Source organism: Stenotrophomonas sp. Steno-Z10-BAI (genome assembly GCF_056393115.1).
Genome location: NZ_JBWJOZ010000009.1, coordinates 1 through 57,671 on the forward strand (window position 1 = coordinate 1; position 57,671 = coordinate 57,671).

Here is a 57,671-nt window from a genome sequence, read left to right on the forward strand (position 1 = left end):
TCGAACTCGGAAGTGAAACGCAGCTGCGCCGATGGTAGTGTGGCCTAAGCCATGCGAGAGTAGGTCATCGCCAGGGTTTTTACCCGAAAACCCCGCTGCTCACGCAGCGGGGTTTTCTTTTTGTCTGCGATTCCGTGCCTGCCCGGGGGCAGCTTGGCCACAGCGCCTGCCCACAACGCGGGCACGGCACGCCGGCAGCGGTCGTACCTGTCTGTAGAGCGCGCCGCCGCGCGGGCGTATCGTCATGGCTGCTGATGAAGGACGCCCCCATGCCGCTGAACTGCGTGATTCTCGACGACTACCAAGGCGTGGCGACATCGTCCGCCGATTGGCACCGGCTCGGCGATGCGGTGCAGATACGTACGCTGACGACATCCCACACGGGCGATGCGCTGGTGGCCGCACTGCAGGACGCCGACATAGTGGTGGTGATGCGTGAGCGCACGCCGATCACCGCCGAGCTGCTGGCCACGCTCCCATGCCTGCGTCTGCTGGTTACCAGCGGCATGCGCAACGCCGCAATCGACGTCGCCGCCGCGAAGGCGCGGGGCGTGGTCGTGTGCGGAACCGACAGCCATCCCGAACCGGCCGTGGAACTGACCTGGGCGCTGATCCTGGGGGTGATGCGGCACCTGGTGCCTGAGGCCAACGCGTTGCGCAGCGACGGGCCGTGGCAGCAGACGCTCGGCCGGGACCTGCATGGTGCCCGGCTGGGGCTGCTGGGATTGGGCAAGATCGGGCAGCGCGTGGCGCGGATCGGCCAGGCATTCGGGATGCAGGTCAGTGCGTGGAGTCCGAACCTGGATGCCGCCCGTGCGCAGGCCGCGGGCGTGCACTTGGCGGCGTCCAAGCAGGCACTGTTCGCTGACAGTGATGTGGTCTCGCTGCACCTGGTGCTGGGTGAGCGCACGCGGGGCATCGTTGATGCGGCCACGCTGGCCTGCCTGCCGGCACACGGCTACCTGATCAACACCGCACGTGCCGGCCTGATCGATCAACACGCGCTGATCGAGGCACTGGCGCAGAAACGCTTCGCTGGCGCCGGGCTGGATGTCTTCGACATCGAGCCCCTCCCGGCCAGGCACCCGCTGCGCACATTGCCCAACGTACTGGCGACGCCGCACCTGGGTTATGTCACCGCGCGCAATTGCCGGGATTATTTCGGCCAGGCGGTCGAGAACATCGCCGCCTGGCTGCAGGGCGCGCCGAGACGCGTGCTGGACTGACGCCGATCAGGCCACCGCGGCGGGACGGTACGCCTGTTCCTGATGACGGAACACGGCGACTGCCTGGGTCAGGTCGGCAGCCTGCGCTTCCAACAGCCGTGCGGCTGCACTCGCCTCTTCGACCAACGCCGCATTCTGCTGGGTGGCATCGTCCATCTGCGCCACCGTCCGGTTGACCTGATCGATGCCGGCAGCCTGCTCCTGCGAGGCCGAAGAGATCTCGGCCATGATGCCGCTGACACCGGCCACGCTGCTCACGATCTCGCCCATGGTCTGCCCGGCGTCCTGGACCAGGCGCGCGCCGTCGGTGACCTGCACTACAGAGGCATCGATCAGCCCCTTGATCTCCTTGGCTGCCTCGGCCGACCGTTGTGCCAGGCTCCGTACCTCGCTGGCAACCACCGCGAAGCCGCGGCCCTGCTCGCCTGCGCGTGCTGCTTCCACGGCGGCGTTGAGGGCAAGAATATTGGTCTGGAAGGCGATCCCGTCGATCACCCGCGTGATGTCGCCGATGCGGTGAGAGGCGGTCTGGATGGCGTCCATGGTGGTCACGACCTCGCTCACCACCTGGCTGCCGCGGGTGGCGACATCATGCGCGCCGTGCGCCAACGCACTGGCCTGGCGCGCGTGTTCGGCGTTCTGGCGCACGGTGGAGGTCAGCTCCTCCATCGAGGCGGCGGTTTCCTCCAGATGGGCAGCCTGGCGTTCGGTACGCTCGGACAGATCATCGTTGCCACTGGCGATCTCACTGGCGGCCAGCGAAATCGAGCCGGTGCACTGCTTGATCCGTTCGACCATCGCGGTCAGTTGCTCCGCCGTCGCATTGGCATCGCGCTGCATGGCCTGGAACGACCCGTGGAAATCGCCCCGCATGCGCTGGTCCAGATCGCCATCGGCCAGCGCCGAGAGCACCCGGCGGATCTCACCGACCGTGCCACCCACGCTGTCCAGCAGCTGGTTGATGCCGCCGGTCAGGCCGTTGAGGAAGCTCGCGCCTCCGTCCGTGGCCTGCAGCCGGCGATCAAGATCGCCCTTGCTGGCCGCCTCGACGATATCGGCCACGGCGTGTTCCAGCAGCAGTTCGTGGGTACGGTCATGCCATTCCACCGCGAAGCCCTGGCGCTGGCCCTTCGCATCGAATACCGGCGTGACAACCTGGGCGAAATGCACCGGGCCGATCCGCACACGCCCGTGATGGGTGGCCATCAACGTATTGAGGATGGCGCGGATGCGGTCCGGATTCGCATGGAAACGGTGAATGCTGCTGCCGACCAGGCGCTCGGCATCGAAGTCGGGGAAGGCCTCACGCAGGCTGGCCTGCTGGTTGCGCAGCAGGGTCACCACCGACTGGTTCACGTAGCGGATCACGTGGTCGTTGTCGGCGATCATCATTGCGGTGCGGGAGACATCCAGCGCCTGCCGGACCTGGGCGTCGTGCGTGTGTTCGACGCGATCACGCGCCTGCGCGCGTGCTGCCTCCGCGGCCAGCGAGAGCGCCCGCGTCTGTGCCTGCCGCAGTGCATTGCCCTGCTGCCGCACACGCAGCGCGAGCAGGCCCAACAGTGCGGCTGCGATCGCGACGGGAACCAGCGCCCAGGGTTGCCGCTGCCCGATCGCAGCGATCACGGCGGCGGCGAGCAGTACCCCTGCGGTGACCAGACAGGCCGCGTCAGCGGACGGCCCGGACATGCGCGTGGGCAGCAGATCGGGCGGGCGGGACGAGGCATCGGGAATGGCGGTCATGGCGGCTCCAGAATCATCAGAAAGCGGAAAGCCCGCGGCGTGATCGCGCGCAGGCGGATGCCACACCCGTCACCGGCGAAGCGGTGGGTGCGGCAGCGGAAAGAAGCAGGGAGGCGCGCAGAGAGCACGCAGCGGAAAACGCCGCGTCGGCGGTGGCAATCACCGCCGGCATGGCCCGGTCCTGTGGGCGATGGCACGGCCAATCCGGCATTGCGACGACGTTCCCTGGAAGCCTGGGTGATGCGCGGCTTCGCAACGGCGGAGCAAGCGACGACAGTGCGGCCAATGAAGATCGGCCTGCATCATCGGTATCGGTCGCTGCCGGGATAAGTTGAGTGCGACCGTGTGTCGCACCGTGCAGGGCTTACCCGGCGAGGAAGCCCTGGATCACCTCGGCCACCACCTGGGGATGCTCCATGTGCAGATGATGCGTGCCCGGGAACACGGCCAAGCGGCCTTCGCGCAGCAGCGAGATGCGCTGGCTGCGCAACGGCTCCGGGTAATACGACTGCGCTGGCGTGGCGTAGATCACCTGGGTCGGGCATTCGATCGCGGTGAGCAGGTCGTCGATCTGTGCTTCGCTCAGGCGCATCGCGGTGGGCAGCATCAGGCGCTGATCGCTGCACCAGCTGAAACCCCCTTCAACAGGCTTGACGCCGCGTTCGACCAGCAGGCGCGCACACCGCTCGCTGAGCTGGTTGGCCATCATGCGGGCGCGGATCGGCGCGGCCAGATCAGGGAACACGCGCAGTTTGCGGGTGGGCAGCGCCCGCGCGGCACGCACATGCTCACGCAGGCGCTGTGCGGTTTCATTCTCCGGGCCCCGCAGGCCGCCGAGGGCCTCGATCGCGATCAGGCGCTCGACGCGTTCGGGTGCGGCCGCCGCGGTAAGGCTGGCAATGCCGGCGCCCATCGAGTGGCCGAGCAGCACGAAGCGGTCCCAGCCCAGCGCATCGGCGACGTCGAGCACGTGGCAGATCGCACCGGGCGTGTTGTATTGCGTGCCGGGCGGCAGGTGCGCGCTGTGGCCGTGGCCGGGCAGATCGATCGCCACCAGCGCCAGCGCCGGCAGCTGCGCCGCCAACGGTTCGAAGCTGGCGGCGTTGTCGAGCCAGCCATGCAGCGCCAGAACACGCGTGCCGCCGGTCTCAGCCGACCGCAGGCCGGCCACGGTGCTGCCGGCAACCGGCAGCGAGAACGGCTGCAGCGTCATGCCAGCGCCGCGATGCTCAGCCGCGACAGCGCCAGTGCATGCGCCTGCGCGTCGTTGAGGCAGGGGATGTAGCGCATTGTCGCGCCGCGCTCGGCAACGGTCTCGGTAAAGCCCATCGCCACCTCTTCCAGGGTTTCCAGGCAGTCGGTGGCAAAGCCGGGGCAGACCACGTCCATGCTGCGCACGCCCTTCTCGGCCATCGCCCACAGGGTGGGTTCGGCATAGGGCTGCAGCCATTTCTCACGGCCGAAACGCGATTGGTAGGTCAGCTGCCAGGCATCGTCGGCCAGCTCCAGCGCTTGGGCGATCGCGTGGGCGCTGGCTTCGCAGCGCTGCGGATACGGATCGCCGGCGTCGGCCAGGCGCTGCGGAATACCGTGGAAGGAGAACACCAGCTTCTCGCCACGGCCGTGCTGTTCCCACCACTGGCGGATGCTGCCGGCGACGGCGGCGACCCAGTCCGGGTCGACCGCGTAATCGCGCACCAGGGTCACGGTGACGCCGGGATGTTTCGGCTGCCACTCGCGCACCTGGTCCTCGATCGAGGCGGTGGTGGTGGTCGAATACTGCGGATACAACGGCAGTACCACGATCCGTTTCATGCCTTCGGCGGCCAGCCGGTCCAGCTCGGCCGGCAGCGCCGGGGCGCCATAGCGCATCGCATGGCGCACCCGCAGGTCGGGCATCAGGTCCTGCATGGCCTCGGCCAGCCGGCGCGTGTAGACCATCAGCGGGGAGCCCTCCGGCAGCCAGACCTGGGCGTACTTGGCGGCCGAGCGACCACTGCGCAATGGCAGGATCAGCCCGAACAGCAAGGGTTTCCAGAACAACGGCGGAATCGCGACCACGCGCGGGTCGCTGAGGAACTCAGCCAGGTAGCGACGCACCGCCGGGGCGGTTGGCGTCTCGGGCGTGCCTAGATTGACCGCCAGCACGGCGGTGTCGGGTGCGTCGAGCATGCCGCCATTCTCGCAGGTCTGCGCGATTGGCGGGATGGATTTGGATGATGAACGCGATCTGGCAGGCATATCGATAGCCCGGAATACTCATTGCCGCTTCATCGCCGGCCTTCTAACGTCGAGAAGCGTATCGACCCCGGTCGTACCTGCCGCTATCTTGTATGAATCGACTTTCTGGAGCCCACCCATGCGCCGCCTCAGCCTTGTTCTGCTGATCTCCGCCAGCCTGCTGTCGACCCAGGCCATGGCCGGGCCACAGGAGGACCAGCGCGCCCGCAATGCCGTGCGCGTCCTGAATGAAATCCAGGACATCCCCGAGCAGGGGATTCCCGACAAGCTGCTCGACGAAGGTCGCGCGGTCATTGTCATTCCCGACACGATCAAGGCCGGTCTGGTGATCGGCGGCCGTCGCGGCCACGGCTTGATGTCCGTCAAGACGCCGGATGGCAGCTGGTCCAACCCGGTGTTCGTGAAGCTCACCGGCGGCAGCATCGGCTTCCAGGCCGGTGTGCAGTCTTCCGATGTCGTGCTGGTATTCCGCAACGATCGCAGCCTGGACAATCTCGTCAACGGCAAGTTCACCCTGGGCGCCGATGCCGGCGTCGCCGCCGGTCCGGTCGGCCGCAACGCTGCCGCCGCCACAGATGGCCAGCTGAAGGCCGAAATCTGGTCCTGGTCGCGCGCTCGCGGGCTGTTCGCCGGTGTGGCACTGGATGGCGCCGTGCTGCAGATCGACGATGCCGCCAACCTAGATGCCTACGGCAGCAACACCACGCCGCGCATGGTCTTTGAAGGCCGTGTCGGCGAGCCGCCGTCGGTGGACGTGGTCGCCTTCCGTGATCGCCTGGAAGAAGCCACCTACACCGCCCGCGAGAAGCGCGGCACCGCAGGCAGCGCGCCTGCACCGGCCCCCGCCCCGCGCGCCGCTGCCGTGCCGGTTCGACCTGAACAGGCGCCGGCCCCGGCCGCCGCTGGCGCGACCACCGCCCCGTTGCAGTCCGTGCCGGCGCAACCGGCCCCGCAGCAGGGCTTCCAGCCGGTCGGCGACGGTGAAGTCCGTACCGAATCGCTGGACGGCAACTGACTTTTGTCACGCGCGCCGGCTTACCGCCGGTGCGCTATGCTCAACCGTCTGATCACTACGTAACGAGCGAGTCATGGGCAGTTTCAGCATCTGGCATTGGTTGGTCGTGCTGGTCATCGTTCTGCTGGTGTTCGGCACCAAGAAACTGACCAGCGGCGCCAAGGACCTTGGCAGCGCCGTCAAGGAATTCAAGAAGGGCATGCGCGACGAGGACAAGCCGAACGCGCAGCTCAGCGACAGTTCGCGTCCGCAGGACTCGACGACGACGTCGCAGACCGAGCACGACCGCGACCCGCGCTGATCCGGGCGGCTTGGCGTGTTCGATATCGGTTTCAGTGAACTGCTGGTCATCGCGGTGGTGGCCTTGGTCGTCCTCGGCCCCGAGCGGCTGCCCAAGGCAGCCCGCTTCGCCGGGCTGTGGGTGCGCCGCGCGCGCAACCAGTGGGATTCGGTGAAGCAGGAGCTCGAACGCGAGCTGCATGCCGAAGAGATCAAGCGGCAGTTCGACGATGTGAAAACCTCGATGCGCGATACCGAGTCGCAGCTGCGCGCCAGTGGCGAAGCGGTGCGCCGCGAAGCCGAGCAGATGCGCCAGGACGTGGCGCGGCACGGCGATGACGTCGCCGCGGCTGCCGAGGACGAGCCGGTGATGACCGGCCCCGCACCGGGTTCCCCGGCCAGCGTGGCCCAGCATGTGGTGGCCCCCGAGGAGGCCGAGCCGCCGCGCGATGCGATGGCGCCGCCGGGCATCGATGGCAGCGCACCGCGTGCAGATCCGCCGGCGGCCCTGCCGCCGTCGACTGACACCGCACCGCTTACGCCTGTGCCCACGCCGCCGAACCACGAGGCACCGCGATGAGCGAGCATGAAAGCAACGAGAGTTCGCTGGTCGAACACCTGATCGAGCTGCGTGCACGCCTGGTGCGCGCGTTGATCGGCCTGGGCGTGGTGTTGCTGGGCCTGATGCCGTTCTCGCGGCAGATCTACACGATGATCGCCGAACCGCTGATCTCGCAGCTGCCGAACGGGCAGACGATGATCGCGACCAACCCGGCGGGCGCCTTCTTCGCGCCGTTGAAACTGACCTTCTTCGTGGCGGTGTTCATCGCCGTGCCGTGGCTGCTGTTCCAGCTGTGGTCGTTCGTGGCGCCGGGCCTGTATGCCCGCGAAAAGCGCCTGGCGGTGCCGTTGCTGGCCTCGTCGGTGCTGCTGTTCTATCTGGGCTGCGCGTTCGCGTATTTCCTGGTGTTGCCGGCGGTGTTCCACTTCCTCACCACGTTCCGCCCGGAGGTGATTGCGATCACACCGGATGCGACGGCGTACCTGGATTTCGTGCTGGCGATCTTCTTCGCCTTCGGCACCAGCTTCGAGCTGCCGGTGGCGATGGTGATCCTGGTGCTGCTCGGCTGGATCACGCCGCAGCAGTTCAAGGAAGGTCGCGGCTACGCGATCGTCGGCATCTTCGTGCTGGCCGCGGTGCTGACGCCGCCGGACGTGGTTTCGCAGCTGATGCTGGCCATTCCGATGTGCCTGCTCTACGAACTGGGCATCCACGCCGCGCGCTGGCTGGTGCCACGCCCGGGCGGGAAAGAGCAGCCGGAGTAAGGCACAAACAAAAACCCCGGCCAAGGCCGGGGTTTTGTCTGGATCAGGCCGCGAACACGTTGTTCGGGCCCGGCATCGGCGGCGGGGTCTGCGGCCCCTGCTGGCCGAACATCTGCTTCCACGCCGTGTAGATGGCACCGGCGAAGACCGGCATCACCACGCCCATCAGCAGGAGCTGCGCAACGAACAGCGCGAGCATCGTGCCACCGATCAACTGTGCGATCAGCGCGACCAGCATCACGCCGAAATAGATCGCAAAGACCGCCACGAAGGCGAGCAGGAAGAACACCAGCATCGCCAGCACGTTGTGCAGGCAGGCGCGCAGGCTCAGGCGCATCGCCTGCAGGCCGTTGCGGTGCTCGAACATCACCTGCGGCGGCAGGGTGAACAGCGCCAGCGCCATCGCCAGGAAGGTCACCACCACCAGTGCCAGCCAGAGCAGGATGCGCATCGCCGGCAGGCTTGCCATCAATTCTTCGATCTGCGCCGGGTCCGGCTGCGCGCCGGACTGGCTGATCGCGTTGAGCTGCACCATCACCTCGCTCAAGTGCTGCAGGCCACTGCTGCCGATCAGCACCAGCAACAACACGCCCAGGAACAGGCCGGCCACCAGCTGCGGCAGCAGCGAGGCGAGCAGGTTCAAGGCGCGGCCTTCATGCAGGCCCTGCAGCAGGTGCGACGGCTGCGCGACACGACCTTGGTCGACTTCGCGCACGGCCCACACCAGGCCGCCGAAGAACAGCGGGCCGGCCAGTGCCATCAACAGCTGCGCCAGCGTGCTCAGCGCCGGGCTGACCATCGCCAGCGACATCACCAGCAACGCGGCCACGGCCCAGATCACGCCGAGCAGGCCCAGCGCCAGCGGCGCCTTGCGCAGCAGGGTGAAACCCGACACCAGCCATTCCGCGCCGGCGGAGGCCGGCAGCTTGCGAATCTCGCTCATAACATTCCGGGACAGGGGAGAAGGCGCGAACGCCCGATTGCGGTCGATTATCCCTGTTTTCCCGGCGCGTGACCTGAAGGCCGCCCGGCGCGGCGCGGACGCTGCGTTGCGCCCGGATAACGTCCCCCGCGCGGGGCTCAGGCGTTGCGTGCCTGGCGGACGAAACGGCGCAGCAGCTGGCGGGCCAGCGGCGCGGCGCTGACGTCGCGGGCGACACTGCGCGCGCAACCACCGTGCTGGCGGATGCACTCGGCGCGGGCGCGGACGTAGCCGCGCATGTGGTGGGTGGCGAACTCCGGATGGAACTGCACGCCCCAGGCGTGTGCGCCCCAGCGGAAGGCGTGGCAGTTGTCCTGCGCCGAGCGTGCCAGGATCGCCGCGCCCTCGGGCGCGCGAAGCACCGTCTGCAGGTGGGTGGCGTGGGCCGGGAAGCGGGCCGGCAGGCCGCCGAACAGCGGATCGTCGACTGCGGAAGGATCCAGCGCCAGCTCGATCGTGCCGGACTCGCGCCCGGCCGGGTTGTAGGCGACTTCGCCGCCCAGCGCGTGGGCGAGCAGCTGGTGGCCGTAGCAGATACCGAACACCGGGCGGTCGTCGTGGGCGGCTTCGCGCAGCCACTGTGCGCTGCGTTCACTCCACTCGGCGCGGTCGGTGACGTAGGCGGCCGAACCGCTGACGATCACGCCGGCAAAATCGCGGTGGCTGGGCAGGGTGCCGCCATGTTCGACATCGACCACCACGGTCTCGTCGGCATCCAGCCCGGCCGCGACCCGGATCCAGTGCGAAAACCGCCCGTAGCGGCGCAGCGAGGCGACGGGTTGGCCGGTTTCAAGAATCAGGAACGGGGCGGAATTCATCCGGGGGAGGCAGGACCGAGAGGACTTCCTCGATTGTAGTCAGCCCTGCCGCTACCTTTTCAAGCCCCGCGCGGCGCAGGGTTCGTACCCCTTCAGCACGTGCGACACGGTTGAAGGCGGCCAGATCCATGTCCGCGCGGATGTGCCGGCGCAGGCTGGAACCCAATGGCAGCAACTCATACAGGCCCACGCGACCGAGGAAACCGGTGCGCCGGCAGTCGATGCAGCCGACCGGTGCATATGGCGTGGGCGCCTCAGGTAATGCCGCATCGGCATCAGTCAGCACCGCCCATTGCTCGGCCGAGAGCGCCGTGGGCACTTTGCAGTGGGTGCACAGGGTGCGCACCAGGCGCTGGGCCAGCACCCCGTTGAGGGTGGAGGCGAGCAGGTAATGCGGCACCCCCAGGTCGAGCAGGCGGGTGATCGCCGAGGGCGCATCGTTGGTATGCAGGGTGGACAGCACCAGGTGGCCGGTGAGCGAGGCCTGGACCGCCATCTGCGCGGTTTCCAGGTCGCGGATCTCGCCGATCATGATGATGTCCGGGTCCTGCCGCAGCAGGGTGCGCACGCCGCTGGCGAAATCCAGGTCGATGTTGGTCTGCACCTGCATCTGGTTGAATTCCGGCGCGATCATTTCGATCGGGTCTTCCACCGTGCAGACGTTCACCTCCGGCGTGGCCAGCCGCTTCAGCGTGGAATACAGCGTGGTGGTCTTGCCCGAGCCGGTGGGCCCGGTCACCAGCACGATGCCGTGCGGGCGCTCGACCAGGGCGGTCCAGCCGGCCGCCTCCTGCGGGCTGAAGCCGAGCTGGTCGATGCTCTTGAACGCGGCATCCGGGTCGAAGATGCGCATCACACACTTTTCGCCGAATGCGGTGGGCATGGTCGACAGGCGCATTTCCACTTCGCGCCCGCCTGGCGAACGGGTCTTGATGCGGCCGTCCTGCGGACGCCGGCGCTCGGCCAGGTCCATCCGGCCCAGCACCTTGATCCGGCTGACCACGGCGGTCATCACCGCCGGCGGCACCTCGAACACCTTGTGCAGCACGCCATCGATGCGGAAGCGCATGCGCCCCATGTCGCGGCGCGGCTCCAGATGGATGTCCGAGGCGCGCTGCTCGTAGGCGTACTGCAGCAGCCAATCCACGATGTGCACGATGTGCTGGTCGTCGGCGTTGACGTCGCCAGCGCGGCCCAGTTCCACCAACTGCTCGAAGCTGGGCAGGGTGCTGCTGGTCTCGCCGCGGACATCGCCACGGGCGCCGCGCACCGAGCGCGTCACCCCGTAGAACTCCATGGTGTAGCGGTGCAGATCCAGCGGGTTGACCATCGCCAGCTCGATCCGGCGGCGGCTCAGGTGCTGCAGGTCGCGCAGCCATTCCTGGGCCAGCGGCTCGCTGGTGGCGACCAGCACGCGCTCGCTGTCCACCGCCAGCGGCAGGAAGCGGTGGCGGCGGGCATAGGCGTGGGACACCAGGGCGGTGACCGCCGAGACGTCGACCCGGGTCGGGTCCACCCGCAGGTAGCGCACACCCGCGCGCTGGGCCAGCCATTCGCTCAGGCGCTCCAGACCGAGCTCACCGCCGCCGTTGGCGCCCAGCTTCAGGTTGGCCAGCAGCACCAGCGGATGGACCTCGCTGGCGTTGCGTGCGCCCGGGGCGGAGAAGCGGATGCGCTCCAGATCGGCGGCGGCGACCAGGCCATCGGCGACCAGGGCGGCGGCGACCTGGTCGAAATCCAGGCGGCCGTCCGGCAGGGAGACGCCCCCCGCAGGGACGCTGGCAGACGCCGCAGGCAGGCGTGGATCCATCCTCCATTTCCCCAGGCACGGAAGGCCCGTGCGGTCGGTCGCTATACTAGCGCACCCCTTCTGCAGGCAAGAATCCGCCGCATGTCCGCGATCCCGAACGTTCCGATCACTTTCCAGGGCCTGATCCAGACCCTCAACCAGTATTGGGCGCAGCAGGGCTGCGTGCTGATCCAGCCGCTGGACCTGGAGGTCGGTGCGGGCACCTTCCACCCGGCCACGTTCCTGCGCTCGATCGGTCCGGAAAGCTGGAATGCCGCGTACGTGCAGCCCTCGCGCCGCCCGACCGACGGCCGCTACGGCGAGAACCCCAACCGCCTGCAGCGCTACTACCAGTACCAGGTGGCGATGAAGCCGAGCCCGGACAACATCCAGCAGCTGTATCTGGATTCGCTCAAGGCGCTGGGCATCGATCCGCTGGTGCATGACCTGCGCTTCGTCGAGGACAACTGGGAATCGCCGACGCTGGGCGCCTGGGGCCTGGGCTGGGAAGTGTGGTTGAACGGGATGGAAGTCACCCAGTTCACCTATTTCCAGCAGGCCGGCGGCCTGGAGTGCAAGCCGGTACTCGGCGAGATCACCTATGGTCTGGAGCGCCTGTGCATGTATCTGCAGAACTGCGACAACGTCTATGACCTGATCTGGACCTACGGTCCGGATGGCACCCCGGTCACCTACGGCGATGTGTACCTGCAGAACGAGATCGAGCAGAGCACCTACAACTTCGAATACGCCGACGTGGACGAAATGTTCCATCGCTTCGATGCCTGCGAAAAAGAAGCGCAGACGCTGGTCGATGTCGGCCTGCCGCTGCCCGCGTATGAGCAGGTCTGCAAGGCCAGCCATGCGTTCAACCTGCTGGATGCGCGCCGCGCGATCAGCGTGACCGAGCGCCAGCGCTACATCCTGCGCGTGCGCGCGCTGGCCCAGGCCGTGGCCAAGCTGTACGAGGCCAAGCGCCTGGAAGCGGTGGCCGCCAAGGAGGTGCAGGCATGAGCACGATGCAGCCGCTGCTGATTGAACTGGGTACCGAAGAACTGCCGGTCAAGGCGCTGCCGGGCCTGGCCCAGGCCTTCTTCGATGGCGTCGTGGACGGCCTGAGCAAGCGGGGCGTGGCCATCGAACGGGGCGATGCCAAGCCACTGTCGACGCCGCGCCGCCTGGCGGTGCTGCTGCCCGGCGTGGCGTTGGAACAGCCGGAACAGCACAGCGAAGTGCTGGGCCCGTACCTGAACATCGCGCTTGACGCCGAGGGTCAGCCGACCAAGGCGCTGCAGGGTTTCGCGGCCAAGGCCGGGATCGACTGGACCGCGCTGGAGCGCACCAGCGATGCCAAGGGCGAGCGCTTCGTGCACCGCTCCACCACGCCGGGCGCGCGTACCGCGACGCTGCTGCCGGAGATCCTGCGCGAGGCGATCGCCGCGATGCCGATCCCCAAGCCGATGCGCTGGGGCAGCCACACCTACGGCTTCGCCCGCCCGGTGCATTGGCTGGTGCTGTTGCACGGCCCGGACATCATCGAGGCCGAGGTGCTGGGCCTGAAGGCCGACCGCATGAGCCGCGGGCATCGCTTCATGCATGACAAGACCGTGTGGCTGAGCGCGCCGGAGGACTACGTCGCCTCGCTGCAGGCCGCCTATGTGCTGGTCGACGCCGACGCGCGCCGTACCCGCATCGTCGAGCAGGTCAACGCGGCGGCCGCGCAGGCCGGTGGCCAGGCGCGCATCACCCCGGACAACCTGGAACAGGTGGTCAACCTGGTCGAATGGCCGGCGCCGGTGCTGTGCAGTTTCGAGCGCGAGTTCCTGGCGGTGCCGCAGGAAGCGCTGATCGAGACGATGGAGATCAACCAGAAGTTCTTCCCGGTGCTCGATGCCGGCGGCAAGCTGACCGAGAAGTTCATCGGCATCGCCAACATTGAATCCAAAGACGTGGCCGAAGTAGCCAAGGGCTACGAGCGCGTGATCCGTCCGCGCTTCTCCGATGCCAAGTTCTTCTTCGACGAAGATCTGAAGCAGGGTCTGGAAGCGATGGGCGACGGCCTGAAGACCGTCACCTACCAGGCCAAGCTGGGCTCGGTGGCCGACAAGGTCGCCCGTGTGGCCGCCCTCGCCGAGGCCATCGCGCCGCAGGTGGGCGTGGACCCGGTGCTGGCCAAGCGTGCTGCGGTGCTGGCCAAGAACGACCTGCAGTCGCGCATGGTCAACGAGTTCCCGGAGCTGCAGGGCATTGCCGGCCGGCATTACGCCGTGGTCGGCGGGGAGTCGCCCGAGGTCGCGCTGGCCATCGACGAGGCCTACCAGCCGCGCTTCGGTGGGGATGACATCGCGCTGTCGCCGCTGGGCAAGGTGCTGGCCATCGCCGAGCGTCTGGATACGCTGGCCGGTGGCTTCGCCGCAGGCCTGAAGCCGACCGGCAACAAGGATCCGTTCGCGCTGCGCCGCAACGCGCTGGGCCTTGCCCGTACGGTGATCGAAAGCGGGTTCGACCTGGATCTGCGCGCGCTGATCGGTACCGCCACCGCCGGCCTGCCGGCAGGCGTGCAGCCCAGTGCCGAACGCAAGACCGAGGCGCTGCCGCAGGAGCTGTACGACTTCATCATCGACCGCCTGCGCGGCTACTACGCCGACAAGGGCGTGCCGGCCACGCACTTCAACGCGGTCGCCGAGTTGAAGCCGGCCTCGCTGTACGATTTCGACCGCCGCATCGATGCCATCGGCACCTTCGCTGCGCTGCCCGAAGCCGAGGCGCTGGCCGCGGCCAACAAGCGCATCCGCAACATCCTGCGCAAGGCGGAGGGCGAGATCCCGGGGATGATCGACCCGGCGCTGCTGGCCGAGCCGGCCGAAAGCGAACTGGCCGAAGCGGTGGAAGCGGCCATCGATGACAGCAACGCCAGCCTGCACCAGAAGGACTACGTGAGCGTGTTGAACCGGTTGGCGCGCCTGCGCCCGCAGGTGGACGCGTTCTTCGATGCGGTAATGGTCAATGCCGAGGATCCCGCGCTGCGGGCCAATCGACTGGCCCTGCTCAAGCGCCTGGGCGACCGCCTGGGCAGCGTGGCGGCGATCGAACACCTGTCCAACTGACGCTGCGGGGCAGGACGCCTCGAGGCTCACCAGAAGGCGCGACGGCTTCGGCGGTTCGCGCCTTCTGCGTTTTCAGGCGTGGCGCGTGCAGCGCTTCGTTCGCGCTGGGTGCGTCATGGGGCGTCGCGGACGGTTCTGTCCGACACCGTGCTGTCATCGATCAGGGCCGACACGACGCTGACGACTTTCTCGCGGAATTTAACGGCTTCTTCACCGCCGTTCTGAAACGGCCACGCCGATTTCGCATGCTCGCGATGGCCCGTTATGCTGTCGCCATGCAGCCAACGAAATTCGCCCTTCCGCTGATGTTCCTGTCCCTTGCCACCGCCTCGGTGGCACATGCACGGGGGACCATCGAGAAAGTGGACATCAAAGGATTGGACAAGGGCGACGATGCCGAGATGATCGAGAACATCGAGGTCTCGCTGTCCCTGTACGACACCATCGGCAAGCCGCAGGGCGAGTCCCGGCTGGAGTATCTGCTGTCGCAGGCCGAGCGCCAGACCCGTGAGGCGCTGGAGCCGTTCGGGTATTACAACCCGACCATCACCGTGGAAAGCCCGCGCGAAGGCGAGAACCTGCGCGTGGTGATCCAGGTCGAGAAGGGACCGCCGACCCTGGTCCGCCGCGAGCACATCGACATCACCGGCCCGGCCCAGCTGGACCAGTACCTCCAGGAAGACCTGGAGAACTTCAAGCCGCGCAAAGGCCAGCGGTTCGAGCACACCGAGTACGAAGCCAGCAAGATCCGGGTGACCCGGCGCCTGGCCGAGCGCGGGTATTTCGATGCCGACTTCACCCAGCGCCAGGTGCAGATCACCCGCGCCGAGAACGCGGCCGACGTCGATCTGACCTGGGACAGTGGCCGCCGCTACAACATGGGCGAGATCCGCTTCCATCAGGATTACTTCGTCGACAAGCTGTTCGACCCGCTGGTGTACTGGGACGAAGGCAGTTACTTCCACGAAGGCAAACTGGACCGCCTGCGCGAATCGCTGACCAAGCTCGATTACTTCAGCGTGATCGACATCCAGCCGCGCCCGGACCAGGCCGATGACAACGGCGATGTGCCGGTGGACGTCAACCTGACCCGCGCCAAGCGCACGATCTATACCGCCGGCCTGAGCTACGGCAGTGAGAGCGGCGCCGGTGTGCGCGGTGGCCTGGAGCGGCGCTTCCTCAACAGCCGCGGCCACAAGATGAACACCCAGCTCGACTATGCGCAGAAGCGCAAGAGCCTGGTCACCAGCTACCGCATCCCGGGCTTTGCCTGGCTCGACGGCTGGTATGCGTTCACCGCCAGCGCCTATGACGAGCAGACCGATTACATCGACCTGCGCAACTTCAAACTCTCGGCCAGCCGCAGTGGCGAGATCAACGAGAACTGGACCGCGATCGCCTCGATCAACGCCCTGCGTGAGCGCTGGCGGTATGCCTCGGGCACCGAGTTCACCGATGCGGTCTATAACACCTCCACGCTGGTCTACCCGCAGCTGGTGGCCGACTACGTCAACGTGGATGATGAGATGTTCCCGCGCCGCGGCATCAGCGGCAGTGCAACGCTGCGTGGCGGCGTCGAAGGTGCCGGCTCGGACACCAGCTTCGTGCAGGCCAACATGGTGCTGCGCTGGTATGTGCCGATCGGCGACAGCGACCGCCTGATCCTGCGCGGCGAAGGTGGCACCACCTGGACCAGCGATCTGGTCGCGATGCCGCCGAGCCTGCGCTTCTTCGCCGGTGGCGACCGCAGCATCCGCGGCTATGCCTTCCGCGAAGTCGGCCCGCGTACTGCACCACCGGACAAATACGCGCTCGGCGCGAAGAACCTGGTGGTCGGCTCGGCCGAGTATGAGCATTACTTCAAGGGCGGGCCGTGGGGTGCGGCGGTGTTCGTCGACACCGGCAGCGCGTTCGACAATACGATCGATCTGCATACCGGCGTGGGCTTCGGCGTGCGCTGGAAATCGCCGGTGGGCCCGGTGCGCGTGGATATCGCGCATGGCCTGAACAACCCGGATTCGCAGTTCCAGCTGTACCTGAACATCGGAGCGGACCTGTGAGTACGCCGACGCCGTCCGCACCTGCCACCCCGCCGCCGCCGCGCGTGCGTTTCTACCGCAAGCGCCGCTTCTGGGCGTGGTCGGGCTTCACCGTGCTCGGCCTGGTGCTGCTGGCCCTGCTGCTGGTGTACTGGCTGCTGCAGACCGTGGCCGGCCGTGATGTGCTGCTGGCCCAGGTGGTCGCGCGGTTGCCGGTCGGCGCCTCGCTCACCTGGAGCAAGGTGGATGGCCCGGTCGCCGGGCCGCTGGTGCTGCACGACCTGGACTTCCGTTACGACGACATCCATTTCACCGCCGAACGCGCCTACCTGGATCCGGACATCCGGCCGCTGCTGGGGCGCAAGCTGCAGCTCGATGCGCTGCAGATCAAGAACGCCACGCTGAACCTGGCCAAGAGTGATGAACCGTTCGAGCTGCCGTCGTGGCCGGACTCGCTGCCGCAGATTGAAATGCCGCTGGCGATCCAGGCCGACACCATCATCATCGATGGCTTCCGGATCACCCAGGCGCAGCAGCCGCTGATCGACATCGCCAAGGTGCGCGGTGGCGTGGAAATCGCCAATGGCGAATTCCGCGCGACCCAGCTGAAGGTCGACAGCGACATGGGCGATTTCCGCGTGGATGGCCGGTACCTGCCACGCAGCGATTACGACACCGATATCACCATCGGCGCGCTGATGCCGGCGCCGCGCGGGCGCACCCCGGCGCGGCTGGGCCTGGTGGCCCGCGGCGACCTGGGCCATATGGAAGTGGCGATCGCCGGCAATGCACCGGCGCCGCTGCAGGCCAGCCTGGTGTTCGATGGCCGCACCGACCCGGTGTGGAAACTCGCTGCGCGCAGCAAGGAACTGGACCTGGCGCTGCTGGTGCCGGGCATGGACGCGAGCACCAGCACGCCGATGGCGCTGGATGTGCAGGCCGATGGCAAGGGTGGCCAGGCCAATCTGCAGGGCAGCTTCAAGCAGGGCGACATCGCGGTGGAACTGGCGCCCTCCAAGGTCGGGCTGGCCGACCAGGTGCTGACCGTCTCGCCGCTGCAGGTGAAGGGTTTTGGTGGCCAGGCGCGGCTGGAGGGCATCGCCGATTTCACCGACAAGGAAAACGCGAGCCTGCGCTTCTCCATCGTCGCCAACGACCTCACCTTCGTGCCCGCCGCCGATACCACCACCCCGGGCGCCGCTGCGCCGGTGCCGGTGACGCTGAAAGAAGCGCGCATGGGCCTGGCCGGCACGCTGAAGGCGTGGGCGGCGGTTGGCCGTGCCTCGGTGGAACGCGAGAAACAGGTCGCCGATCTGCAGTTCGACGTGCGCGGCAATGACCAGGCCGCCGTGATCAAGCAGCTCCAGGCCAGCACCCCGGGCGGTTCGCTGGATGTCACCGGCCAGGTGGCCTGGGCCCCGCAGCTGGATTGGGACGTGGCCGCCAAACTGGCCGGCTTCGATCCGGGCTACTTCGCACCGGGCTGGGACGGCAAGCTGTCCGGCTCGTTCGCATCGAAGGGGCGCCAGTTGCCGCCGCCGGCCGGCAGTCCGGCCGGTACCGCCGGCAGCTACGAAGCCACCGTCGATGTGCCAGGCATCAAGGGCACGCTGCGCAAGCGTGCGCTGGATGCACAGGGCAAGTTCGCGCTGCGCGGCGAACAGGGCGAGGGCAACCTCAAGCTGGCGCTGGGCAACAGTCGCCTGACCGCCAAGGGCTCGGTGGGCGATCGCCTGGATATCGATGCGCAGCTGGAGCCGGTGCAGTTGGACGACCTGCTGCCCAACAGCAGCGGCAGCCTGCGCGGCCATGTGCTGATCAAGGGCGCGCGTACCGCGCCGGACATCACCGCCGATCTGGTCGGCAGTGGCCTGCGCTGGGACGACTGGAGCGCCGAGGCGATCAGCATCCAGGGGCGCCTGCCGTGGCAGGGCGACAGCGGCACGCTGGCGGTGCAGGGCAGCAAGATCCAGGTCGGCATGCTGCTGGACACGCTCAACGTGAATGCCCGCGGCAGCCTCTCCCATCTGCGCCTGGATGCACAGACGAAAAACGAGCTGGGTGCTGTCGCGCTGGAAGGCGGCGTGCGCCAGCAGGGCCAGGCCTGGCGCGGTGATCTGACCGCGCTGCGTATCGCACCGGTCAAGGGCGATGCCTGGAGCCTGCGCGCGCCGGCCACCTTCAGCGTGCAGGGCACTAACTTCACCCTGAGCGATGCGTGCCTGGGTGCCGCCACGGGCGGCGCGCTGTGCGCCAGTGCGAACTGGCCCCGCGAAGGCCTGCTGGTGCGCGGCGATGCGCTGCCGCTGGCGCTGGTGCAGCCGTGGCTGCCACCGCAGTCCGGACGCCGCATCTTCCTGCGCGGTGAAGTGAATCTGGATGGGCGCATCCGGCCGCGCGGCAACGCGTGGGAAGGCAGCGCTTCGGTCACCTCGCGCGAAGGCGGGGTACGCCTGGGCGACAACGCGCGTGGTGAGCTGGTGCGCTATGACCAGTTCTCGGTGAACCTGGAGATGACCCCGCAGCAGATCAACGCCAAGCTCGGTGTCGGTTTCCAGGGTGACGGCTTCGTCGATGCCAAGGTGCAGACCGGCTGGGATGCCAACGCGCCGCTGACCGGCGAGCTGTACATGAACATCGCGCGGCTGTACTGGCTGGAACTGTTCTCGCCCGACATCGTGCGCCCGACCGGCCTGATCGAAGGTCACGTCAGTCTGCGCGGCACGCGTGGTACGCCGTCGTTGGGCGGTGAGGCGACGCTGAGCAAGTTCAACGGCGAGTTCCCCGCGCTCGGCCTGACCTTTGCCGAAGGCAAGGGCAGCTTCACCGCGCAGCCGGATGGCTCGGCCAAGATCAGCGCGCAGGCCAACTCCGGCAAAGGCACGCTGTACGTGGATGGCGGGCTGTCGTGGTTCGGCGATGCACAGCCACTGCAGCTGCATATCCACGGCGAAAACGTGCTGCTGGCCAACACCAGCGAGCTGCGCGTGATCGCCAACCCGAACCTGGACTTCACCCTGGCCGGCAGCGCGATGCAGCTGCGCGGGACCGTGCACGTGCCTGAAGCGGATCTGGACCTGGAGCGCCTGGACCGTGGTACCTCGGTCTCCGAAGACGTGGTGGTGCTGGATCCGGTCGATCCGGAAGAGGGCCCCAGCTCGCCGCTGGACATGGACCTGACCGTGAGCCTGGGCGACAAGGTCAAGATGGCCGGGTTCGGCCTGAAGGGGGCGCTGACCGGCAAGATGCAGGTGTGGGCACGCCCCGGGCGTGAGATGACCGCCAACGGCGGGCTGGAAGTCAGTGGGCGCTACAAGGCCTACGACCAGGACCTGACCATCACCCGCGGCAACTTGAACTGGAACTACAACGCGGTCTCCGATCCGCGCATCAACATCCGTGCCCAGCGCGCCGTCGGCGATGTCACCGCCGGCATCGACGTGACCGGGCGGGCGCAGTCGCCACGTGTGGATGTGTGGTCGGAACCGGCGATGTCGCAGTCCGAAGCACTGGCCTATCTGGTGCTGGGACGCAGCCTCACCGGTGCCAGCAGCGACCAGGCCCAGCAGGTCAACGCGGCCTCGGCGGCGCTGTCGGCCGGCAGCGGCCTGCTCGCCTCGCAGCTGGGCGCCAAGCTCGGCCTGGACGACGCCGGCGTGAGCCAGTCGCGCGCGCTGGGTGGCTCGGTGATCGGCTTCGGCAAGTACATCTCGCCCAAGCTGTACATCGGCTACGGCGTCTCGCTGGTCGGCAGTGGCTCGGTGCTGACGCTGAAGTACCTGCTGCGCCGTGGCTTCGATGTGGAGCTCGAGTCGAGCACGGTGGAGAACCGTGGGTCGCTGAACTGGCGGCGGGAGAAGTAAGCCACGGCGGACGGTCCAGGCGCCCCTGACCATCGGCCGTTGCCCTGCCGGGCCTCAGTGGCTAAGGTCTCGGGCTGTTCTGACGTACCGGATGTGCCCATGTCTTCACGCAAACCCCTCACCGCCGCGCTGGCGCTTGGCCTGACCCTCGCCGCCGGCGCCCATGCCGACGAAGGCATGTGGATGCCGACCCAGCTGCCGGACCTGGCCAAACCGCTGAAGGCGGCCGGCTTCAAGGGCAACCCGGGCGACCTGGCCAACGTCACCGCGCCGCCGCTGAGTGCGGTCGTGCGTGCCGGTGGCGGCACCGGTTCGTTCGTCTCCGACGACGGCCTGCTGCTGACCAACCACCATGTGGCCATGGGCGTGATCCAGTACAACACCTCGCCCGAGCACAACCTGATCAACGAGGGCTTCATCGCCACCGGCCGCAGCGATGAGCGCGCGGCCAACCCCGATTTCCGCGTGCTGGTCACGGTCGGGTTCGACAAGGTCACCGATGAAGTGCTGCGCGATGCGCGCGGCAAGACCGGGCGGGCGTACTTCGACGCGGTGGACCGCGCCAGCAAGCAGCTGGTGGCCGAGTGCGAGAAGGAAGGCAACATCCGCTGCAGCGTGGCGGACATGTACTACGGCACCGATTTCTATCGCATCCGGCAGCTCGAGCTGAGCGATGTGCGCCTGGTCTACGCGCCGCCGCGCGCGATCGGCAACTACGGCGATGAGATCGACAACTTCATGTGGCCGCGCCACACCGGCGATTTCACCCTGCTGCGTGCCTACGTGGGCAAGGACGGCAAGCCCGCGCCGTACAGCGTGGACAACGTGCCGTACCACCCGCCAGCACACCTGAAGATGGCGATCGACGGCCCGAAGACGGGCGATTACGCCATGCTGGCCGGCTATCCGGGCATCACCTACCGCCATCGCACCGCCGCGGAATTCGCCAGCCAGATCGATGCCGTGCTGCCGCGCCGCGTGGCGGTGTTCCAGCAGATGATCAACACCATCGAAGCGGCCAGTGCAAAGGACGCGCAGGCACGCACTCGCTACGCCTCGCAGCTGCAGTCGCTGAAGAACAACCGCAAGCGCGCCGCCGGTGAGCTGGAAGGCCTGCTGCGCAGCGATGCCAAGGCGCAGCGTGCCGCCGATGAGGCAGCGATGCTGCAGGCCACCGACGCGAACTACCGGGACGATATCCAGTCCCTGCTGACCTCGCTGTCCAGCGGCGCCTCGGTGGGCGAACGCGATCTGCTGCTCGATCTGCTCGCGGCGCAGAGCCAGCTGCTGCGCTCGGCACTGACCCTGGAGCGCCTGCGCATCGAATCGGCCAAGCCCGATGCCGAGCGTGACACGGGCTATCAGCAGCGCGATCTGGCCTTGATCGAGGGCGTGCTCAAGCAGGTCCAGCGCCGTTACGATCCGGCCATCGAAAAAGCCCTGCTGACCACGCTGCTGACCCGCTACCAGCAGCTGCCGGATGCGCAGCGCGTGCCCGCGTTCGACGCTGCCTTCGGCCGCACCCCGGCCGCACTCGCCAAGACTCTGGATACGCTGTACGCGAACACGCACCTGGGCGACGAAGCCGAGCGCCTGTCGCGCTTTGCCGCGGCGAAAGAGGGCAAGGCGCTGGCACGCGATCCATTGATCGATCTGGCTGGCCCGCTGGTCGCCGCGCAACTGCGCCTGGATGACGAGCGCAAGACCCGCGAAGGCGAGCAGCTGCGACTGCGCCCGGCGTACATGCAGGCGCTGTTCGCCTGGCGTGCCAAGCAGGGCCGCGCGGTCTACCCGGATGCGAACCGCACGCTGCGCATCAGCTACGGCAAGGTCGAGGCACTGTCGCCGCGTGATGCGGTGCATTTCGACCCGGTGACCACCGTGGCCGGCATCGTCGAGAAAAACACCAACGCTTATCCGTTCGATGCACCCAAGCCGCTGCTGGACGCGATCGCCAAGGGTGATTTCGGTTCCACCGCCGATCCGGTGCTGAAGACCCAGACGGTCAACTTCCTGACCAACCTGGACACCACCGGTGGCAACTCCGGCTCGCCGGTACTCAACGCCAAGGGCGAGCTGATCGGCCTGAACTTCGACAGCAACTGGGAGTCGGTCAGCGCCAGCTGGTGGTTCGACCCGCGCTTCAAGCGCGCGGTGCACGTGGACATGCGCTACCTGCGCTGGCTGCTGGCCAAGGTTTACCCGGCGCCGGAGCTGCTGAAGGAAATGGGCGTTCCGGCCGAGTAAAGGACAGGGCCGGTCACGATCCACGGTCGTGACCGGCAACAGCCGTTTCCAAGCGGTGGCACCCGTCGATCGGGGTGCGGCCGCTATCGCATTTGGCTCGTTTCCGGGCGGCAGCTAGACTGCAGGCCGGTGAAGGGAGGCAGCGGTCACGTGACGGCAGACCAGGACAACCGCGGCGGCGCGCAGCTGCCAGCGGCACACAAGGAACTGGACGGTTTGACCGTCTGGGTGGTCGAGGACGACCCGGAACTGCTGGCCCTGATGCTCGATGACCTGCAGTGGCGCGGTGCCGCGGTGCGGGGCCTGGGCAGTGCAGAGGCGCTCTACCGCGCGCTGTTGCATGATCGCTGCGATATCGTCGTGCTCGATGTCGGCCTGCCCGGCGAAGACGGGTATACGGTGGCCAGCCACCTGCGTCAGGCCGCGGATATCGGCATCGTGATGCTGACCGGGCGTGGCAGTCCGCACGACATGGCGCATGGCCTGACCCAGGGGGCCGATGTGTACCTGGTGAAACCGCTGGACCTGGACGTGCTGGCCGCCGGGCTGCTCAGCCTGCGTCGTCGCTTGTCCGCAGGGCGCCCGGCCGTGCAGACCGTCACGGAGGTGCAGCGGGCCTGGCAGCTCTCTGCTGATGGCTGGACGCTGCAGTCGCCCACGCAGCACACGCTCGCCTTGACCGCCATGGAGCGTGCTGCACTCCAACTGTTGTTCGACGCGGCGGGTGAGCCGATCACCCGCGAGCGTCTGATCGAACGCATCACCGATACCCCTTGGGACTTCGACCCGCATCGGCTGGACGTGCTGGTGCATCGCCTGCGCGCGCGCGTGCGTGCGGCCACCGGCGCGGAACTGCCGATGCGCGCCCTGCGTGGACAGGGGTACCTGCTGACCGCCTGAGGCGGCGTTTCCCCGTGTGAGCAAGTGTGAGCCAGCGTGAGCGGGCGGCACTGACTTGCCGATGCTGCACCACCACAATGCGCCCCGCCTGAGCGTGCCAATGACGACAGTCGTGCACGGTCAGGTCGCATCACGTCACGGGAGCGCAGTGCGTTCCCTCTGAAAGCAGCAGAGACCGGAACAGGGGAACAACGCATGTCCAGCCATAGCGATCGCGCAGCCATCTGCGCGGCGGTGACGCCGTTCGAGCGCGCAGACACATCCGCCCGCCTGGGCTGGTGGCGCGCCACCCTGGCGACCCTGCTGCTGGTCCTGCCGCTGTCTGCCCTGGCGATCGATCTGCAGATCACCGATTTCTCCGATACCGGTTACGACCCGGTACCGGCGGGCACCACGGTGATCTACAACATCAAGGTCGAGAACGGTGCCAACGACACCGCGGCCGGCAGCGTCACGATCATCGACCTGCCGGTCGGCACGGCGTTGGGCAGCCCGGCACCGGCCGGTTGCAGCGCCTCGCCCGGCAGTGCCGGCACGACCCGCGTGGTGTGCACCAACCCCACCTTGACCGCGTCCGGCGCGCCGTACCAGTTCAAACTGCCGGTCACCACCGTGCAGACCCAGCCGGCCACCATCACCCTGCATGCGGCGATCGGCTTCGCCGCCGCACTGCCGCCGGCGACCACGCCGATCGTGACGCTGCCGGGCAATGACCCCTTCTTTGCCGGTGACACCAATACCGGCAATAACATCTCCAACCAGACCACGACGATCCAGGCCGCTGCCGATCTGGAACTGAGCAAGTCCGCCACGCCCGACCCGGTGATCGGTGGCGGCGAAATCACCTACACCCTGACCGTCAAGAACAACGGCCCCAGCGTCACCACCGGCTTCCACGTGGTGGATACGCTGCCGCCCAACGTCACCTTGGTCGGTGCACCGAGCGGTGCGGACTGGAGCTTCAGTGCGCAGGACGGCACCTACAACGGCACCCTGGCCGTGGGCGCGAGCGCGAGCTATCAGTTCCGCGGCAAGGTCAACGTCGGCACCGGCAACATCGTCAATGCCGCCGTGGTCAATGCCGGCTCGGTACCCGATGCGGTGCCGGACAACAATGCCGCGCAGGTGACCACCGCGGTCACCGCCGGTGCTGACCTGGCGATGTCCAAGTCGGTCTCGCCGGCCCCGGCGGCGGCGGGCTCGGTGGTGACCTATACCCTGACCGCGCGCAACGATGGCCCGAGTGCGGCCACCGGCGTAGTGGTGACCGACGCGATGCCGGAAGGATTCGTGATCACCGGTGGCGTGGCGCCGGCCGGCTGGACCTGCATCAGCAATGCCGGAGCGAGCGTACGCACCTGCACCCTGGCCGGCAGCTTCGCGCCGGGTGCGCAGGCGATCATCACCATCACCGCGCAGGTGCCCTCGACCGGTACCAACAGCAGTGGGGTGGTCAGCAATACGGCAGAGATCCGTGCGGCCACGCCGGACCCGGTGCCGGGCAACAACAGTGGCACCGTTGGCCTGACCGTCATTCCCGATGGCGCCGACCTGCGCATGAGCAAGTCCAAGGCCCCGCTGCTGGTGCCGGTGTGGAACGGCACCGGCGTGCGCAGCGACAGCATGATGACGTCCACGTTGGGCGTGCAGAACCTGGGGCCGCGCACGGTGACCAGCAATCTGCAGGTGGTCGATACGCTGGCACCCGGCGAGGAGTGGGTGGATGCCAGCGGGCAGCCGATCCTGCCCGGCACCTCGGTGGTCGTGGGGCGGTGGAGCTGCAGCGTCAACCGTGTCTGGGCCGTCGGTCGGGCACAAACGGTGACCTGCACCCTGGCCACCGGCTACCCGGTGGCTGTCAATGCCAACGCGCCCGCACTGGCGCTGCAGACCCTGGCGCGCACCGCCGGGGCGCTGCGCAACGAGGCCTGCACCGGTGGCAGCGGCGGCTCGCTCGAGCCGGGTACCGCCGGCGGCATCGATCGCGACCCGAACGACACCAATGACTGCGCCGGTGGCGAGAGCCGTGCCACCGACGACCGTGCCGACCTGTCGATCACCAAGCAGACCAACGCGACGGGCGAGGCCGACAACATCATCCGCAACAGCGACGCCTCGGTGAGCTACACGCTGACCATCCGCAACGGCGGCGCAGCCACGACTGGCGTGGTGGTGAACGATCCGATCCCGGGCTTCGTCAACGGGATCACCACGGTGACTGCGGACGCCACGCCGGCAGGCTGGACCTGCCGCCTGATTGGCAGCGCGTGGGTGTGCGATGCGGGTACCACGGTGCTGGGCCGCAACGAGACCGCGGTCGTAGGCTTTACCGTCAACCGCGGCCTGTTCGACAGTCAGAACCAGCCGGCCGGCACGTGCGGCGGTCAGCCGCTGCTGCCGGGTCGCTTCTGCAATACGGCCGGTGTCCGTATCAATCCGGCCATCCCCGGCGCGCTCGGCGAGATCGACCAGAGCAACAACACCGCCTCGGACTGGGTCCAGATCGATGCGGTGGCCAATGTCGCCACCACCCGCAAGGACATCACCTCGGGTACTCCCGGGCGCGCCGGCGTCAACACGATCTATCGCATCACCTACCAGAACATGGGGCCATCGACGGCACGCGGTGTGGTCTTCAGCGACCTGTTCACGCTGCCTGCCAACGATGCCGGCTTCGTGCTGCTTTCCGCCCTGCGCACCGGTTCGGACGCAGCGGAAAAGGCGTGCAAGGTCACCACGACCGACCCGTCGGTCAGCTCCGCACCGGCGCCCGGCGGCACCTCCTGGTTCAACACCGGTGGCGCACCGGCCACGCTGCGCCTGACCTGCACGCCCAAGGACATGGCCAACAACTCCACGGAAACGATGACGGTGGAGATCCGCCCGAACGTCAACAGTGGCAATACCGGACGCCAGTTCACCAACACCGGTGGCTTCCATTTCGACCTCAATGGCGATGGGACGCCGGACCCGTCCAGCGGCACCGATGCCAATGGCCGTACCTACGATTACAACAGCCGCACCGACGACGACACCAAGGACGCCACCTTGCCCTTCGACGCCGGTCGCGTGGATCTGATTGTCAACAAGATCGACCAGAACTTCATCGGCGCGGTGGACCCGCTGGGCTTCGACTCCCGCACCGGGATGGAAAGCAACAACTACATCTACTACCAGATCAGCGTGCGCAACGCGGGGCCCTCGCTGGCCACGCATACGATGATCGATGACACCATCAGCCCGCCGCCCGGCGCCAGCGTGAGCCTGGTCGGCAGCAAAACCGGCAACATCGCCGGTCCGCAGGGTGCTCTGGAGCCGGTCGGCTCCCGCTGCTCGGTGGCTGCTGGCAGCACCAATCCCAGCACCGGGCCGCAGACCATTTCCTGCACCATGCCCAGCGCCGGTGTCCCCACGGCCGACCAAGGCGTCATCACCGCCAACCAGACCAGCTATCTGTATCTGGTCTACCAGTACATGACCGCACCGCCGGCGACCGGCGAAACGCTGAAGAACTCGGTCACCGCACGGTCCTCTGAAGCAGAGAGCGACACCAGCAACAACACCGCCACCCAGGAAACCAGCATCCGCACCCGCGCGGACCTGGAAATGAAGAAGTCCAGCGTGGTGCTTGCCCCGAATGCCGACCCCGCCCAGGCCTTGCCGGCGGCGGCGGGCACCGTCAGCCTGCACCAGCCGTTCTGGTTCGTGCTGGACGTGATCAATCACGGCCCCGGGCACAGCCTCTCGCGCGATCGCAGCGGTACCAACCCGCTCAACGGCGATGGCGTGGTCGTCACCGATACCCTGCCCGAAGGGCTGGAAGTGCTCGGCGGCGCGGCTGCGATCACCTGGCAGAAGCGCGGCGCCACTGCGGACCCGGGCGTGCAGACCACCGGCCTCGGCAACTGCCTGCTGGTGGGCCGCGCCGTCACCTGCCGCATGGGCGACCTGGCCCTGGACGGGCAGGTGCGCGTGCTGATTCCCGCGCGCTGGACCACGCTTCCGGCCAACGGCAATGGCCTCAATACCGCCAAGGCCACCAGCGACCAGCTCGATCCGGAGCCGGGCAACAACGAGGACACCACCACCCACACCGTGGTGCGTTCCTCGCTGGCCGGCGTGGTATTCCAGGACCGCGACCGCGACGGTGCCAACGGTGGCACGCTGCAGAGTGGTGAGCCGCTGATCTCCGGCGTCACCGTGCACCTCAGTGGTGAAGACGCGTACGGCAATGTTGTTTCGCTGGATGCCACCACCGACGCGCAGGGTGCCTACCGCTTCGAGAACCTGGCCCCGGCCGGTACCGCCGGTTACACCCTGACCCAGAGCCAGCCGACCGCCTACGTCAACGGTCCGGTTGCGCCGCCGTCAATGGGCGCGCAGGCGCCGTCGGCTGGTGGTGTCTTCGCCGCGGTAACGCCGGTCACCAGCGCCGATTCGGTCTACACCACGATCGCGTTGGGCGCGGGCGTGGATGCCGTGCGCTACAACTTCCCGGAAGTGCGTCGCCCGTCGTTGTCCGGCGTCGTCTACGTGGACAGCAACTACAGCAATGTGCGCGATGCCGGTGATGCGCCGATCGCCAACGCCACCATCGAGCTGCTCGATGCTTCCGGCACCGTGCTGGACACCCGCACCACCGGCAATGACGGCAGCTACAGCTTCATCGGGCTGGACCCGCTGCAGGTCTATACGCTGCGCGAAGTGCTGCCGGATGGCAGCTATCGCAACCGCCCCAGCGCGATCAATCCCGGCCTGATCGGCGGCGTCGCCTGCACGAGTTGCACGGTGACCACCGGCGCGAGCGGCGATGCGCCCACGACGGACCGCATTGTCGGCATCGATCTGTCCAGTGGCGACGACGGTACCGCGTTCAACTTCGGCGAAGACGCGATCACGTCCATCTCCGGCCACGTCTACCTGGACCGCAACGGCAATGGCGACTTCGACGCCGGTGACGCCGGCGGCCGCGGCTCGCAGCCCAATGGTGGCCTGCTGGACGTCACCATCACCCTGACCGGCGCAGGCCCGGACGGCCTCTATGGCACCGCCGACGATCTGCCGCCGGTCACCGTGCAGACCGATGCACAGGGCCGTTACACCTTCGACAACCTGGTCGTGGGGCAGCACTACCGCATCACTGAAACGCAGCCGCAGGGCTACGCCGATGCGGCCGAGAACCCGAGCAACCAGATCGACATCACCGCGCTGCCGTTGACCGGTTCCAGCGGCAATGATTTCGGCGAGAAGCTCGGCTCGATCGCCGGCTCGGTCTACGAAGATTTCTCCAACGTGGCCGCCGGCAACAACAGCGGCCTGCGCGACAGCGGCGAGAACCCGATCGCCAACGTGATCGTGACGCTCACCGGTACCGATGTGCTCGGCAATCCGGTCACCCTGACCGCGACCACCGACGCCGATGGCGCCTACCGCTTCAGCGATCTGCTGCCGGCCCAGGCGGGCACCGGCTACACGCTGACGGAAACCCAGCCGGCCACCTACCTGGACGGCAAGCACACCGCCGGCAACGCCGCCACGCCGGGCAGCACCGCCGTGCCCAACGTGATCTCCGGCATCGCCATCAACCCCGGACAGGACGCTACCGGCTACCTGTTCGGTGAGCTGGCCAACGCCCCGATCAGCGGCACGGTCTACCTGGACCGCAACGATGACGGCGACAACAACGCCGGCGACGTCGGCATCCCCGGCGTGCAGGTGATCATCGTGGGTGCAGGCCCGGACGGTGTGTTCGGCACCGCCGACGACACCACCGAAACGCTGGTGACCAATGCCGATGGCCATTACAGCTATCCCGGCGCCGTGGCCGGCCAGGATTACCGCATCACCGAGACCCAGCCGACCGGCTTGGCCGAGGGTCGCCAAACCCCGGGCAACCTGATCACGATCACCAACCTGCCCGTGACCGGCTCCACGGGCAATGACTTCGGCGAGCGCGCTGCCGCGCTCTCCGGCACCGTCTACCTGGACCGCAACAACAACGGCGTGCAGGACGCCGGCGAACCGGGCCTGCCCAACGTGCAGGTGCAGCTGCCGGGCGGCACCGTGGATGTGCTGGGCCAGCCGGTCGCGGCGGTCGCGACCGATGCCGACGGGCGCTACCGCTTCGACGACCTGCTGGCGGGCACCTATACGGTGACCCAGCAGGCTGCGCAGCCGGTGTTCAACGGTGTCGCCACGATCAATGGCATTACGGCCACCGGCACCATCGACGGCACCGCGGTCGGCACCGCCACCCCGGTGGCGAGCGTACCCAGTGCGATCAGCGCGGTCGTGCTGCCGGCAGGCAAGGCCTCCATCAACAACAATTTCGGTGAAGTGCTGCCGGTGTCGATCTCCGGCACGGTGTTCTTCGACGCCGACAACAATGGTGCGCAGAGCGGCGCCGCCGAAACCGGCATCGAAGGCGTCACCATCGAGCTGATCGGCACCGACGACACCGGCGCCAGCGTCACGCGCAGCGTGCAGACCGACGCCGATGGCCGTTTCGCCTTCGCCGATCTGCGCCCCGGCACGTACACCCTGACCGAACCGCAGCAGCCGACCGGCACCAGCAACGGCATCACCACCGCGGGCACCGTCGACGGTGTCAGCAGTGGCACCGCCACGCCGGTGACCACCGTGCCCAGCCGCATCAGCACGATCGATCTGTCCACTCCGGGCATCGCCTCGGTGGACAACCTGTTCGGTGAGATTCCGCTCAACAGCGGCATCAGCGGCAAGGTCTGGATCGACCGCAACAACGATGGCGTGGTCGACCCCGGCGAAACCGGTCTGGCCAACGTCACCATCACCCTGACCGGCACCGACCTGGTGGGCAATCCGATCACCCGCGACACCGTGACCGATGCCGAGGGCAACTACAGCTTCAGCGACCTGCCGCCGGGCACCTACACGGTCACCGAGCCGGACCAGCCGGCGGGCACCCGTGACGGCCGTACCGTGGCCGGCAGCACCGGTGGCAGCGTGACCGCGCCGGGCAGCACGCCGTCGAAGATCACCGGCGTGGTGCTGGGCGTGAACCAGCAGTCGGTGAACAACAACTTCGGTGAGATCCCGACCGGCAGCATCGCCGGCCGGGTCTACAACGACAGCAACGACAACGGCGTGGTCGACGCAGGTGAGGGCGGCATCGCCAACGTCACCGTGGTGCTGACCGGCACCGATGATCTGGGCCAGGCGGTCTCGATCACGCTTACCACCGATGCCGAAGGCCGCTATCGCTTCGACGAGCTGCGTCCGGGCACCTATACGGTGACCGAGCCGACCCAGCCGCCGCAGACCCTCAACGGCATCACCAGTGCCGGCGCCGTGGACGGTGTCGTCACCGGCGTGGCCACCGGCCGCGACACGGTGCCCTCGGCGGTCAGCCAGATCGTGTTGCCGCTGGGCGGGGACTCGATCGACAACAATTTCGGTGAGATCGGCGATTCGCCGGACATGCTGGTCACCAAGACCGCGGGCAGCGCACGCTTCACCGTCAACAACATCGCCACGTACACCCTCCGGGTGCGCAATGGCGGGCAGCAGTCGTCGCGCGGCGAATACACCGTGCACGACCGGCTGCCGCAGGGGCTGACCCTGGCGGCGGCGCCGAGCGGGACCGGTTGGGTCTGCACCGGCGCAGTGGGCGACACCCGCTTCGATTGCCGCAGCCAGCAGGTGCTGGCCGCCGGCGCCACCTCGGTGGACACCATCGAGGTGCAGGTGCTGGTCGGTGCTGCCGCCGCGGAAGCGGGTACCGTGAACAATGCGGTGCTGGTCGAAGGCGGTGGCGAGAATGAATTCCGCGCACCGACCCCGGCCGAGCGCGGCGCGTTCGAGGGCGATGTGACCCAGCTGCCCGAGTGCGTGGAAACGATCCAGTTCAACGCCTGCCGCGTGCCCAATGCCGTCCAGCTGGCCGCCTCGGTCGGCGGTACGGTGTGGTACGACATCGGCAGCGATGACCAGCTGCTGGACGGCGGCGACAAGCGCCTGCCATCGTGGGTCGTCGAGCTGGTCGACCCGGCCAGCGGCCAGGTGGTGAAGACCACCACGACCGGTGCCGACGGCAGCTACCGCTTCGGCGACGTGGTGCCGGGCGTGACCTGGAACATCCGCTTCCGCGATCCGACCTCCAACATCCTGTGGCCGAATCCGGTCACCCGCGAAACCGTGGCCGGGATCCAGGAAGCCTGCGACGCACCGGCCGCCATCGCGCGCGCCGGGGTCAGCGCCTGCCGGATCAACGAGAACGGCACCAGCCAGCTGGAAGTCGTGCTCCGCCCGGGCCAGCACCTGCCGCAGCAGAGCCTGCCGGTGGATCCGTCGGGCGTGGTCTACGACGCCACCACCCGCGACCCGGTTCCGGGCTCGATCGTGACCCTGGCGCCGGTCGGCCTGTGTGCCGGCTACGACCCGCGCACCTCGGTGCTCAATGCCGGCAGCGGCGGCTATCGCCTGGAAGGCAGCGCGATCTCGATGACGGTGGGCAGCGAGGGCTTCTACCAGTTCGCCTTCGGCCCGGCCGCGCCGGCCCGCTGCGAATTCCAGCTCACCGTGACGCCGCCGGGCAGCTATCAGTTCGTCTCGTCGCTGATCCCACCGCAGGGCGGCTCGCTGTCGCCGGCCGGCAGCGCCGGTGCCAACCACTTGGTGCAGCCGAATCGTCTGGCACCGACCGGTGCGGTCGGCATGGCGACGCAGTACTACCTCGGCCTGTTCGCCGGCTCGGACACCGCGGCCATCATCAACAACCACCTGCCGCTGGACACCGCGGTAGCGACCGGCCTGGCGATCAGCAAGAACGGTGACCGCCAGACCGCGGAGATCGGCGACACCGTGCAGTACACGATCACCATCCGCCAGACCGCAGGCAGCGCGCTGCGCACGGTCAACGTGATCGATCGCCTGCCGCGCGGCTTCACCTACATCGACGGCACCGCGCGTGCCGATGGCCGCGCCGTCACCGATCCGTCCGGCAAGCCGGGCCCGTTGCTGGGCTTTGATGTCGGCCCGATCACGGTCGGTGGCCAGATCGTGCTGACCTACCGCGTGCGGGTCGGCGTGGGCGCGCAGCAGGGCGATGGCATCAACCGCGCACAGGCGTTCGGCTGTGCCTTCAGTGGCGGCTGCATCGACACCGGCAGCCTCACGCCGCTGCCGGGTGCACTGCCGTCCAACCGTGCCGAGTACCGCGTGCGCGTCACCGGCGGTGTATTCACCGACCAGGCCTGCGTGCTCGGCAAGGTGTTCGTGGACTGCAACAACAACCACGTGCAGGACCGCGAAGAACTGGGCATCCCCGGCGTGCGGCTGTACTTCTCCGACGGCACCTGGGTGATCAGCGATTCGGAGGGCAAGTACAGCTACTGCGGCCTGCCGCCGCAGAGCCACACGCTGAAGGTGGATGCCAGCACGTTGCCGCTCGGCGCGCGCCTGACCACCAGCAGCAACCGCAACCTGGGCGATGCCGACAGCCTGTTCCTGGACCTCAAGAACGGTGAGCTGCACCGTGCTGACTTCATCGAAGGCAGCTGTGCCAACCCGGTGCTGGAGCAGGTCAAGGCCCGCCGTACCCAGGGTGAGGTGCGTGCGCCGGAGACCGAGACCGGGCAGCCGCCCCTGCGTTTCGACAGCAAACCCGCGCGGGCGCCGCAACAGGCGACCGACTCGGCCAACCAGAGACCGATCGTGCAACCCAGAGCCCATCCGCCCGCTGCCGGCGCTTCGACGGAGGGCCAGCCATGAGCCGCGTCGCGACGTTGTCCCGCCTGCCGCGCCTGAGCCTGCTCGCCTGCGCCCTGGCTGCCGTGCCGGCCATGGCGCAGAGCGTCGGCAGCCCCGGCCGCTTCACGCCGGTGCTGGGCGATGCCAGCACCTTGTACCCGCGCAGCCCGGCCAGTACCGATGCTGCCCCGCGCGCGCTGGACAGCGCGGTGCCGGGCACGCTCGACCGGATCCTGGTCGAGTTGGACCGTGATGGCGTACCGGCCGATGGCCAGAGCGCCGTGCATGTGCGTGTGCAGCTGCTGGACGCCGCCGGCCGCGCGCTGGCCGGCACCACCTATGCCACGATCGAGACCAGTGGTGGCCGCATCCGCCTGCCCGGCTCGCGCACCGATGAACTCGGTCCGGGCGCGCTGGACGCCGACAAGGTCACTCCGGGCATCCAGCTGCAGGTGGTCGATGGCGTGGCCGAATTCGACCTGCTTGCCCCGCATGAGCCGCAGGACGTGGTGCTGCGCATCACTGCCGGCGCCGAGACGGCGCAGGGCACGATCGGGTTCCTGCCGGAAATGCGTGAGCTGCTGGCCACCGGTCTGATCGAAGGCGTGGTCAACTTCCGCCGGCGCAGCAACGCCGGCCTGATCTCGCCGGTAGAGCATCACGATGCCTTCGACCGTGACATCCGCCGCTGGGAACGCCAGTTCAACAACGGCAAGGCCAACGCCGCCGCGCGCACCGCGTTCTTCGTCAAGGGCCGGATCAAGGGCGAGTACCTGCTCACCGCCGCCTACGACTCGGACAAGGACACCCGTGGTCGCCTGCTGCGCGATATCCAGCCTGAAGAGTTCTACCCGGTCTACGGGGATTCCTCGCTGCGCGGCTTCGATGCGCGTTCGGCCGAGCGTCTTTACGTGCGCATCGACAACCAGCGCAGCTACCTGCTGTACGGCGACTTCCAGACCGGCGATACGCTGGCCACCGCAACCGGTATCGGCGGCAGTGGTGCGATCCCGCAGCGCAGCCTGGGCACCTACAACCGCACCGCTACCGGCCTCGGCTGGCATTTCGAAAGCGAGCGCGTGCGCAGCAACGTGTTTGCGATGCAGGATTCGCTGCGCCAGGTGATCGAGGAGTTCCGCAGCCAGGGCAGTGGCCCGTATGCGCTGCGCAACAACGCCGTGCTGGAAGGCAGCGAGCGGGTGGAGGTGATCGTGCGCGATCGCAACCAGCCCACCCGCATCACCTCGGTGCGCTCGCTCGCGCGGTTGGTCGATTACAGCTTCGAACCGTTCTCCGGCCGCATCCTGCTCAATCAGTTCCTGCCGGCCTTCGACAGCGATCTCAATCCGGTGTCGCTGCGCATCACCTATGAGCTGGACCAGGGCACCGAGAAGTTCTGGGTGGTCGGCGCCGATGCGCAGGTCAAACTCACCGAGCAGCTCGAGGTCGGCGCGGCGGCGGTCGATGACCGCAATCCCTATGCCGCGTTCAAGATGGGCAGCGCGAACGCGAGCTACCGGTTCGGCGCCAACACGCTGCTGGTGGCCGAGTTCGCGCGCACCCGCAGCGAGGTCAACACCAACTCGATCAACCAGATCACCTCGCAGGGCCTGAAGGACATCACCGGGGAGGTCGAGGGCGATGCCTGGCGGGTGGAGTTCGCGCACAGCGCCGACAAGCTCGACGCGCGCGTATTCGCCGCACGTACCGATCCGGCCTTCAACAACCCGGCGGCGCCGCTGTACGGTGGCCGTGGCGAGTACAACGCGCGGTTGGCATACCGGGTGGGCCCGCGGCTGGAACTGTATGTGGAAGGCCTGCGCAGCGAGGACCGCAACCCCGATGGCGGCAAGCGCGATGCCGGCGGTGCCGGTGTACGCATCGGTGCTACCGAACGGCTGACCGTGGACCTGGGCGTGCGCAGCATCCGCGAGACCATCGGCGTGACCTCGCCGTGGTCGTCCGCGGTGCCGTTCGGCAATGCTGGCGGTCTCACCGGTGGGTTTGCGACCGGATCCGGTGGCGGCGCACTGGGCTACGGCCAGCAGGCGCTGGATCCGCTGACCGGCCTGATGGTCATCAACGGCAGCAGCAGTGGCAGCCCGATCACCAGCGACCTGCCGGTCGGCACCGAGCTGGAATCGGACAGTGCCCGGTTCGGCCTGGGCTACCGCCTGAGCGATCGCCTCAGCGCGGGTGCGGAAGTGGAGCACAGCGTCAGCGGCGAGGACCGCAAGCGGCTGGCGGCCGGCCTGGATTACCAGGTGTTCGAACGCAGCCGCGTGTATGGCCGGTATGAGAAGCAGACCGGCCTGACCAGCGCCTACGGCATCACCACCACCGACCGTGAAGCCGATGCGCTGGTGTTCGGTATCGACAGCAGCTACCTGCGCGATACCCAGACCTTCAGCGAGTACCGCCTGCGTGACTCGATCAGCGGCCGCGATGTGCAGGCCGCCTCGGGTATCCGCAACAACTGGGACATCCGCGAAGGCCTGCGCCTGGCCAGCTCGGCCGAGCACGTCAAGGTGATCGACGGCAGCACCGGGGACAGCACCGGCCTGGCACTGGCGCTGGACTACAGCGCCAACCCGCTGTGGCGCGGGGCGATCCGTGCCGAGCACCGCATCTCCGAAGACGTGCCCGATACCGAGGCCAACGAGGCGTTCAACACCACGCTGCTGCAGTTCATGCTCGCCCGCAAGCTCAGCCGTGACTGGACACTGCTGGCGCGCAACTATCTGCTCAGCACCCGCTATGAGGTCCGCGGCGATGTGCTGCAGGATCGTTTCCAGCTCGGCGTGGCCTACCGCGATACCGACCGCAACCGGATCAACGCGCTGGCCCGCTACGAGTACAAGCTGGAGCGCGATGAAAGCGGCCTGACCCTGTCCGACGGCAACACCATTGATGGCAGCAGCCAGGACGTACGCACCCGCGCGCATATCGTCTCGGCGCATGCCGACTGGCACCCGTCGCGACCGTGGTGGTTCACCGGCCGCGTGGCCGGCAAGTGGCAACAGGACCAGTTCGCCTACACCGATAGTGCACGGGTCAACAGCCGCTTCCGCGCGATGCTGTTCTCCGGCCGCGTGGTGTACGACATCACCGAGAACTGGGATATCGGCGTGCTGGGCTCCACCTTCCGTGGGCAGAGCGGTGCCAACCAGTACGCCTACGGCATGGAGGTCGGCCGCCTGCTGCGGCAGAACCTGTGGCTGTCGGCCGGCTACAACTGGAGCGGCTTCGCCGGCGATCGTGACCTGAACGGTTACGAGTACACCCAGCAGGGCGTGTTCCTGCGCCTGCGCTTCAAGTTCGATGAAGACCTTTTCCGGCCGGACCCCGTCCGCTACCGCGACCCGGCACGCTGAGGATGCCCTGATGACGACCCTTTCCCCGATTGACCGTATTGCTCCGTCGCTGCTTGCCGCGGCCCTTCTGGCTGCCGTGGCCGGTCCCGCCGGCGCGCAGCAGGCGCAGTTGGTGCCGCAGCAGCAGCGCATCACCGATGAGGCGATCCATGCCGACCATGGCACCTATGAGGCCACCCAGGGCCGCATCCAGGCGCTCAATGACGGTGGGCGCCCGATCCGCGACTACCACCTGTCCAAGGCGCAGTGCTGGCTGGACGTGTCCTTCCACGAGTACAGCCGCAACGATCGCAGTGCGTTCCCGCAGCAGGCGCTGACCGAATCGGAGAAGCTGATCATCGGCATGGAGCAGGGCGTCTCGCCGCTGCCCACCGATACGCCGCTGGTGAACAACGCCAAGTACCTGCGCGATGACCTGTGGCAGCGCCTGCGGGTACTGCACGGTGCGCCGGGCTTCGTGTGCGCGCAGCAGCAGGTCGCCTGTGGTGAGGTCGAGCTGGTGCATGCCGGCAATGAGTTCAACCAGCAGCAGTGGCGCCATTCCAAGCCGTATATCCAGATCGCCGAGGAACTGGTCAATGACGCCGAGGCGCTGGCCCGCCAGTGCGACGTCGCCCCGGCCATCGTCGCTGCGCCGGGGCCATTGGTGGCCAATGTGCTGTTCGAGTTCGACCGTGATGCGTACCGCGACATCCGCACCTACTCGCTGGAAAGCGTGGACCGCGCGCTGGCCAGCATCGCCGATGAGTCACTGCAGCTGGACGGTGTGACCCTGGTGGGTCATGCCGACCGCATGCAGGGGCGTGGCTTCGATGCCAACCAGGCGTTGTCCGAGCGGCGTGCCCGTACGGTGCGCGAGCTGCTGATCGGGCGGGGTATCGATCCGGACCGCATCCGCTATGAGTACAAGGGCGATACCCAGCAGGTGCAGCAATGCGATGGCGTGCGCCCGCGGGCCGCGCTGCTGGAATGCCTGTTGCCGAACCGGCGGGTGGAAGTGCGGTTCGAGGTGACGCGCTGATCCGCCTGCGCGATCAGCGCTGTCCGCGGCCGGTCTGCACGTCCTGATCCACTGCGGGACGTGCAGGCTCCTGGCGTGGCGGAAGCCAGGCCATCGGCCGGCTTCCGGCCAATGACACCCAGCCGCAGGCCATCGCCCGTGCGGGGTCGTGCAGCAGGCTGTACAGATCCACATCACGGCCAGCTTCTTCGCCCCAGAGCATGGCCCAGGCATTGTGGCCACTGCGGCGGGCACTCTGCAGCGCTCGATCGGCTGCGCGCAGGCTGTCCTCCAGCGTAGCCGGTGCAGTGGGGAACAGCGGCAGGGGGGCCACCCCGAGAGTGGCGGTGAGCGTCAGGTGCTGGCCCGGGCCGATATCCACCACCAGCCGTTCGATCGCCGCGCGCAGGCGATTGGCCAGCGCCTGGGCCGCTGCGGCGGCGGTATCGTGACGGACCACGAGGAAGGTGCCGCCCGCCCAGCGGGCGATCCGATCATGGCGGTCGCTGTGCTGGCGCAGGCATCGGGTCACCGCACGCAGCACGGCATCCCCCGCTGCCTGGCCATGCTGCTCGTTCAGCGCCTTGAACGCGTCCAGTTCCAGCAGCATCACCACGCTGCGCTGCCCGCCTCCGGCCTTGGCCAACTCCAGGCTCAGCAGCCGCTCGGCCTCACGGCGGTTGACTGTACCGGTCACCCAGTCGGTACTGCTCAGCAGCGCCAATCGCTGCCGCTGCCGCCGCATGCGCAACAGGAGCACCGTGGCGACCGTGACGACCACCAGCAGGGCGATCAGCGCGCCGTTGCGAAGCACACGGACGCGGTCCAGATCCTGCACCGCATTCACCTCGGCCGGATCGATGCTGCGCTCGGCAGTGGCCTGCAGCTTGGCCAACTGGTTGAGGATGTCACCCTTGCTGCGCGCGCTGTCGATCGCCCGTGCCTGGCGCGCGTAGCCCAGGGCCTGTTCGCGGTGGCCCAGCAGGATATGGATGTCGCCCAGCAGGTCCAAGCCCTCGCGGATCTCATCGTTGAACTGACCGCGTTCGGCCTGCATCTGGGCCTGCTCGGCCAGCGGACGTGCGGCTTCGGCACCGTGCTGGTCGATGGTCAGCCGGGCAAGCCGCTGCAGTGTCACGATGTGGCCCTGGGGATCTTGCCTTGCCTGCCAGCTGAGCACGCTGCGGAACCGGGCCTCGGCGTCGGCCAACTGGCCGCGCAGACGCTGGACTTCAGCGCGATGGCTGGCGATGCGGTACAGGAACAACTCCTGCCCGCCCAGCCGCGTGCCGATCGCCTCGGCCCGGCTGAAGGCCGTGTTGGCTTCCTCATGCCGCTGCATCCGCAGCAGTGCGTAGCCATAGTTGTAATACAGGATGAGATCGCCCGGGTTGGGCGGCCGGCGCATGTGCTGGCTGAGTACCGTGGCTTTCTGCAGATACGTCAGCGCCCCCTGTGCGTCACCCATTGCATCGCCGCGGATCATGGCGATCTGCATCAGCGCGGCGATCTGGCCCTGCACGTCACGCTCGCGCACCGCGTCTTCAAGGAAGGTGTTGGTCAGCGTCAGGGCCTGGCTGTGCTCGCCACGCCAGAGCAGCAGGTGTGCGGCCATGGAGTGCGCCCGCAGCCTGTCTTCCTTGCCCGCATCGGCGCGCGCAGCGGCGGCCTGCAGCCTGTCAGGCAGATCGAGGGTCTGGCCCAGCTGGCCCTGCGAGCGCAGCGCGATGCCCAGGCAGCCCAGCGCACCGATCTCGATCGAGGCGGGCAGCGAGGGGGTGGCCAGCAGGCTGCGCGCCATGCTCAGCGACAGGCGTGGCTCACTGGTCAACAAGGCGTGACACTGTTCGACCTGCGCGGTCAGCGGCACCGTGTCGGCGGAACGCTGCGCCATCGCAGCGGACGGGGCCAATGCGAACAGGCAGACAAGCGCGGACAGTCCGCGACGGACCAGCGACAACGTACGCATAGGAGCAACGACTTCCCGGTCGAGTGCAGGCAGGCGGCAACGCATTTGGATGACCCCTCGGGGCCGGCTGCTGTCGCTTTCGGCCTGTATTCTGCCACACATGCCCATTCCGCCTCCCTCTCCCCGCGACGTGCCCGTCGCCGGCGTATCCCCCTCGCTGGGGCGCCGTACCGATGCCATGCTGCGCGGGCTGCTGCACATGGTGGGTCTGTTCCACCTGTGCATGGCTGTCTGGATAGCGCTGCGCATGGGCATCGGCCTGGATGTGATGGTGCCGTTGATCGCCGGCCTTCACGCCTTGCTGTGCCTGGTTTGCCTGCTGGAGCACCACGCAGGTCGCACGCTGCGGGCAGCCGCTGTGTTCGTGATCGGCGAGTTGCTGCTGGCGACCCTGGCCTACACGTACTGGGGGCTGGCGGCACAATCGCGGCTGCAGCTGGTGGTGATACTGCCGGTGCTGCTGGTCTCCGCCGTACTGGGGCGGCGGCCACTGGGGTGGGCCACCGCCTGGTTGAGCGGGTTGATGGTGGCGGGGGCGTGGGTGGATGCCTCCAGCCTGATGTTCCGTCCGGACCGTGTCCTGCTTGCGGTGAACGATCTGGCGATAGCTGTGTTCGGAACGTGGCTGGGAGCCTGGCTGTTGCACCACAGCGTGACCGGGCTGCGCGAGAGCCTGCAGGTGGCACGGCAGCGCAGCGCCGAGCTGGCCGGCAAGCGCGATGAACTGCAGTTGGAGATCCAGGAGAAAGAGCGCTCGCGCGAGCAGTTGGTGCACGCGATGAAGATGGAGAACGTCGGGCGCCTGGCCAGTGGCATCGCGCATGACTTCAATCACGTGCTGGCGCTGATCCAGGGATATCTCGCCAAGGCCCGCCGCAGTACCGGTGAGGAGGCGCTGCAGGAGGCCCTGCAAGGCGCACAGTCGGCGACCCGCCGTGCCGCCACCGTCAGCCGGCGGCTGCTGGATTTCAGCCGGCTGGACCCGGGGCGCCCCCAGCTGCTGGATGCGGCCGGCACGGTCATGGCCATGGAGCCGATGCTCCAGCAGGTGTTCGGCGACCGCGTGCAGTGCCGCGTCGCCACCGACGGCGCCACCGGCCAGATCCACTTCGATCCGGCGCAGCTGGAGTCCATCCTGCTCAGCCTGGCGGTGAATGCCGAGCAGGCCATGCCCGATGGCGGCCGGTTCGATCTGACCCTGATCGACCTGCCCGCCAGTGGTGAGTTGTTGATCCGGGTCAGCGATACCGGCCAGGGCATGAATGCGGAGGTCCGCGCCCACTGCCTGGAACCGTTCTTCACCACCAAGCCGATGGGTGAGGGAACCGGGCTCGGGTTGGCGGTGACCGCCAGCCTGGTCCGCGCGGCGGGCGGCGAGGTCGAGGTGGACAGTAAACCCGGGGCAGGGACCCGGATCGGGATCCGGCTTCCCGCCCGCCAGCGGGCCACGGCATGAGCACCACGACGGGCGTGGCCCAGCCGCTACACTGCGGGCTGCGCTCGCGGAAACAACCCTGTGGTTTCTAGCTGGATCCTGCTGCTGGTCTCGGTGGCCTACGCCGCGCTGCTGTTCGGCGTGGCGTGGTGGGGCGACCGTCGCCCGATGTACCCGGATCGCCCGTGGCTGCGCCCGGTGGTCTACAGCCTGGCGCTGGCGGTGTACTGCTCCTCATGGACGTTCTACGGTGCGGTCGGCACGGCGGTGCGCAATGGCATCGGCTACCTGCCGATCTACCTGGGGCCCCTGCTGCTGTGGGTATTCGGCTGGCGGATCATCGAGCGCCTGGCGCTGATCGCACGCAGCCAGAACGTGGTCTCCATCGCCGATTTCATCTCCTCGCGGTTCGGCCGCTCGCGCCGCCTGGCCGCACTGGTGGCGGTGATCGCGCTGATCGGCATCGTGCCGTACCTGGCCCTGCAGTACAAAGCCGTCGCGATGAGCCTGCAGGTGCTGACCGGCAACGTGGGCCCGACCGGCTTCTTCACGGATCCCGCGCTGTACGTGGCGTTGCTGATGGCGCTGTTCGCCACGCTGTTCGGTACCCGCCAGGTGGATGCCACCGAGCACCACCACGGCATGATGCTGGCGATCGCGCTGGAATCGATGATCAAGCTGATCGCGATGGTCGCGCTGGGCCTGTTCGCCTACCTGTGGCTCAACGACCGCACCGATGCGGTGATCGAGTCGGCGCATACGCTGTTCACCGGCCTGCCACCGGTCGGCTTCATTTCCCAGACGCTGCTGAGTTTCCTGGCCATCATCTGCCTGCCGCGCCAGTTCCATGTGGCGGTGGTCGAATGTGGTGACGTGCGCGACATCCGCCGCGCGCGCTGGATGTTCGGTGCGTACCTGGTGATCATCTCAGCGATGGTGATTCCGATCGCCACCGCCGGCGTCACCCTGTTCGGCACCGGTGGCAGCGTCGCCGACGACAGCATGGTGCTGGCCCTGCCGCTGGCCGAGGGCCGCAAGTTCCTGGCGCTGGTCGCCTATGTCGGCGGCTTCTCGGCGGCGACCGGCATGGTGATCGTGGCCTCCATCGCCCTGGCCACCATGGTCAGCAACGATCTGGTGATGCCGGTCCTGCTGCGCCGCAGTGGCGATCATCAAGAAGCGGCGGATGTCGCTTCGCGCGTGTTGTGGATCCGCCGCACCGCCATCCTGCTGCTGGCGCTGGTGGCCTACAGCTATTACCGCGGCAGCAGCAACGACAGTACCCTGGCCTCCTACGGCCTGATGGCCTTCGCCGCGGTCGCGCAGTTCGCCCCGGGGCTGATCGGCGGGCTGTACTGGCGCGGTGCCAGCCGCCGCGGCGTGGAAGTGGGCATGCTGCTCGGCTTCGGCACCTGGGTATACACGCTGCTGTTGCCGGCGCTGACCCAGGCCGGCTGGATGTCGTCGGCGTGGCTGGTGCAGGGCCCGTTCGGGATCGGCTGGCTGCAGCCGCAGCACCTGTTCGGCATGAGCGGCTGGGATCCGTTGACCCACGGCACGTTCTGGTCGCTGCTGGTCAATGTCGCGGCGATGGTGCTGGTTTCGGTGCGCTGGCGCCCGGGCGTGGATGAACGGCTGCGTGCGGCGCCGTTCCTGGACCCCTACGCGCAGCGCCCGTCCGTGGCCGGTGCGTGGCCGGGCAACGTGCATGTCGGTGATCTGCTGGCGCTGGCCTCGCGCGTGGTGGGCGACCGCCACGCCCGTCGATCGTTCTTCGAGCAGGCGCAGGCCATGGACCGCGAGCTGCAGGCCTCCGCGCCGGCGGACCGTGCCTGGGTGCAGTTCACCGAGCGGCTGCTGGCGGCCTCGATCGGCGCGGCGTCGGCCCGCCTGCTGCTGACCAGTCTGCTGCGCGGTTCGGGCATGGACCTGGGCGAAGTGGTGGCGGTGCTCGACGAGGCAGGGCAGGAACTCCGCTTCAACCGCGAGATTCTCTCCACCACCCTGGAGAACATCAGCGCGGGGGTCAGCGTGGTCGATCCGGACATGCGCCTGACCGCCTGGAACCGCCGCTACCAGCAGATGTTCGGGTACCCCGACGGGATGCTCTACGTGGGCCGGCCGGTCGCCGACCTGATCCGCTACAACGCCGAGCGCGGTGAGCTCGGCGAGGGCGACATCGAGCTGCAGATCAACCGCCGCATCGGCTACATGCGCGCCGGCTCGCCGCACATCTTCGAGCGCACCCGCAGCGACGGCAAGGTGATCGAGATGCGCGGGCAGGCGCTGCCCGGCGGTGGCTACGTCACCAGTTACAACGACATCACCGACTACAAGCACGCCGAGCGCGCGCTGCTGGAAGCCAACGAAACGCTGGAACAGCGCGTGGCCGAGCGTTCGCATGAAGCCGAGGTGGCCCAGCAGTCCAAGACGCGCTTCCTGGCCGCGATCAGCCACGACGTGCTGCAGCCGCTCAATGCTGCCCGCCTGTTCGCTTCAGCGCTGCGTGAGAGTCACCACAACAACGAAGAGCAACGGCATCTGGCCGAGCGCGTGGATGCCTCGTTGCGTGCGGCCGAGGAACTGCTGGATGGCCTGCTGGATGTCTCCCGTCTCGATGCCGGTGGCCTGCATCCGGTGATCGGTGACTTCGACGTCAGCCTGCTGATGCGCGAGCTGGCGGCGCAGTACTCGCCCGTCGCGGCCGGCCGTGGGTTGCGCATGGATCTGTTCGCGCGGCCGGCCTGGGTACGCAGCGATCGCCGCCTGCTGCGCCGCGTGCTGCAGAACTTCCTGGCCAATGCGCTGCGCTACACGCGCCAAGGCCGCATCGTGCTGGCCGTGCGCCATCGCGGGCCGGAAGTGGAACTGCAGGTATGGGATACCGGCCCGGGCATTCCCGAACACCACATGCAGCAGATCTTCGATGAGTTCCATCGCTACCAGCAGCCGTTCGACTGGGGCGAGCAGGGCCTGGGGCTGGGCCTGTCGATCTGCCAGCGTATCTCGCGCCTGCTCGATCACCGCCTCAACGCCCGCAGCCGGGTCGGCAGTGGCAGCATGTTCTCGATCCTGCTGCCCCTCGTGGCGGCGCCGGCGTTGCCAACCGCAGAAGCACCGCCGGCACCGAGCCCGGTCACCCGCGCCGATTCCCTGGCGGGCATGCGCGTGCTGTGCGTGGACAACGACCAGGAGATCCTGGATGGCATGCGGGCGTTGCTGGGGCGTTGGCAGGTGCAGGTGATCACCGCCAGCACCGTCGACCAGGCACTGGAGAAAGTGGTTGAACGGCCGGATGTGATGCTGGTGGATTACCACCTGCATGACCGCCTGGATGGGCTGGACACGCTGGTGGCCCTGGGCCAGAAGGCCGGGCGCGCGATCCCCGGTGCGCTGCTGACCGCCGACGGCCGCGATGAGCTCAAGCGGATGGCGCGTGACCGCGGTTACCGGTTGCTGACCAAGCCGATCAAGCCGGCCTCGCTGCGCGCGTTCCTGGCCGCCTTCCACGACACCCGCGGCGATCTCTAGCCGCGGGGCGGGCGTGACTGCCGATCAGGCCACGGCGCCGCTGAGGTGTTCGTACAGGATGGTGGAGCCGATGATGATCAGGATTACGCCGCCGACGATCTCCGCGCGCTTGCCGACCATCCCGCCCAATACGCGGCCGAGCATGATGCCGCAGGTCACCATGGTGAGCGTGCACAGGCCGATGACCAGCGCCATCACGCCGATATGCACGTCGAGGAAGGCCAGGCCGATGCCGACCGCCATTGCATCGATGCTGGTGGCGAAACCGGTCACCGCCAGGCGCCAGAAGCCGTGGTGTTTGCTGGTGTCTTCTTCCTCGGCGCCCTCGTCGGGGCGCAGGCCATTGATGATCATGTGCACGCCCAGCGCACCGAGCAGGCCGAACGCGATCCAGTGATCGAAGGCCTCCACATACTCCAGTGCAGCGCGGCCGAGCAGCCAGCCGATCACCGGCGTGATGCCTTCGATGACACCGAAAATCAGGCCGGCGCGCAAGGCGTCGGAAAAGCGCGGTTTGCGCATGGCCGCGCCTTTGCCGATCGCCGCGGCGAAGGCATCGGTGGACATGGCAAAGCCGATCAGCAGGATCGAAATGGGGGACATTGGGGTACGCGACAGGTCGGGCGAGAGCGAGCAACGGACCGCGGACGCGCCCAACCTGTCGTTGCGCACGCGGACCGCTGGTCTCGCCAACCAAGATGGTTGCCCGCACCACGGCGCACTGGCCGAGTATGTTGATACGGGCGATTCCTTCAGCAGGAATCCGGCTACTCCCCAAGGGGACGCGAAGCTTAGCACCGGGCCTGCGGCGTGGAGCGTTTGCGGCGAATTGCGCAGGTAGCGCTGGAATTCATAGCTCCGGCTATAACGCCTACTCTTCTTCGGGCGGCAGCACGATCTGTTCGTCATCGATGGCCAGCTTGCCGGCCATCAGCACCGCCTGGGTGCGGTTGGTGACACCGAGCTTGCGCAGGATCGCGGTGACGTGGGCTTTGATCGTTGCTTCGGACACGTTGAGGTCGTAGGCGATCTGCTTGTTGAGGCGGCCGGCGCCGAGCATCTGCAGCACCCGGAACTGCTGTGGAGTCAGCTCGCGCAGGCGCTGGCCGATCTCGCGTTCCTCGCGCCCGGTCTGGGGCACGTTGTGCGCTTCCGGCGGTGCCCAGGTCTCGCCATCCAGGATGGTGCCCAGCGCATGGCCGATCGTGTCCGAATCGGCGGATTTGGGGATGAAGCCGAAGGCGCCATGGTCGAGCGCACGGCGCATCACGGTCGGCTCCTCGCGGGCGGACACCACCACCACCGGCAGCTGCGGGTGCAGGGCGCGCATATGCACGAGCGCGTTGAAGCCCTGTGCGCCGGGCATGTTGAGGTCCATCAGGACCAGGTCGGCGTCGGTGTGCTGGTCGGCCAGCTGGTACAGCGCTTCCACGCTGTCCGCTTCGTACAGCTGCACGCCGGGGATGACGCGTTGCACGGCACCGCGAAGGGCTTCGCGGAACAGCGGATGGTCATCGGCAATCAGGAGGGTCGTCATGGTGGGGGCCATGTTGCGGAGGAATGCAGCGACGCAACGAAAAAGTGTATCGAGATGACAGCCCCCTGAGTCAGGGGGCGGCCGCGAAGCGGCGGGGTGTGGGTGCTGGTGAGTCGGGGCCCACGATCCACTGGCGGATCGTGGGAGCGACAGCGCGAATGCGATGTGGCGACCTTTACTTCACTTTCCGCTCTTCCACCAGCGAGGCCACGACCGACGGATCGGCCAAGGTCGAGGTATCGCCAAGCTGGTCCGGGGCGTTCTCGGCGATCTTGCGCAGGATGCGGCGCATGATCTTGCCCGAGCGCGTCTTCGGCAGGCCAGGGGCCCACTGCAGATGATCGGGCGCGGCGATCGGCCCGATCTCCTTGCGCACCCATGCCACCAGCTCCTTGTGCAGTTCATCGCTCGGCGTCTCGTCGGCGATCAGGGTCACGTAGGCGTAGATGCCCTGGCCCTTGATGTCATGCGGGAAGCCGACCACGGCCGCCTCGGCCACCTTCGGGTGCGAGACCAGCGCGCTTTCCACTTCGGCGGTGCCGATGCGGTGGCCGGAAACGTTGATCACATCGTCGACGCGGCCGGTGATCCAGTAGTAACCATCTTCGTCACGACGGCAGCCGTCGCCGGTGAAGTAGCTGCCCGGGTAGGTGCGGAAATAGGTGTCGATGAAACGCTGATGGTCGCCGTACACGGTGCGCATCTGGCCCGGCCACGAATCGCGGATGATCAGGTTGCCTTCGGTCGCGCCTTCCTGGATCTCGCCATCGGCATTGACCAGCGCCGGCTGCACGCCGAAGAAGGGCAGGGTGGCCGAGCCCGGCTTGAGATCGACCGCGCCGGCCAGCGGCGAGATAAGGATGCCGCCGGTTTCGGTCTGCCACCAGGTATCCACGATCGGGCAGCGGCTGTCGCCGACCACTTCGTAGTACCAGCGCCAGGCTTCCGGATTGATCGGCTCACCGACGCTGCCAAGCAGGCGCAGCGAGCTGCGCGAGGTGCGCTTGACCGGTGCATCGCCTTCGCGCATCAACGCGCGGATGGCGGTGGGGGCGGTATAGAAGATGGTGACCTGGTGCTTGTCGATCACCTCCCAGAAGCGCGAGGTGTTCGGGAAGTTCGGCACGCCTTCGAACATCACCGAGGTCGCGCCATTGGCCAGCGGCCCGTACACGATGTAGCTGTGGCCGGTGACCCAGCCGACATCGGCGGTGCACCAGTAGATGTCGTCCTCGCGCAGGTCGAACACCGCTTCGTGGGTGTAGGCCGCATACAGCAGATAGCCGCCGGTGGTGTGCAGCACACCCTTGGGCTTGCCGGTGGAACCGGAGGTATACAGGATGAACAGCGGATCCTCGGCATTCATGCGCTCGGGCTCGCACTGCGTCGGCTGCGGGTCCACCACATCGTGGAACCAGCGGTCGCGCGGGGCCTGCATGTCCACCGCGCCGCCGGTGTGGCGGACCACCAGCACCGTTTCCACGGTGGTGGTGCCCGGCAGCTTCAGCGCCGCATCGACGTTGGCCTTGAGCGGAATCTTCTTGCCCCCGCGCAGCCCTTCATCGGCGGTGATGATCAGCTTGCTGCCGCAGTCGATCACGCGGTCGGCGATCGAGTTCGGGGCGAAACCGCCGAACACCACCGAGTGGATCGCACCGATACGCGCGCAGGCCAGCATGGCCACGGCGGCGTCGACGATCATCGGCAGGTAGATGGTGACCCGGTCGCCCTTCTTGACGCCGAGGTTGCGCAGCGCATTGCCGAGGCGGCAGGTGCGCTCATACAGCTCGCGGTAGGTGACGCCCTGGGCCGGCGCATCGGGGCTGTCCGGTTCGAACAGCAGGGCGATCTTGTCGCCGCGTTTGTCGAGCTGGCGGTCCAGGCAGTTGACGCTGGCATTGAGCTCACCGTCTTCGAACCACTTGATGCGGAAGTCGTCGAGCTGGTAGCTGACATTCTTGATGCGGGTCGGTTTCTTGAACCAGTCCAGGCGCTCGGCGGCCTTGCCCCAGAAGGCATCCGGGTGCTCCACCGATTCACGGTAGAGCTGCTGGTACGTGTTCTTGTCGATCCGCGATGCCGCGGCGAACGCGGCGTCGACGGGGTAAAGATCAGCCATGGCACCCTCACTTGCACGTTGACTTGGGTTGTGCGGTCGCAGCATAAACGGCGACCTCTCCCCCTCAGTTTGCCGCATCCACCTGCCTGCGCGGTGTCGAGGTGGTTAGACCATGGTCGAACGCCGACCCGCCCGATATGACATGGCAGCCAACCCCGGCAGCTCACGACCGTTGGTCGTGAGGCAAGGCCTACCGACCAACGGTCGGTACCTGCGCGGTGCCTGCGGCACCTGCCGGTCGCCTGCCGGCGCCCGGGTCGTACTCGCCGCGTGGGGCGAGTACGACTAATGGCCAATAGCTTCGGTGCGTCAACGCGCCGCACCCTCGGCTCGACCGTGCCCCATGCGCGGCATCACCTTGCCACCCGGGAGAGAGGGCAACATGAGCCACCGTTTGCTGAGGACGACACGCCGGCCGTTGGCCGCCGCCATGTTCGTCGCACTGATCGCGCCAGGCATGGCGTTCGCCGAAACCGCAAAAGAAAGAGCGCTGGAAGCCCGCGTCGTCGAGCTGGAGCGCCAGGTCCAGCTGCTGCTGAACAACCAGCAGCAACAGCAGGTCCAGATCAGCCAGGCCCAGACCGATGTCACCGCGGTGCGCACCGTGCAGGCGCAGCAACCGGTGGCGGCCACGGTGCCGGCCGGCAAGCAGCCGATCCAGGTCACCACCATCACCCCGGGCGCCGCGCCGGGTACCACGGTCAAGATCGGCGGCTTCATCAAGGCCGATTTCCTGGCCACCCAGACCGGCGATGGCCAGCTGGCCGACGATGCCACCGGCCGCGCGCTGTATCTGCCGGGCCAGACCCCGGTGGCCGGTGCCGGCGGCAGCGGCAAGCGCTCGGACGTGGATTACAACGCCCACGCCAAGTTCTCGCGCTTCAATCTTGGCATCGACAATGTCAGCGAGGCCGGCAACAAGTCCGGTGCGTTCTTCGAGATGGACTTCTTCGGCAACTCGCTGGGCAACCAGACCGCGACCAATACCTACGGTGCGACCCTGCGTCACGCCTACATGTACTGGAACAACTGGATGGCCGGCCAGACCTGGTCGAACTTCATGGACGCCGCGTCGTTGCCGGAAGCGGCGGACTTCGTCGGCCCGACCGATGGCGTGATCTTCGTGCGCCAGGCACAGATCCGCTACACCCAGGGCGGCTTCAGCGTCGCGCTGGAAAACCCGGAAACCACGCTGCTCACCGGCACCCGCAACCCTGTCACCGGCGCATGGACCAATGTAGCCAGCAACTCCGATCGCGGCGCGCTGCCGGATCTGACCCTGCGTTATGGCTGGAAGGGTGACTGGGGCACCTTCGGTGTCGGCGGCGTGGTCCGTCAGCTGAAGGTCGACAACCAGACCACCGGTGCCGATGCGGACAAGATCGCCGGCGGCCTCACCCTGGGCGGCAAATGGGTGATGGGCCCGACCGATACGCTGCATTACCAGGTCACCGGTGGCGAAGGCATCGCACGTTACATCGGCCTGGGTGTCACCGCCGATACCGCGTATGACATCGCCCGCGACGAACTCAACCCGACCGGCGTGCTGGCCGGCTATGTGGGCTGGCGCCACGCCTTCACCCCGAAGTTGCGCACCAACCTGATCTACGCGCGCAGCGATTACGACAACGACGGCAGCCTCGGCCCGCTGGTCACCAAGAGCGTGCAGAGCATCCGCGGCAACGTGTTCTACACGCCGATGCCCAAGGTCGATGTCGGCGCCGAGCTGATGTATGGGGTGCGCGAGATCGAGGATGGCCGCAAGGGCGATATCAGCCGCCTGCAGTTCACGACGAAATACAGCTTCTAAAACAAAAAACGCGTGCCGGCGTACAGCCGGCACACCACAACGATTGCTTCGGAGGGGAAGCGTCTTATGTCCACCACACCCGCACCAACGAAAGCCCAACTTACCCAAGGACACAAGAAGGTCATCTTCGCGTCCAGCCTGGGTACCGTCTTCGAGTGGTACGACTTCTTCCTGTACGGTTCGCTCGCCGCGATCATCGCCAAGCAGTTCTTCAGCGGCGTCAATGAAACCACGGGCATGATCTTCGCCCTGCTGGCGTTCGCGGCCGGCTTCTTCGTGCGCCCGTTCGGTGCGGCCTTCTTCGGCAGCCTCGGCGACCGCATCGGCCGCAAGTACACCTTCCTGGTCACGATCCTGATCATGGGCATCTCGACCTTCCTGGTCGGCGTGCTGCCCAACTACGCCTCGATCGGTTTCGCCGCCCCGGTGATCCTGATCATCCTGCGTCTGGCTCAGGGCCTGGCGATGGGTGGCGAATACGGTGGTGCCGCGACCTATGTCGCCGAGCACGCGCCGGCCGACAAGCGTGGCCTGTACACCAGCTTCATCCAGTGCACCGCGACGCTCGGCCTGTTCATGTCGCTGCTGATCATCCTGGCCTGCCGCTACTTCCTGGGCAATGAAGCGTTCGAAGCCTGGGGCTGGCGTATTCCGTTCCTGGTCTCGATCGTGCTGCTGGGCATCTCGGTGTGGATCCGCCTGCAGCTGAGCGAATCCCCGCTGTTCCAGCAGATGAAGGCCGAAGGCAAGGGCTCCAAGACCCCGTTCCGTGACAGCCTCAAGGACGGCAACCTCAAGCTGATGCTGCTGGTCCTGCTCGGTGCCGCAGCCGGTCAGGCCGTGGTGTGGTACGGCGGCCAGTTCTACGCGCTGTTCTTCCTGAGCAGCATGCTCAAGGTCGACGCGACCACCTCCTACCTGCTGATCGCCGCCGCGCTGGCGCTGGGCGTGCCGTTCTTCATCTTCTTCGGCTGGCTGTCCGACCGTATCGGCCGCAAGAAGATCATCCTGGCCGGCTGTCTGCTGGCTGCCATCACCTACATCCCGATCTTCAAGGGCCTGACCCACTTCGCCAACCCGGCCATCGAAGAAGCCCGCACCAACTCGCCGGCGCTGGTCAATGCCGATCCGAACACCTGCTCGTTCCAGTTCGATCCGGTCGGCCTGCGCAAGTTCACCAGCTCCTGCGACGTGGCCACCGCGGCCCTGACCAAGGCCGGTGTGCCGTATGAAGTGAAGCCGGCACCGGCCGGTACGCTGGCGACGGTCAACGTCGGGACCACCGCCGTGACCTCCTACGAGGCCGCAGGCCTGACCAAGGAAGAACTCAAGGCCAAGGGCGATGCCTTCGGCGGAGAGCTCAAGGGTGCGTTGGGTGCCGCCGGTTACCCGGCCAAGGCTGACAACGCGCGCATCAACATCCCCGGCACGATCTTCATGCTGTGGCTGCTGGTGCTGTACGTGACCATGGTCTACGGCCCGATCGCCGCCTACCTGGTCGAGCTGTTCCCGACGCGTATCCGCTACACCTCGATGTCGCTGCCGTACCACATCGGCAACGGCTGGTTCGGTGGCTTCCTGCCAGCGATTTCCTTCGCGCTGGTGGCCGGTACCGGCAACCTCTACTACGGCCTGTGGTACCCGATCATCATCGCGTTGATGACGGTCGTGGTCGGTGGCCTGTTCCTGCATGAAACCAAGGATGTGGATATCACCAAGTAACGGTGATCCACATGGCAAGACGAAGGGGCCGCGATGCAGATCGCGGCCCCTTCTCTTTACGGGGTAGTGCCGGCCGCTGGCCGGCTCCCGAAGAACCTACGGAGAAGCGTGTGAGGCTGCCGGCCAGCGGCCGGCACTACCGATCCCGCCATCACGCAGCCTGCCGCTATAGTCGGCCCATGAGCGATGCCCACACCGATCCCGCCGCGCTTCCCGCGATCCTGCAGACCCTGCGTACCGCCTGGCAGGCCAACCGCCCGACGCTGGAACAGCGCCGCGACGACCTGCAGCGCCTGCGCGCCGCCCTCAAGGCGCGCCTGCCGGAGATGGCCGCGGTGATCTCGGCCGACTTCGGCCACCGCTCCACCCACGAATCACTGATCGCCGACGGCATGACCGTGCTGGGCGATATCGATCACCTGTGCAGCCACCTGCGCGGCTGGATACGCCCGCGCCGGGTCGGCGTCGGCTGGCGGTTCTGGCCGGCGCGCGCCCAGACCCGGCCGGTGCCGCTGGGCGTGGTCGGGGTGATCTCGCCCTGGAACTACCCGGTCAACCTGGCCCTGATTCCGCTGGCGACCGCGATCGCCGCCGGCAACCACGTGATCCTCAAGCCGTCCGAGCACACGCCGCGCACCAGCGCCTTCCTGCAGTCGCTGCTGGCCGACGTGTTCCCCCCGGATCGGGTGGCGGTCGTGCAGGGCGATGGAGACCTCGCCAGCGCCGTGGCCGGCTCGCCGCTGGACCACCTGGTGTTCACCGGCTCCACTACCATCGGCCGCAAGGTGATGGCGGCGGCCGCCGAGCACCTCACCCCGCTGACCTTGGAGCTGGGGGGCAAATCCCCGGCCATCGTCTGCAGCGAATACCCGCTGGAGAAGGCGGCCGCGCGCCTGGCCACCGGAAAATTCTTCAATGCCGGCCAGACCTGCATCGCCCCGGACTACGTGTTGATCGACGGCCATCGCCAGCGCGAACTGGTGCAGCAACTGCAGACCCAGGTGCAGGCGCGCTATGGCGATTTCAGCGACGCCGCCGATTACACGCGCATCATCCACGACGGCCAGTACCAGCGCCTGCGTGGCTATCTCGATGAAGCCCGCGCGCGGGGCGTGCCGGTGATCGAACTGGCCACGGTCGATCCCGAGCGTGCGCAGCGCGAGCGGCTGATCGTGCCGACCATCGTGCTCGATCCGCCGGCCGATCTGGCCCTGATGCGCGAAGAGATCTTCGGTCCGATCCTGCCGGTCTGCGCGTATCCGGATCTGGACGCTGCCATCGCGGACGTGCAGTCCCGTGACCGCCCGTTGGCGCTGTACGTCTTCAGTCACGAACGTACGCAGGTGGAACGGGTGCTGGCGCAGGTCGTGGCTGGCGGCGTCACCGTCAACGACACGCTGCTGCATTTCGCGGTCAATGGGCTGCCGTTCGGCGGCGTCGGCCCGAGTGGCATGGGCGCGTATCACGCGCGTGCCGGCTTCGATGCGATGAGCAAGCAGCTGCCGATCCTGTGGCAGTCGCGCTGGGCCGCCAGCGATCTGCTCAAGCCGCCGTATTCGAAGATCGCCGGGATGTTGAAGGCGATGGTGCGGTGAGGGCCGCCGGCATGGACGCCCGCTACAGACGCCTGAGCGCGGCCAGGAACGCGTCGGGATCCTCCGGGGAGACCAGCAGCGTGTAACCGGCCGTCGTCGGCAGGATCACCACCCTGTCCGGATCCGTCACCGCGGCAAATGCCTTCCCGTTGCTGGTGCGGAACCACCCAAGTGAGAGGCCCGGCATGCCGATGCCATTGGTTCGCAAGGTCAGTGGGGTGTCGTTGCTGCCGGGCAGCCGTCGGCGTGCAGCGGAGAGATCAATCTGCGCCATCGGGACCGATACGGTGTACGCGCCGCCCCCCACGGTCAGGGTCGTGGCGTCCGCCGTCAGTCGGATCGCGCTGAGTTGCCAGACGCCAAGCAGGCCGATGATGACGGCAAGTGAGGTGGCGCCGAGTGCGGCTATCTGGGAAATTCTGTCCTGCCCGAAGAAGTAGACCGCCATGCCGACCAACAGCAGCGGGACGACGCCGATCAGCAGCACCGCAGCGAGCGTTTTGTAGTTCAGCGCGTGGAAGGCGAATTCAATGGGCATGGGGTGTCGGAACTCCTTCGGGCATATGTTGCAGTCACGGGCGGCATGTCGAGAATCTTCCTCCGGTCGACAACGATACAAGTGGGGAAGCTCCTCGCCTTGATGTGCGAAAGCACCTACAGAAATCGAGGCAGCTGCGACATTTACAGCGTGATATCCCCTTGCCCACTGGACAATGTGTTGCGCCGCTGGCCCCGGCGCCTCCGCTGGCGAGTGACGCTGCGGGTCAATCACGTCATGTGGCGCAAAGCACCCTCAACGCCCCGCCTGCGACGACCGGCCGTCGTGGAACCACGCATAGGCCGCAGCTTCCAGCTCGCCTTCCTCGGCGATCACCGAACCGTCCTCGTCCAGCAGGGGGTAGTGGCGCTGGTCACCGCCCAGCGCGGCGCTGCCATCCAGCCCGAGCAGCAGGGTGTACAGCGCGTCGGTGGTGAACGCATCGAGCATCTCCCGCAACTGCCGGGTCTGATCGGGCGACAGCTCCATCGCGGCGACCCTTGCCGCGGACGCCGTGCCTGGGGTCCATACAGCGGCCAGCAGGCGCACTTTCTCGGCGTACCACTTTGCTACGAAAGCATCTGCATCCATGGGATATCTGCGCTACTGGGGTGACTCACAGCCTAGCGGGGGACGCAGACGTGTGGCAAAAATCTGCGTGCCCCGAGCACGTGAGGCTGCCGGCCAGCGGCCGGCACTACCGTGGCTGCCCGGCGCGCGCCACAGGTAGAATGCCCGCATGAAAATCGCCTCCTGGAACGTCAACTCGCTCAACGTGCGCCTGCCGCACCTGGAACAATGGCTCACGGCGTTCGCGCCGGACGTGGTCGGCATCCAGGAAACCAAGATGGAGGACCACAAGTTCCCCGACGCGGTGCTGGCCGGGCTGGGCTACCGCAGCGTGTTTGCCGGGCAGAAGACCTACAACGGCGTCGCGCTGCTCTCCCGCGAGCCGGCGCAGGACGTGCAGATCGGCATTCCCGGTTTCGAGGATGAGCAGAAGCGTGCCATCGCCGGCACCGTCAACGGCGTGCGCATCATCAACCTGTACGTGGTCAACGGCCAGGACGTGGGCACCGACAAGTACGCCTACAAGCTGCGCTGGCTTGAGGCCGTGCATGCCTGGGTCGAGGCCGAGCTGGCCAGGTACCCGGAGCTGGTGGTGATGGGTGACTTCAACATCGCGCCCGATGCCCGCGACGTGCACGACCCGCTGGTCTGGAACGAGAACCACATCCTGACCTCCACCGCCGAGCGCGGTGCCCTGAACAAGCTGCTGAATCTGGGCCTGCACGATGCCTTCCGCCTGCACAGCGAGGAAGAGGGCGTGTTCAGCTGGTGGGACTACCGGGCGGCCGGCTTCCGTCGCAACCTCGGCCTGCGCATCGACCTGACCCTGGTCTCCGACGCGCTCAAGGCGCGCGCGCTGGGCTCGGGCATCGACCGTGAGCCGCGTACCTGGGAGCGCCCCAGCGACCACGCCCCGGCCTGGGTGCAGCTGGGCTGACTGCGGAAACAACAAGGCCCGGCAGTGCCGGGCCTTGTCGATCACACGTTGTACGTGCGTTCGTTACCGGACGCTTCGACGCGTAAACAGATTCACGATCGCGAGCAGGATCACGGCGCCGATCAACGAGTACAGGAAGGTGCGGATGGTGATCGCTTCATTGATGCCACCGCCGAAAAAGTAGCCGGCAATCAGCGCGCCGACGATGCCGACCACGATGTTCAGGATGATGCCCTGCTGTGCATCGCGCCGCATGATGATGCTCGCAAGCCAGCCCACGATACCGCCGACGATCAACCAGATGATGATGCCCATGACGTTGACTCCCAATAAGTGGATGGCACCGGGCCAGTTGACGGTACGTGCCGTGAAGTCACCGTGCAGTGCTCTTTTCGGGGTGTTCGCATGACCCTGCCGGCCACCCTGGACGGCCCGTGGCGCTTCGGCCCGGTCACGGTCTGGCGCCTGCCGCATGTGCCGGGCACCCGGGGCGAGCCTCAGGCCCGGGTGCTGCTGGCCGAGCAGCTGGGCGGGGCGCCGGAGGACCTGCCGCTGCAGCGCGACCCGCGCGGCCGGCCAGCGCTGCATGGCCCGTTGGCGCATGTCGGCACCGGCTGGAGCCACAGCCACGGGCAGTTGCTGGTCGCCCTCGGTGAAGGCGTCCGCCTCGGCGTGGACCTGGAGCCGCTGCGCCCGCGCCCACGGATGCTGGACATCGTGCAGCGCTTCTTCCACCCGGCCGAGATCGCCTGGCTGGAATCGCTGGACGAGAACGCCCGCAATCATTGGTTCTTCCGCGTGTGGTGCGCCAAGGAAGCGCTGTTGAAGGCGCAGGGGCAGGGCATCTCCTTCGGTCTGCACCGGCTGCAGCTCGCGCCCGGCATCGACGGTGGCCTGCACCTGGCCTGGTGTGATCCGGAACTGGGCCCGGCCGAGCGCTGGCACCTGCACGAGTGGCAGGCGGCCGATGATTTCCGCGCCGCGCTGGCCTGGCATGCGATGTGAGATGGGTAGCCGACCAACGGTCGGCTCTACCGACCTGCGATAATGGTGCCATGACAGAACACACCCTCCCCGCTGGCGTGGCCGATGCGCTTGAGCGCGGCCTGGCCGCCATGCAGCTGGACGCCGCGCTGGCACCACCGCTGCTGACCTACCTGACCCTGCTCGACCGCTGGAACCGCACCTACAACCTGACCGCCATCCGCGATCCGCTGGAGATGGTGACCCGCCATCTGCTCGATTCGCTGGCGATGCAGCCGTACCTGGAGACCGGCACCCTGGCCGATCTGGGCACCGGCCCCGGGCTGCCGGGCATCCCGCTGGCGATCGCGCGCCCGCAGTTGCAGGTGACCCTGGTCGAGAGCAACGGCAAGAAAGCCCGCTTCATGCGCGAGGCCGTGCGCCAGCTGGGCCTGGGCAACGCCCGCGTGGCCGAGTCGCGTGCCGAGTCGCTGACCGAACCGGCCGCCTACGACCATCTGACCGCCCGCGCGATGGATACCCTGGCCGGGATCATCCGGGTCGGTGGGCATCTGCTGCGCCCGGGCGGCCGCCTGCTGGCCATGAAAGGCGTGTACCCGCACGACGAGATCGCGCAGCTGCCGGCCGGCTGGTCGGTCGAGCAGGTGCTGCCCTTGAGCGTCCCTGGATTGACCGGCGAACGTCATCTGGTGGTGGTCACCGGCCCGTGAGCCGGTGACTTCGCTGCCCGCAGCGCCCGCCCCACGGACGTCCCGCCCCTTCCCGCGATGGCCCCATGCGGCGCCGCCGGCGTGCCCGTGGGCGTCGCTGCGGCATTGCGGCGCGTGCCTGCCGCGCATCTCACAGTGCATGACACGCCCCATATACGCATAATGACCAGTCCCACTCCCTGCCGATGAGGCTCACCCGCATGGCCCGCATCATCGCCATCGCCAACCAGAAAGGTGGCGTCGGCAAGACCACGACCGCCGTCAATCTGGCCGCCTCCCTGGCTGCTGCACCCAAGCGCGTGCTTCTTGTCGACCTCGATTCCCAAGGCAATGCGACCATGGGCAGCGGCGTGGACAAGCGCGAAGTCGCCGCCTCCACCTGTGACCTGCTGCTGGGCGAAAGCACCGCGGCCGAGGTCCGGGTCAAGACGCCGGAAGGTTTCGACCTGCTCCCGGGCAACATCGACCTGACCGCCGCCGAGATCCAGCTGATGGACCAGAGCGAGCGCGAGCAGCGCCTCAAGCGCGCGCTGGCC

36 protein-coding genes and 1 rRNA gene (1 of these 37 running past the window's edge) are annotated in these 57,671 nt (G+C 67.6%); 24 read left to right on the forward strand and 13 right to left on the reverse strand.

The window, feature by feature from the left end; translation table 11 throughout:
• Both rrf and AC06E9_RS17845 read left to right on the forward strand, forming a co-directional pair.
• Positions 1-76 (forward strand): 5S ribosomal RNA (gene rrf / locus AC06E9_RS17840); the annotation flags it as partial.
• 193 nt (positions 77-269) lie between these two features.
• Positions 270-1,226: a D-2-hydroxyacid dehydrogenase family protein gene (locus AC06E9_RS17845; protein WP_478056539.1), complete on the forward strand. Its 957-nt coding sequence runs from the start codon at positions 270-272 to the stop codon at positions 1,224-1,226.
• Positions 1,227-1,232: 6 nt separating this feature from the next.
• Here the strand turns inward: AC06E9_RS17845 and AC06E9_RS17850 are convergent, their stop codons facing one another.
• From AC06E9_RS17850 to hemH, 3 genes are all read right to left on the reverse strand, one after another.
• Positions 1,233-2,969 (reverse strand): methyl-accepting chemotaxis protein, encoded by a 1,737-nt coding sequence (locus AC06E9_RS17850; RefSeq protein WP_478056540.1) that lies wholly within the window; start codon positions 2,967-2,969, stop codon positions 1,233-1,235.
• 364 nt (positions 2,970-3,333) lie between these two features.
• Entirely contained in the window at positions 3,334-4,182 is an 849-nt protein-coding gene (locus AC06E9_RS17855; RefSeq protein WP_478056541.1) for an alpha/beta fold hydrolase, read from the reverse strand.
• Positions 4,179-5,141, reverse strand: coding sequence for a ferrochelatase (gene hemH, locus AC06E9_RS17860; RefSeq protein WP_478056542.1), 963 nt, complete (start codon positions 5,139-5,141; stop codon positions 4,179-4,181). Before hemH ends, AC06E9_RS17855 begins: the two co-directional genes overlap by 4 nt.
• 187 nt (positions 5,142-5,328) lie before the next feature.
• Here hemH and AC06E9_RS17865 point away from each other — a divergent pair, with 187 nt between their 5' ends.
• The 4 genes from AC06E9_RS17865 to tatC all read left to right on the forward strand — a co-directional run bounded on the left by AC06E9_RS17865 (position 5,329) and on the right by tatC (position 7,830).
• Positions 5,329-6,225, forward strand: coding sequence for a lipid-binding SYLF domain-containing protein (locus tag AC06E9_RS17865; RefSeq protein ID WP_121041012.1), 897 nt, complete (start codon positions 5,329-5,331; stop codon positions 6,223-6,225).
• A 73-nt stretch (positions 6,226-6,298) separates the two neighbouring features.
• Positions 6,299-6,526, forward strand: coding sequence for a Sec-independent protein translocase subunit TatA (gene tatA, locus AC06E9_RS17870; RefSeq protein ID WP_019185586.1), 228 nt, complete (start codon positions 6,299-6,301; stop codon positions 6,524-6,526).
• Between the two features lie 15 nt (positions 6,527-6,541).
• On the forward strand, positions 6,542-7,084 hold the full coding sequence (tatB, locus tag AC06E9_RS17875) for a Sec-independent protein translocase protein TatB (protein ID WP_478056543.1): 543 nt from the start codon (positions 6,542-6,544) through the stop codon (positions 7,082-7,084).
• Positions 7,081-7,830, forward strand: a complete 750-nt coding sequence (gene tatC, locus AC06E9_RS17880) for a twin-arginine translocase subunit TatC (protein ID WP_102788725.1) — start codon at positions 7,081-7,083, stop codon at positions 7,828-7,830. Before tatB ends, tatC begins: the two co-directional genes overlap by 4 nt.
• A 43-nt stretch (positions 7,831-7,873) precedes the next feature.
• Here the strand turns inward: tatC and AC06E9_RS17885 are convergent, their stop codons facing one another.
• The 3 genes from AC06E9_RS17885 to AC06E9_RS17895 form a co-directional block, all read right to left on the reverse strand.
• Positions 7,874-8,773 (reverse strand): BPSS1780 family membrane protein, encoded by a 900-nt coding sequence (locus AC06E9_RS17885; RefSeq protein ID WP_070470085.1) that lies wholly within the window; start codon positions 8,771-8,773, stop codon positions 7,874-7,876.
• Positions 8,774-8,910: 137 nt separating this feature from the next.
• Entirely contained in the window at positions 8,911-9,630 is a 720-nt protein-coding gene (locus AC06E9_RS17890; RefSeq protein WP_121041006.1) for a glutamine amidotransferase, read from the reverse strand.
• The gene (locus AC06E9_RS17895; RefSeq protein WP_282260590.1) at positions 9,602-11,440 is read right to left on the reverse strand and encodes a GspE/PulE family protein; all 1,839 of its coding nucleotides are present in this window, start codon (positions 11,438-11,440) and stop codon (positions 9,602-9,604) included. Before AC06E9_RS17895 ends, AC06E9_RS17890 begins: the two co-directional genes overlap by 29 nt.
• An 81-nt stretch (positions 11,441-11,521) precedes the next feature.
• On the opposite strand from AC06E9_RS17895, the gene glyQ reads away from it, so the two are divergent.
• The 9 genes from glyQ (at position 11,522) to AC06E9_RS17940 (ending at position 37,699) form a co-directional block, all read left to right on the forward strand.
• Complete coding sequence (gene glyQ / locus AC06E9_RS17900; RefSeq protein ID WP_346473013.1) at positions 11,522-12,433, forward strand: glycine--tRNA ligase subunit alpha; 912 nt, start codon at positions 11,522-11,524, stop codon at positions 12,431-12,433.
• Positions 12,430-14,526: a glycine--tRNA ligase subunit beta gene (glyS, locus tag AC06E9_RS17905; RefSeq protein WP_478056544.1), complete on the forward strand. Its 2,097-nt coding sequence runs from the start codon at positions 12,430-12,432 to the stop codon at positions 14,524-14,526. Before glyQ ends, glyS begins: the two co-directional genes overlap by 4 nt.
• Before the next feature lie 254 nt (positions 14,527-14,780).
• Positions 14,781-16,586 carry an autotransporter assembly complex protein TamA gene (locus AC06E9_RS17910; RefSeq protein ID WP_121041000.1) on the forward strand — a complete coding sequence of 602 codons (1,806 nt, stop codon included), beginning with the start codon at positions 14,781-14,783 and terminating at the stop codon, positions 16,584-16,586.
• Positions 16,583-20,428 (forward strand): translocation/assembly module TamB domain-containing protein, encoded by a 3,846-nt coding sequence (locus AC06E9_RS17915; RefSeq protein ID WP_478056545.1) that lies wholly within the window; start codon positions 16,583-16,585, stop codon positions 20,426-20,428. Before AC06E9_RS17910 ends, AC06E9_RS17915 begins: the two co-directional genes overlap by 4 nt.
• Positions 20,429-20,527: 99 nt before the next feature.
• Positions 20,528-22,675 carry a S46 family peptidase gene (locus AC06E9_RS17920; RefSeq protein ID WP_478056546.1) on the forward strand — a complete coding sequence of 716 codons (2,148 nt, stop codon included), beginning with the start codon at positions 20,528-20,530 and terminating at the stop codon, positions 22,673-22,675.
• Between the two features lie 150 nt (positions 22,676-22,825).
• Entirely contained in the window at positions 22,826-23,575 is a 750-nt protein-coding gene (locus AC06E9_RS17925) for a response regulator transcription factor (RefSeq protein WP_461769707.1), read from the forward strand.
• 195 nt (positions 23,576-23,770) lie between these two features.
• Positions 23,771-33,325, forward strand: coding sequence for an SdrD B-like domain-containing protein (locus tag AC06E9_RS17930; protein WP_478056547.1), 9,555 nt, complete (start codon positions 23,771-23,773; stop codon positions 33,323-33,325).
• Positions 33,322-36,678, forward strand: a complete 3,357-nt coding sequence (locus AC06E9_RS17935; RefSeq protein WP_478056548.1) for a hypothetical protein — start codon at positions 33,322-33,324, stop codon at positions 36,676-36,678. Before AC06E9_RS17930 ends, AC06E9_RS17935 begins: the two co-directional genes overlap by 4 nt.
• 10 nt (positions 36,679-36,688) lie before the next feature.
• On the forward strand, positions 36,689-37,699 hold the full coding sequence (locus AC06E9_RS17940; RefSeq protein WP_183073730.1) for an OmpA family protein: 1,011 nt from the start codon (positions 36,689-36,691) through the stop codon (positions 37,697-37,699).
• A gap of 13 nt (positions 37,700-37,712) precedes the next feature.
• On the opposite strand, the gene AC06E9_RS17945 is transcribed toward AC06E9_RS17940, so the two are convergent.
• Positions 37,713-39,647: a GGDEF domain-containing protein gene (locus AC06E9_RS17945; protein ID WP_478056549.1), complete on the reverse strand. Its 1,935-nt coding sequence runs from the start codon at positions 39,645-39,647 to the stop codon at positions 37,713-37,715.
• Positions 39,648-39,747: 100 nt separating this feature from the next.
• Between AC06E9_RS17945 and AC06E9_RS17950 the strand changes: the two genes are divergently transcribed.
• Both AC06E9_RS17950 and AC06E9_RS17955 read left to right on the forward strand, forming a co-directional pair.
• Positions 39,748-41,103, forward strand: a complete 1,356-nt coding sequence (locus AC06E9_RS17950; protein WP_282260610.1) for a sensor histidine kinase — start codon at positions 39,748-39,750, stop codon at positions 41,101-41,103.
• 60 nt (positions 41,104-41,163) lie between these two features.
• Positions 41,164-44,613: a hybrid sensor histidine kinase/response regulator gene (locus AC06E9_RS17955; RefSeq protein WP_121040982.1), complete on the forward strand. Its 3,450-nt coding sequence runs from the start codon at positions 41,164-41,166 to the stop codon at positions 44,611-44,613.
• 24 nt (positions 44,614-44,637) lie between these two features.
• On the opposite strand, the gene AC06E9_RS17960 is transcribed toward AC06E9_RS17955, so the two are convergent.
• The 3 genes from AC06E9_RS17960 to acs form a co-directional block, all read right to left on the reverse strand.
• Positions 44,638-45,216, reverse strand: a complete 579-nt coding sequence (locus tag AC06E9_RS17960; RefSeq protein ID WP_121040980.1) for a manganese efflux pump MntP — start codon at positions 45,214-45,216, stop codon at positions 44,638-44,640.
• A gap of 268 nt (positions 45,217-45,484) precedes the next feature.
• Positions 45,485-46,150 (reverse strand): response regulator transcription factor, encoded by a 666-nt coding sequence (locus tag AC06E9_RS17965; RefSeq protein WP_121040978.1) that lies wholly within the window; start codon positions 46,148-46,150, stop codon positions 45,485-45,487.
• A gap of 175 nt (positions 46,151-46,325) precedes the next feature.
• The gene (acs, locus tag AC06E9_RS17970) at positions 46,326-48,269 is read right to left on the reverse strand and encodes an acetate--CoA ligase (RefSeq protein ID WP_282264222.1); all 1,944 of its coding nucleotides are present in this window, start codon (positions 48,267-48,269) and stop codon (positions 46,326-46,328) included.
• A gap of 382 nt (positions 48,270-48,651) precedes the next feature.
• On the opposite strand from acs, the gene AC06E9_RS17975 reads away from it, so the two are divergent.
• The 3 genes from AC06E9_RS17975 (at position 48,652) to AC06E9_RS17985 (ending at position 53,396) form a co-directional block, all read left to right on the forward strand.
• A complete protein-coding gene (locus AC06E9_RS17975) occupies positions 48,652-50,079 on the forward strand; it encodes a DcaP family trimeric outer membrane transporter (protein WP_282264220.1) in 1,428 nt (475 codons plus the stop codon).
• 66 nt (positions 50,080-50,145) lie between these two features.
• Entirely contained in the window at positions 50,146-51,801 is a 1,656-nt protein-coding gene (locus tag AC06E9_RS17980; protein ID WP_313219263.1) for an MFS transporter, read from the forward strand.
• Between the two features lie 179 nt (positions 51,802-51,980).
• Positions 51,981-53,396 (forward strand): coniferyl aldehyde dehydrogenase, encoded by a 1,416-nt coding sequence (locus tag AC06E9_RS17985; protein WP_478056550.1) that lies wholly within the window; start codon positions 51,981-51,983, stop codon positions 53,394-53,396.
• A 22-nt stretch (positions 53,397-53,418) separates the two neighbouring features.
• Here AC06E9_RS17985 and AC06E9_RS17990 read toward each other — a convergent pair whose 3' ends face one another.
• Together AC06E9_RS17990 and AC06E9_RS17995 are read right to left on the reverse strand one after the other, a co-directional pair.
• A complete protein-coding gene (locus tag AC06E9_RS17990; protein ID WP_121040968.1) occupies positions 53,419-53,934 on the reverse strand; it encodes a PH domain-containing protein in 516 nt (171 codons plus the stop codon).
• 255 nt (positions 53,935-54,189) lie between these two features.
• Positions 54,190-54,525, reverse strand: coding sequence for a hypothetical protein (locus AC06E9_RS17995; RefSeq protein ID WP_147433890.1), 336 nt, complete (start codon positions 54,523-54,525; stop codon positions 54,190-54,192).
• Positions 54,526-54,673: 148 nt separating this feature from the next.
• On the opposite strand from AC06E9_RS17995, the gene xth reads away from it, so the two are divergent.
• Positions 54,674-55,441 carry an exodeoxyribonuclease III gene (xth, locus tag AC06E9_RS18000; RefSeq protein ID WP_121040964.1) on the forward strand — a complete coding sequence of 256 codons (768 nt, stop codon included), beginning with the start codon at positions 54,674-54,676 and terminating at the stop codon, positions 55,439-55,441.
• Between the two features lie 63 nt (positions 55,442-55,504).
• Here xth and AC06E9_RS18005 read toward each other — a convergent pair whose 3' ends face one another.
• The gene (locus tag AC06E9_RS18005) at positions 55,505-55,756 is read right to left on the reverse strand and encodes a GlsB/YeaQ/YmgE family stress response membrane protein (protein ID WP_121040962.1); all 252 of its coding nucleotides are present in this window, start codon (positions 55,754-55,756) and stop codon (positions 55,505-55,507) included.
• A gap of 90 nt (positions 55,757-55,846) precedes the next feature.
• Between AC06E9_RS18005 and AC06E9_RS18010 the strand changes: the two genes are divergently transcribed.
• From AC06E9_RS18010 to AC06E9_RS18020, 3 genes are all read left to right on the forward strand, one after another.
• A complete protein-coding gene (locus AC06E9_RS18010; protein ID WP_152152065.1) occupies positions 55,847-56,446 on the forward strand; it encodes a 4'-phosphopantetheinyl transferase family protein in 600 nt (199 codons plus the stop codon).
• A 50-nt stretch (positions 56,447-56,496) separates the two neighbouring features.
• A complete protein-coding gene (rsmG, locus tag AC06E9_RS18015; RefSeq protein WP_478056551.1) occupies positions 56,497-57,135 on the forward strand; it encodes a 16S rRNA (guanine(527)-N(7))-methyltransferase RsmG in 639 nt (212 codons plus the stop codon).
• Positions 57,136-57,335: 200 nt separating this feature from the next.
• On the forward strand, positions 57,336-57,671 hold the 5' portion of the coding sequence (locus tag AC06E9_RS18020) for a ParA family protein (RefSeq protein ID WP_019185613.1). Its footprint extends 462 nt past the window's final position; 336 of the gene's 798 nt are visible here — the first part of the coding sequence; its start codon is at positions 57,336-57,338; its stop codon lies beyond the right edge, outside the window.

Coding starts and splice junctions, on each gene's coding strand:
- acs (WP_282264222.1), bottom strand. CDS start 48,269: ATGGCTGATCTTTACCCCGTCGACGCCGCGTTCGCCGCGGCATCGCGG.
- AC06E9_RS18005 (WP_121040962.1), bottom strand. CDS start 55,756: ATGGGCATCATCATCTGGTTGATCGTCGGCGGTATCGTGGGCTGGCTT.
- AC06E9_RS18010 (WP_152152065.1), top strand. CDS start 55,847: ATGACCCTGCCGGCCACCCTGGACGGCCCGTGGCGCTTCGGCCCGGTC.
- AC06E9_RS17890 (WP_121041006.1), bottom strand. CDS start 9,630: ATGAATTCCGCCCCGTTCCTGATTCTTGAAACCGGCCAACCCGTCGCC.
- AC06E9_RS17945 (WP_478056549.1), bottom strand. CDS start 39,647: ATGCGTACGTTGTCGCTGGTCCGTCGCGGACTGTCCGCGCTTGTCTGC.
- AC06E9_RS17855 (WP_478056541.1), bottom strand. CDS start 4,182: ATGACGCTGCAGCCGTTCTCGCTGCCGGTTGCCGGCAGCACCGTGGCC.
- AC06E9_RS17920 (WP_478056546.1), top strand. CDS start 20,528: ATGTCTTCACGCAAACCCCTCACCGCCGCGCTGGCGCTTGGCCTGACC.
- AC06E9_RS17950 (WP_282260610.1), top strand. CDS start 39,748: ATGCCCATTCCGCCTCCCTCTCCCCGCGACGTGCCCGTCGCCGGCGTA.
- hemH (WP_478056542.1), bottom strand. CDS start 5,141: ATGCTCGACGCACCCGACACCGCCGTGCTGGCGGTCAATCTAGGCACG.
- tatA (WP_019185586.1), top strand. CDS start 6,299: ATGGGCAGTTTCAGCATCTGGCATTGGTTGGTCGTGCTGGTCATCGTT.
- rsmG (WP_478056551.1), top strand. CDS start 56,497: ATGACAGAACACACCCTCCCCGCTGGCGTGGCCGATGCGCTTGAGCGC.
- AC06E9_RS17865 (WP_121041012.1), top strand. CDS start 5,329: ATGCGCCGCCTCAGCCTTGTTCTGCTGATCTCCGCCAGCCTGCTGTCG.
- AC06E9_RS17975 (WP_282264220.1), top strand. CDS start 48,652: ATGAGCCACCGTTTGCTGAGGACGACACGCCGGCCGTTGGCCGCCGCC.
- glyQ (WP_346473013.1), top strand. CDS start 11,522: ATGTCCGCGATCCCGAACGTTCCGATCACTTTCCAGGGCCTGATCCAG.
- AC06E9_RS17845 (WP_478056539.1), top strand. CDS start 270: ATGCCGCTGAACTGCGTGATTCTCGACGACTACCAAGGCGTGGCGACA.
- AC06E9_RS17990 (WP_121040968.1), bottom strand. CDS start 53,934: ATGCCCATTGAATTCGCCTTCCACGCGCTGAACTACAAAACGCTCGCT.
- AC06E9_RS17895 (WP_282260590.1), bottom strand. CDS start 11,440: ATGGATCCACGCCTGCCTGCGGCGTCTGCCAGCGTCCCTGCGGGGGGC.
- AC06E9_RS17980 (WP_313219263.1), top strand. CDS start 50,146: ATGTCCACCACACCCGCACCAACGAAAGCCCAACTTACCCAAGGACAC.
- AC06E9_RS17995 (WP_147433890.1), bottom strand. CDS start 54,525: ATGGATGCAGATGCTTTCGTAGCAAAGTGGTACGCCGAGAAAGTGCGC.
- AC06E9_RS17985 (WP_478056550.1), top strand. CDS start 51,981: ATGAGCGATGCCCACACCGATCCCGCCGCGCTTCCCGCGATCCTGCAG.
- xth (WP_121040964.1), top strand. CDS start 54,674: ATGAAAATCGCCTCCTGGAACGTCAACTCGCTCAACGTGCGCCTGCCG.
- AC06E9_RS17965 (WP_121040978.1), bottom strand. CDS start 46,150: ATGACGACCCTCCTGATTGCCGATGACCATCCGCTGTTCCGCGAAGCC.
- AC06E9_RS17940 (WP_183073730.1), top strand. CDS start 36,689: ATGACGACCCTTTCCCCGATTGACCGTATTGCTCCGTCGCTGCTTGCC.
- glyS (WP_478056544.1), top strand. CDS start 12,430: ATGAGCACGATGCAGCCGCTGCTGATTGAACTGGGTACCGAAGAACTG.
- AC06E9_RS17960 (WP_121040980.1), bottom strand. CDS start 45,216: ATGTCCCCCATTTCGATCCTGCTGATCGGCTTTGCCATGTCCACCGAT.
- AC06E9_RS17935 (WP_478056548.1), top strand. CDS start 33,322: ATGAGCCGCGTCGCGACGTTGTCCCGCCTGCCGCGCCTGAGCCTGCTC.
- AC06E9_RS17910 (WP_121041000.1), top strand. CDS start 14,781: ATGGCCCGTTATGCTGTCGCCATGCAGCCAACGAAATTCGCCCTTCCG.
- AC06E9_RS17850 (WP_478056540.1), bottom strand. CDS start 2,969: ATGACCGCCATTCCCGATGCCTCGTCCCGCCCGCCCGATCTGCTGCCC.
- tatC (WP_102788725.1), top strand. CDS start 7,081: ATGAGCGAGCATGAAAGCAACGAGAGTTCGCTGGTCGAACACCTGATC.
- AC06E9_RS17885 (WP_070470085.1), bottom strand. CDS start 8,773: ATGAGCGAGATTCGCAAGCTGCCGGCCTCCGCCGGCGCGGAATGGCTG.
- AC06E9_RS17930 (WP_478056547.1), top strand. CDS start 23,771: ATGTCCAGCCATAGCGATCGCGCAGCCATCTGCGCGGCGGTGACGCCG.